60 protein-coding genes and 1 tRNA gene (2 of these 61 running past the window's edge) are annotated in these 54,059 nt (G+C 42.8%); 33 read left to right on the top strand and 28 right to left on the bottom strand.

Translation table 11 applies throughout. From position 1 onward, the window contains the following. Positions 1-549: the 5' portion of a glycosyltransferase family 2 protein gene (locus tag ACZ5GB_RS03390; protein ID WP_464327575.1), read on the bottom strand. The gene continues 207 nt to the left of window position 1, outside the view; the window shows 549 of its 756 coding nt (coding positions 1-549); it begins with the start codon at positions 547-549; its stop codon lies off the left edge, out of view. Between the two features lie 121 nt (positions 550-670). On the opposite strand from ACZ5GB_RS03390, the gene ACZ5GB_RS03385 reads away from it, so the two are divergent. Next, positions 671-2,122 carry a glycogen synthase gene (locus ACZ5GB_RS03385; RefSeq protein ID WP_464327574.1) on the top strand — a complete coding sequence of 484 codons (1,452 nt, stop codon included), beginning with the start codon at positions 671-673 and terminating at the stop codon, positions 2,120-2,122. Then, complete coding sequence (gene rfaE2 / locus ACZ5GB_RS03380) at positions 2,112-2,591, top strand: D-glycero-beta-D-manno-heptose 1-phosphate adenylyltransferase (protein ID WP_464327573.1); 480 nt, start codon at positions 2,112-2,114, stop codon at positions 2,589-2,591. The genes ACZ5GB_RS03385 and rfaE2 overlap by 11 nt, the downstream gene beginning before the upstream one ends. On the opposite strand, the gene ACZ5GB_RS03375 is transcribed toward rfaE2, so the two are convergent. Next, the gene (locus tag ACZ5GB_RS03375) at positions 2,570-3,148 is read right to left on the bottom strand and encodes a hypothetical protein (protein WP_464327572.1); all 579 of its coding nucleotides are present in this window, start codon (positions 3,146-3,148) and stop codon (positions 2,570-2,572) included. The genes rfaE2 and ACZ5GB_RS03375 overlap by 22 nt on opposite strands. A 72-nt stretch (positions 3,149-3,220) precedes the next feature. On the opposite strand from ACZ5GB_RS03375, the gene ACZ5GB_RS03370 reads away from it, so the two are divergent. From ACZ5GB_RS03370 to ACZ5GB_RS03315, 12 genes are all read left to right on the top strand, one after another. Next, on the top strand, positions 3,221-3,976 hold the full coding sequence (locus tag ACZ5GB_RS03370; protein WP_464327571.1) for a cell division protein FtsQ/DivIB: 756 nt from the start codon (positions 3,221-3,223) through the stop codon (positions 3,974-3,976). Beyond that, positions 3,939-5,189: a cell division protein FtsA gene (gene ftsA / locus ACZ5GB_RS03365; protein WP_464327570.1), complete on the top strand. Its 1,251-nt coding sequence runs from the start codon at positions 3,939-3,941 to the stop codon at positions 5,187-5,189. The genes ACZ5GB_RS03370 and ftsA overlap by 38 nt, the downstream gene beginning before the upstream one ends. Before the next feature lie 13 nt (positions 5,190-5,202). Then, complete coding sequence (ftsZ, locus tag ACZ5GB_RS03360) at positions 5,203-6,288, top strand: cell division protein FtsZ (RefSeq protein ID WP_464327569.1); 1,086 nt, start codon at positions 5,203-5,205, stop codon at positions 6,286-6,288. Position 6,289: 1 nt separating this feature from the next. Continuing rightward, the gene (locus ACZ5GB_RS03355; RefSeq protein ID WP_464327568.1) at positions 6,290-6,562 is read left to right on the top strand and encodes a hypothetical protein; all 273 of its coding nucleotides are present in this window, start codon (positions 6,290-6,292) and stop codon (positions 6,560-6,562) included. A gap of 41 nt (positions 6,563-6,603) precedes the next feature. Then, complete coding sequence (locus ACZ5GB_RS03350; RefSeq protein WP_464327567.1) at positions 6,604-7,788, top strand: TolC family protein; 1,185 nt, start codon at positions 6,604-6,606, stop codon at positions 7,786-7,788. Continuing rightward, on the top strand, positions 7,785-9,167 hold the full coding sequence (locus ACZ5GB_RS03345; protein ID WP_464327566.1) for an efflux RND transporter periplasmic adaptor subunit: 1,383 nt from the start codon (positions 7,785-7,787) through the stop codon (positions 9,165-9,167). The genes ACZ5GB_RS03350 and ACZ5GB_RS03345 overlap by 4 nt, the downstream gene beginning before the upstream one ends. Positions 9,168-9,182: 15 nt before the next feature. Next, positions 9,183-9,491 (top strand): hypothetical protein, encoded by a 309-nt coding sequence (locus ACZ5GB_RS03340; protein WP_464327565.1) that lies wholly within the window; start codon positions 9,183-9,185, stop codon positions 9,489-9,491. Positions 9,492-9,502: 11 nt separating this feature from the next. Further along, positions 9,503-9,739 (top strand): hypothetical protein, encoded by a 237-nt coding sequence (locus ACZ5GB_RS03335; RefSeq protein WP_464327564.1) that lies wholly within the window; start codon positions 9,503-9,505, stop codon positions 9,737-9,739. Beyond that, positions 9,736-10,131 (top strand): DUF411 domain-containing protein, encoded by a 396-nt coding sequence (locus tag ACZ5GB_RS03330; RefSeq protein ID WP_464327563.1) that lies wholly within the window; start codon positions 9,736-9,738, stop codon positions 10,129-10,131. Before ACZ5GB_RS03335 ends, ACZ5GB_RS03330 begins: the two co-directional genes overlap by 4 nt. Further along, the gene (locus ACZ5GB_RS03325; RefSeq protein WP_464327562.1) at positions 10,128-10,583 is read left to right on the top strand and encodes a nitrous oxide reductase accessory protein NosL; all 456 of its coding nucleotides are present in this window, start codon (positions 10,128-10,130) and stop codon (positions 10,581-10,583) included. Before ACZ5GB_RS03330 ends, ACZ5GB_RS03325 begins: the two co-directional genes overlap by 4 nt. 129 nt (positions 10,584-10,712) lie before the next feature. Continuing rightward, the gene (locus ACZ5GB_RS03320) at positions 10,713-12,716 is read left to right on the top strand and encodes a heavy metal translocating P-type ATPase (RefSeq protein ID WP_464327561.1); all 2,004 of its coding nucleotides are present in this window, start codon (positions 10,713-10,715) and stop codon (positions 12,714-12,716) included. Continuing rightward, complete coding sequence (locus ACZ5GB_RS03315; protein ID WP_464327560.1) at positions 12,713-15,760, top strand: efflux RND transporter permease subunit; 3,048 nt, start codon at positions 12,713-12,715, stop codon at positions 15,758-15,760. Before ACZ5GB_RS03320 ends, ACZ5GB_RS03315 begins: the two co-directional genes overlap by 4 nt. Here the strand turns inward: ACZ5GB_RS03315 and ACZ5GB_RS03310 are convergent. Further along, entirely contained in the window at positions 15,741-17,171 is a 1,431-nt protein-coding gene (locus tag ACZ5GB_RS03310) for an aldehyde dehydrogenase family protein (RefSeq protein WP_464327559.1), read from the bottom strand. The genes ACZ5GB_RS03315 and ACZ5GB_RS03310 overlap by 20 nt on opposite strands. 22 nt (positions 17,172-17,193) lie before the next feature. Between ACZ5GB_RS03310 and tyrS the strand changes: the two genes are divergently transcribed. Beyond that, entirely contained in the window at positions 17,194-18,387 is a 1,194-nt protein-coding gene (tyrS, locus tag ACZ5GB_RS03305; RefSeq protein ID WP_464327558.1) for a tyrosine--tRNA ligase, read from the top strand. On the opposite strand, the gene ACZ5GB_RS03300 is transcribed toward tyrS, so the two are convergent. Genes ACZ5GB_RS03300 through rplS form a run of 4 tightly spaced genes read right to left on the bottom strand, consistent with a single transcriptional unit; the run spans position 18,371 to position 20,437 of the window. Next, positions 18,371-18,619, bottom strand: coding sequence for a hypothetical protein (locus ACZ5GB_RS03300; RefSeq protein ID WP_464327557.1), 249 nt, complete (start codon positions 18,617-18,619; stop codon positions 18,371-18,373). The genes tyrS and ACZ5GB_RS03300 overlap by 17 nt on opposite strands. Further along, complete coding sequence (gene rsmH / locus ACZ5GB_RS03295; RefSeq protein ID WP_464327556.1) at positions 18,616-19,470, bottom strand: 16S rRNA (cytosine(1402)-N(4))-methyltransferase RsmH; 855 nt, start codon at positions 19,468-19,470, stop codon at positions 18,616-18,618. Before rsmH ends, ACZ5GB_RS03300 begins: the two co-directional genes overlap by 4 nt. After that, entirely contained in the window at positions 19,470-20,063 is a 594-nt protein-coding gene (locus ACZ5GB_RS03290; protein ID WP_464327555.1) for a ribonuclease HII, read from the bottom strand. Before ACZ5GB_RS03290 ends, rsmH begins: the two co-directional genes overlap by 1 nt. Continuing rightward, a complete protein-coding gene (gene rplS / locus ACZ5GB_RS03285) occupies positions 20,060-20,437 on the bottom strand; it encodes a 50S ribosomal protein L19 (RefSeq protein ID WP_464327554.1) in 378 nt (125 codons plus the stop codon). Before rplS ends, ACZ5GB_RS03290 begins: the two co-directional genes overlap by 4 nt. Positions 20,438-20,825: 388 nt before the next feature. Here rplS and ACZ5GB_RS03280 point away from each other — a divergent pair, with 388 nt between their 5' ends. Both ACZ5GB_RS03280 and ispD read left to right on the top strand, forming a co-directional pair. Further along, positions 20,826-21,206: a hypothetical protein gene (locus tag ACZ5GB_RS03280; protein ID WP_464327553.1), complete on the top strand. Its 381-nt coding sequence runs from the start codon at positions 20,826-20,828 to the stop codon at positions 21,204-21,206. Then, complete coding sequence (ispD, locus tag ACZ5GB_RS03275; RefSeq protein WP_464327552.1) at positions 21,203-21,847, top strand: 2-C-methyl-D-erythritol 4-phosphate cytidylyltransferase; 645 nt, start codon at positions 21,203-21,205, stop codon at positions 21,845-21,847. Before ACZ5GB_RS03280 ends, ispD begins: the two co-directional genes overlap by 4 nt. On the opposite strand, the gene ACZ5GB_RS03270 is transcribed toward ispD, so the two are convergent. After that, on the bottom strand, positions 21,819-22,553 hold the full coding sequence (locus ACZ5GB_RS03270; protein WP_464327551.1) for an aminotransferase class IV: 735 nt from the start codon (positions 22,551-22,553) through the stop codon (positions 21,819-21,821). The two genes, ispD and ACZ5GB_RS03270, sit on opposite strands and share 29 nt — an antisense overlap. Before the next feature lie 5 nt (positions 22,554-22,558). After that, complete coding sequence (locus tag ACZ5GB_RS03265) at positions 22,559-23,338, bottom strand: CsgG/HfaB family protein (RefSeq protein ID WP_464327550.1); 780 nt, start codon at positions 23,336-23,338, stop codon at positions 22,559-22,561. 199 nt (positions 23,339-23,537) lie between these two features. Here ACZ5GB_RS03265 and ygfZ point away from each other — a divergent pair, with 199 nt between their 5' ends. Beyond that, the gene (gene ygfZ, locus ACZ5GB_RS03260) at positions 23,538-24,422 is read left to right on the top strand and encodes a CAF17-like 4Fe-4S cluster assembly/insertion protein YgfZ (protein ID WP_464327549.1); all 885 of its coding nucleotides are present in this window, start codon (positions 23,538-23,540) and stop codon (positions 24,420-24,422) included. Here the strand turns inward: ygfZ and bioA are convergent. The 6 genes from bioA to ACZ5GB_RS03230 form a co-directional block, all read right to left on the bottom strand. Then, entirely contained in the window at positions 24,419-25,759 is a 1,341-nt protein-coding gene (gene bioA / locus ACZ5GB_RS03255; protein ID WP_464327548.1) for an adenosylmethionine--8-amino-7-oxononanoate transaminase, read from the bottom strand. The two genes, ygfZ and bioA, sit on opposite strands and share 4 nt — an antisense overlap. Beyond that, entirely contained in the window at positions 25,760-26,428 is a 669-nt protein-coding gene (gene rsmI / locus ACZ5GB_RS03250; RefSeq protein WP_464327547.1) for a 16S rRNA (cytidine(1402)-2'-O)-methyltransferase, read from the bottom strand. Between the two features lies 1 nt (position 26,429). Then, positions 26,430-27,224, bottom strand: coding sequence for a universal stress protein (locus tag ACZ5GB_RS03245; protein ID WP_464327546.1), 795 nt, complete (start codon positions 27,222-27,224; stop codon positions 26,430-26,432). Next, complete coding sequence (gene gyrB, locus ACZ5GB_RS03240; protein ID WP_464327545.1) at positions 27,214-29,595, bottom strand: DNA topoisomerase (ATP-hydrolyzing) subunit B; 2,382 nt, start codon at positions 29,593-29,595, stop codon at positions 27,214-27,216. The genes ACZ5GB_RS03245 and gyrB overlap by 11 nt, the downstream gene beginning before the upstream one ends. A 10-nt stretch (positions 29,596-29,605) precedes the next feature. Next, positions 29,606-29,681 (bottom strand) — tRNA-Glu (locus ACZ5GB_RS03235). Positions 29,682-29,721: 40 nt separating this feature from the next. Beyond that, positions 29,722-30,789, bottom strand: coding sequence for a bis-aminopropyl spermidine synthase family protein (locus ACZ5GB_RS03230; protein WP_464327544.1), 1,068 nt, complete (start codon positions 30,787-30,789; stop codon positions 29,722-29,724). Positions 30,790-30,847: 58 nt separating this feature from the next. Here ACZ5GB_RS03230 and ACZ5GB_RS03225 point away from each other — a divergent pair, with 58 nt between their 5' ends. The 8 genes from ACZ5GB_RS03225 to ACZ5GB_RS03190 all read left to right on the top strand — a co-directional run bounded on the left by ACZ5GB_RS03225 (position 30,848) and on the right by ACZ5GB_RS03190 (position 37,038). Continuing rightward, the gene (locus tag ACZ5GB_RS03225) at positions 30,848-31,492 is read left to right on the top strand and encodes a hypothetical protein (RefSeq protein ID WP_464327543.1); all 645 of its coding nucleotides are present in this window, start codon (positions 30,848-30,850) and stop codon (positions 31,490-31,492) included. Between the two features lie 213 nt (positions 31,493-31,705). Beyond that, positions 31,706-32,482, top strand: coding sequence for a cytochrome c oxidase subunit 3 (locus ACZ5GB_RS03220; RefSeq protein ID WP_464327542.1), 777 nt, complete (start codon positions 31,706-31,708; stop codon positions 32,480-32,482). Positions 32,483-32,485: 3 nt separating this feature from the next. After that, the gene (locus ACZ5GB_RS03215) at positions 32,486-33,259 is read left to right on the top strand and encodes an SCO family protein (RefSeq protein WP_464327541.1); all 774 of its coding nucleotides are present in this window, start codon (positions 32,486-32,488) and stop codon (positions 33,257-33,259) included. Then, positions 33,256-34,035 (top strand): cytochrome c oxidase subunit II, encoded by a 780-nt coding sequence (coxB, locus tag ACZ5GB_RS03210; protein ID WP_464327540.1) that lies wholly within the window; start codon positions 33,256-33,258, stop codon positions 34,033-34,035. Before ACZ5GB_RS03215 ends, coxB begins: the two co-directional genes overlap by 4 nt. 15 nt (positions 34,036-34,050) lie before the next feature. Beyond that, positions 34,051-35,700: a cytochrome c oxidase subunit I gene (locus tag ACZ5GB_RS03205; RefSeq protein WP_464327539.1), complete on the top strand. Its 1,650-nt coding sequence runs from the start codon at positions 34,051-34,053 to the stop codon at positions 35,698-35,700. A 69-nt stretch (positions 35,701-35,769) separates the two neighbouring features. Then, complete coding sequence (locus tag ACZ5GB_RS03200) at positions 35,770-35,952, top strand: hypothetical protein (protein ID WP_464327538.1); 183 nt, start codon at positions 35,770-35,772, stop codon at positions 35,950-35,952. Next, the gene (locus tag ACZ5GB_RS03195; RefSeq protein ID WP_464327537.1) at positions 35,949-36,494 is read left to right on the top strand and encodes a hypothetical protein; all 546 of its coding nucleotides are present in this window, start codon (positions 35,949-35,951) and stop codon (positions 36,492-36,494) included. Before ACZ5GB_RS03200 ends, ACZ5GB_RS03195 begins: the two co-directional genes overlap by 4 nt. After that, positions 36,484-37,038 carry a tetratricopeptide repeat protein gene (locus ACZ5GB_RS03190; protein ID WP_464327536.1) on the top strand — a complete coding sequence of 185 codons (555 nt, stop codon included), beginning with the start codon at positions 36,484-36,486 and terminating at the stop codon, positions 37,036-37,038. Before ACZ5GB_RS03195 ends, ACZ5GB_RS03190 begins: the two co-directional genes overlap by 11 nt. On the opposite strand, the gene ACZ5GB_RS03185 is transcribed toward ACZ5GB_RS03190, so the two are convergent. Continuing rightward, positions 37,035-37,709: a gluconokinase gene (locus tag ACZ5GB_RS03185; protein WP_464327535.1), complete on the bottom strand. Its 675-nt coding sequence runs from the start codon at positions 37,707-37,709 to the stop codon at positions 37,035-37,037. The two genes, ACZ5GB_RS03190 and ACZ5GB_RS03185, sit on opposite strands and share 4 nt — an antisense overlap. A 9-nt stretch (positions 37,710-37,718) precedes the next feature. After that, complete coding sequence (locus tag ACZ5GB_RS03180) at positions 37,719-37,991, bottom strand: hypothetical protein (RefSeq protein ID WP_464327534.1); 273 nt, start codon at positions 37,989-37,991, stop codon at positions 37,719-37,721. A gap of 491 nt (positions 37,992-38,482) precedes the next feature. On the opposite strand from ACZ5GB_RS03180, the gene ACZ5GB_RS03175 reads away from it, so the two are divergent. Beyond that, positions 38,483-38,761 carry a ubiquitin-like small modifier protein 1 gene (locus tag ACZ5GB_RS03175; RefSeq protein WP_464327533.1) on the top strand — a complete coding sequence of 93 codons (279 nt, stop codon included), beginning with the start codon at positions 38,483-38,485 and terminating at the stop codon, positions 38,759-38,761. Here ACZ5GB_RS03175 and ACZ5GB_RS03170 read toward each other — a convergent pair. The 4 genes from ACZ5GB_RS03170 to ACZ5GB_RS03155 form a co-directional block, all read right to left on the bottom strand. Then, positions 38,752-39,000, bottom strand: a complete 249-nt coding sequence (locus ACZ5GB_RS03170; RefSeq protein WP_464327532.1) for a hypothetical protein — start codon at positions 38,998-39,000, stop codon at positions 38,752-38,754. The genes ACZ5GB_RS03175 and ACZ5GB_RS03170 overlap by 10 nt on opposite strands. Then, the gene (locus ACZ5GB_RS03165; RefSeq protein ID WP_464327531.1) at positions 38,997-39,626 is read right to left on the bottom strand and encodes a class I SAM-dependent methyltransferase; all 630 of its coding nucleotides are present in this window, start codon (positions 39,624-39,626) and stop codon (positions 38,997-38,999) included. The genes ACZ5GB_RS03170 and ACZ5GB_RS03165 overlap by 4 nt, the downstream gene beginning before the upstream one ends. 7 nt (positions 39,627-39,633) lie before the next feature. Continuing rightward, positions 39,634-41,625: an excinuclease ABC subunit UvrB gene (gene uvrB / locus ACZ5GB_RS03160; RefSeq protein WP_464327530.1), complete on the bottom strand. Its 1,992-nt coding sequence runs from the start codon at positions 41,623-41,625 to the stop codon at positions 39,634-39,636. A gap of 136 nt (positions 41,626-41,761) precedes the next feature. Next, positions 41,762-42,637, bottom strand: coding sequence for a glycosyltransferase family 2 protein (locus ACZ5GB_RS03155; protein WP_464327529.1), 876 nt, complete (start codon positions 42,635-42,637; stop codon positions 41,762-41,764). Positions 42,638-42,685: 48 nt separating this feature from the next. Here ACZ5GB_RS03155 and ACZ5GB_RS03150 point away from each other — a divergent pair, with 48 nt between their 5' ends. The 3 genes from ACZ5GB_RS03150 to ACZ5GB_RS03140 are packed head-to-tail and all read left to right on the top strand — an operon-like array spanning position 42,686 to position 45,646. Then, a complete protein-coding gene (locus ACZ5GB_RS03150; protein ID WP_464327528.1) occupies positions 42,686-43,627 on the top strand; it encodes a bifunctional phosphoglucose/phosphomannose isomerase in 942 nt (313 codons plus the stop codon). 8 nt (positions 43,628-43,635) lie between these two features. Further along, positions 43,636-44,547 (top strand): TerC family protein, encoded by a 912-nt coding sequence (locus ACZ5GB_RS03145; protein ID WP_464327527.1) that lies wholly within the window; start codon positions 43,636-43,638, stop codon positions 44,545-44,547. Then, positions 44,540-45,646: a glycosyltransferase family 4 protein gene (locus tag ACZ5GB_RS03140; protein ID WP_464327526.1), complete on the top strand. Its 1,107-nt coding sequence runs from the start codon at positions 44,540-44,542 to the stop codon at positions 45,644-45,646. Before ACZ5GB_RS03145 ends, ACZ5GB_RS03140 begins: the two co-directional genes overlap by 8 nt. On the opposite strand, the gene ACZ5GB_RS03135 is transcribed toward ACZ5GB_RS03140, so the two are convergent. Beyond that, positions 45,621-46,496: an FAD:protein FMN transferase gene (locus ACZ5GB_RS03135; protein ID WP_464327525.1), complete on the bottom strand. Its 876-nt coding sequence runs from the start codon at positions 46,494-46,496 to the stop codon at positions 45,621-45,623. The genes ACZ5GB_RS03140 and ACZ5GB_RS03135 overlap by 26 nt on opposite strands. Continuing rightward, positions 46,493-47,113, bottom strand: a complete 621-nt coding sequence (locus ACZ5GB_RS03130; RefSeq protein ID WP_464327524.1) for a hypothetical protein — start codon at positions 47,111-47,113, stop codon at positions 46,493-46,495. The genes ACZ5GB_RS03135 and ACZ5GB_RS03130 overlap by 4 nt, the downstream gene beginning before the upstream one ends. Positions 47,114-47,239: 126 nt before the next feature. On the opposite strand from ACZ5GB_RS03130, the gene ACZ5GB_RS03125 reads away from it, so the two are divergent. After that, positions 47,240-48,145, top strand: a complete 906-nt coding sequence (locus ACZ5GB_RS03125; protein ID WP_464327523.1) for a TIGR00269 family protein — start codon at positions 47,240-47,242, stop codon at positions 48,143-48,145. Here ACZ5GB_RS03125 and ACZ5GB_RS03120 read toward each other — a convergent pair. From ACZ5GB_RS03120 to ilvE, 4 genes are read right to left on the bottom strand one after another with little or no spacing between them, the layout of a single operon-like run. Continuing rightward, positions 48,120-48,581: an N-acetyltransferase family protein gene (locus tag ACZ5GB_RS03120; protein ID WP_464327522.1), complete on the bottom strand. Its 462-nt coding sequence runs from the start codon at positions 48,579-48,581 to the stop codon at positions 48,120-48,122. The genes ACZ5GB_RS03125 and ACZ5GB_RS03120 overlap by 26 nt on opposite strands. After that, positions 48,578-49,183 (bottom strand): LolA family protein, encoded by a 606-nt coding sequence (locus tag ACZ5GB_RS03115; RefSeq protein WP_464327521.1) that lies wholly within the window; start codon positions 49,181-49,183, stop codon positions 48,578-48,580. Before ACZ5GB_RS03115 ends, ACZ5GB_RS03120 begins: the two co-directional genes overlap by 4 nt. Beyond that, positions 49,180-50,262: a M28 family peptidase gene (locus tag ACZ5GB_RS03110; protein WP_464327520.1), complete on the bottom strand. Its 1,083-nt coding sequence runs from the start codon at positions 50,260-50,262 to the stop codon at positions 49,180-49,182. The genes ACZ5GB_RS03115 and ACZ5GB_RS03110 overlap by 4 nt, the downstream gene beginning before the upstream one ends. Then, positions 50,252-51,169 (bottom strand): branched-chain-amino-acid transaminase, encoded by a 918-nt coding sequence (ilvE, locus tag ACZ5GB_RS03105; RefSeq protein WP_464327519.1) that lies wholly within the window; start codon positions 51,167-51,169, stop codon positions 50,252-50,254. Before ilvE ends, ACZ5GB_RS03110 begins: the two co-directional genes overlap by 11 nt. A 40-nt stretch (positions 51,170-51,209) precedes the next feature. Between ilvE and gltX the strand changes: the two genes are divergently transcribed. Both gltX and ACZ5GB_RS03095 read left to right on the top strand, forming a co-directional pair. Further along, entirely contained in the window at positions 51,210-52,619 is a 1,410-nt protein-coding gene (gene gltX / locus ACZ5GB_RS03100; protein WP_464327518.1) for a glutamate--tRNA ligase, read from the top strand. Positions 52,620-52,873: 254 nt separating this feature from the next. After that, positions 52,874-53,782: a transglutaminase-like domain-containing protein gene (locus ACZ5GB_RS03095; protein WP_464327517.1), complete on the top strand. Its 909-nt coding sequence runs from the start codon at positions 52,874-52,876 to the stop codon at positions 53,780-53,782. Positions 53,783-53,789: 7 nt separating this feature from the next. Here the strand turns inward: ACZ5GB_RS03095 and glnE are convergent, their stop codons facing one another. Then, positions 53,790-54,059, bottom strand: the final stretch of a protein-coding gene (gene glnE, locus ACZ5GB_RS03090; protein ID WP_464327516.1) for a bifunctional [glutamate--ammonia ligase]-adenylyl-L-tyrosine phosphorylase/[glutamate--ammonia-ligase] adenylyltransferase. 2,517 nt of this gene lie beyond the right edge of the window; 270 of the gene's 2,787 nt are visible here — the last part of the coding sequence; its start codon lies beyond the right edge, outside the window; its stop codon occupies positions 53,790-53,792.

The raw sequence follows: 54,059 nt of genomic DNA, 5'->3' as shown, positions 1-54,059 counted from the left end.
CCTATCGGCCATTATCTTAGCATATCTAATAGTTTTCAGATACTGGTCTTCCAAGCTTTTATAAGAATAGTGATGTATATCGCCCTTTAGCTTCCCCGCCTTGCCTTCAAAGATGACCCTTTCGTGAAGCTCCCCTTCAAACCTAACCTTACCCTTTTTAAAGAGCCTTACCCTCCATTCGGGATACCAAGCATGGTTCAAAAAATCGCCAAGGTAAAAGGTTTTCCTACATAGCTTATAAACCTCATAACTCGGGTTTTTTAGCTCTTTTCTTATGCTTTCCCTTAGCTCACTTGAAACCTCCTCATCCGCATCCAGCACAAGGACCCAATCCTTGGAACACAAACCAATGCCGTAGTTTAGCTGTTTGTCATAGCCTTCCCATTCTTTAAAAAATACTTTGGCGCCTAAGTTTTTTGCTATCTCTACCGTCCTATCCGTTGAACCAGAGTCAAGCACTACAATTTCATCAGCCAAAGGTAGCACGCTCCTTATGGCCCTTCCTATATTTCTTTCCTCGTTTTTTGTGCGGATTAGAACGGACAGCATATAGGCTTATAATTATAAACATTTGTGAGGCATGCCACCACTGTTTTTTGCTAAAAATAAATGAGACAAACAAGGATGAGTTTATAGCCCGGTGTATGCATTATAATTTTAAGGGGGAAATATGAAAATAGTAATGGTGGCTTCCGAAAGCTCGGCCTACATAAAGGCTGGGGGACTTGGGGACGTCATACATTCTCTTGCAAAAGCTCTTATAAAGCTTGGCCATAGCCTTTATGTAATAATGCCAAAATACTCAAAAATAAAGGCAAGCCTTAAGGGAGTAGGGCAAGGTAAGGTCTTTTTTGATGGCAATTGGCAGGAGTTTAGCATCTACGAGGATATAAAGGACCATGTGAGGTATTACTTTATTGACTTTCCAAAATACTATCAGAGAGAACACATATACGCCACACCAAAGGGAGAGTATGAAGATAACCCTTTAAGGTTTGGCTTTTTATCTTTGGCAAGCCTTGAAGTTATAAAAAGCCTTGGCATTGAGCCGAGTTTGATCCATATACACGACTGGCACACTGGCCTTTTGCCTCTATACAAAAAGCTCTATTACCCAGAGTTTGAACGCACACCCACCGTTTTTACCATACATAACGCCATGCATCAAGGCATTTATGATCCTCATTTTATCCCCATGCTAAACCTACCTTGGGAAGTATTTCACCCTTACCAAGGCATAGAGTTTTATGGCAAGATAAACTTTCTCAAAGCTGGTATAGCCTTTTGCGATATTTTAACCACCGTTAGCCCCTCTTATGCCGAAGAATTAAGGCACTATGCCTATGGCCTTGAGGGCCTTATAAGAGAAAAGAAATACTTTTTTGGGATTTTAAACGGCATAGATTACGACATCTGGAATCCGGAGACGGATAAGCTTATAAAGCATAACTATACAGCAAAAAACTTCTCCAAAGGAAAATGGATAAACAAAAAACATTTAAAAGACATTTTTGGCCTCAAAACCAGAGATGAAAAACCCCTTGTTGGCATGGTCTCAAGGCTAACATCTCAAAAAGGACTGGATATAGTTCAAGGTATTGTATGCGAAGCTGTAAGAGAAGGCTTTGACTTTGTCTTTCTTGGTTCTGGTGAAGAAAGATATCAAGAAATGCTTATAGAATTCATGAAAAAGCATCCAGAAAGTGTAAGAGTTAGGATAGAATATAACGAAGAGCTTGCCCATAAAATCTTTGCTGGTGCGGATATGTTTTTGATGCCCTCTCTTTTTGAACCCTGCGGCCTTTCCCAGATGATAGCCATGAGGTATGGAACGGTTCCCATTGTAAGGGCAACTGGTGGTTTAAAGGATACAGTGCTGGATTTTGTAAAAGATCCACATGAGGGTAATGGCTTCTCTTTTGAAGAGTATTCTAGGAAGGACCTTATGCATGCTTTACTTAAGGCAAGGGTTTTTTACGATATGTATATATGCGACCATTCAAAGGATTGGGCAGAGATAATAAAGAGATGTATGAAAAGAGATTTTTCTTGGGAAAGAAGCGCAAGGGAGTATGAAAGAATATACTCCACCGCTATAATGTTAAAAAGCTATGGTTCTTAGTCTTGAGGAATTGCTAAAGGCAATTGAACCTTTGAGAGAAGATAAAAGAATAGTTTTTACTAACGGATGCTTTGACATTCTGCATGCTGGACACGCCTACTATCTTAAAAAGGCAAAGGAATTGGGGGATATTCTTGTTGTAGGCTTGAACTCTGATGAATCTATAAGGAGGATAAAAGGGCCTCAAAGGCCCATAGTGCCACAAGAAATGAGAGCCTATCTTCTTGATAATCTAAAGCCAGTGGATTATGTGGTTATCTTTGATGAAGACACGCCAGAAAGGCTTATAAAAGCCATAAGGCCCCATGTGCTTGTAAAGGGTGCAGACTGGGAGATAAAAAATATTGTAGGAGCAGATTTTGTATTGTCTTATGGTGGCAAAGTGGAAAGGGTTGAATTCAAGTTCGACATTTCCACTTCTGACATAATCAAAAGGATACTTGAAAACTATAGAGAGGTAGAAAGGTGAGAATCTATTGCTGTGTCAAGTTCCAAAAGGTATTTTTGATTTATTTTTAATCGTTCAAGTTTTATCAGTTTATCTTCTTCTGCTATAATTTTAGCAATTTTTATAAGCTTTTTATCAAAAATATCTTCTTTGTAAAGACCTAAACGTTTTAAAGATTCCAATTTGAACTTTATAAGTAAAACTGCACGGTTTTTGGGATTTAGTCTAAGATAATTTATAAGCATGTTAAAAAGCTCTGGGTCATATTGGACAAACCACCTTTCTACAAAGCTTACCAAGGAATTCATCCACAAGTAGGCAGAATAATCCCTAAAACATAGATAAGAAAAAAAATCTACTTCAATTATGTCTTTTAAAAATAAAACATCTCCGGATTGATTATAAACAGCATATAAAAGATTAAAAGGCTCCATATAACCCAAAAAGCCCCTTTCCGGAAGAAGTCCTTCTGATACAAATAGCTTTACAAGACCGTAAGGACTATAAGCCTTTACCATAAGGTCGCAATCACCCGCCCTAAACCTTCTTAGGATTAAAAACCTTCCTTTTGCGGACATAGCTCTATGATTATAGTGCCTTTCAAAAACACTACCACTTTTTTCAAAAAGAATTATGTTATTATTTTAACCATGAAAGAAGGGAGACGGGGAAAGTGGCTTTCACACTTTCTATTGGCATTATGGTTCTCTTCCATGGCTTTAGCTGGTTTTTTTCTACCGTATTTTACCGATAACATTTCTTTCTTTAAGATAAAGGCGCTCCACATAGATGGGCTTGAAAGCATACCGCCACAGGTGATAGTTGAAGAAGTCAAAAAATTAAAAAATAATTGGCTTTTTATAAACAAAAATATATTAATGAGTAATATAAACAAAAATACAGGCAACGCCGTAAAGGATATTGAAATCACAAGAATATTTAGCAAAAATGGTGTAGAACTAAAATTAAGTGTAAAAGAAAGGAAGCCTGTATTTTCCGTTATAAACAATGAAGTAAAGATATTTTTTGATGAAGATGGTGTAATGTTTCAATCACCCTATATAAATTACCACACTCCAACAATTTATACTTACAGCGTAGAATTGATTAATAAAAATTTTGCAATAATGAAAGATTTAATAAAGTTATTAGATAGCAATGGCACATTAACCGATGTATATGCAACCGAGCTTAGCACCATAGCCTACTTCAAAGGTGGAACAAAACTAATACTTCCACCCCTTTTCCTCATAGATGGTGGCCTTTTAAAGCATGTGGCTAAACTACTCAAAGATTATAATATTGATATGTACAAAGAAATAGAAATTAGCAAAGAAGGCTTAGTAATAATAAGAGGTGGAAAGGGAAATGAAGCTAATAACATCCTTGGACATAGGCACCAGTAAGGTGGTAGCTTTAGTAGGTGAGGTGGATAGCTATGGTGATTTACATGTAATAGGCATAGGAGAATCACCCTCAAAAGGTATTGATAAAGGTTATGTTACACGTTTAGACCTTGCGGTAAATTCTGTTTTAACAGCTATTAAAGAAGCTCAAGAGATGGCCGGTTCAAAAATATCAAACGTAGTGCTTGGTATTTCTGGCCCAACTCTAAAAAGTCAAAATGAAAAAGATACTATAAGCATATCTTCACAACCTATAGAGATAGATTACACCCATATAGAAAGGCTCATAGAAAGAGCTATAATGCGTTCAAAAGAGGAAGGTTATGAGGTGCTTGACGCCATACCAAGAAAGTTCATACTTGACGACCAAGAAGGTGTTATAGACCCTGTGGGCCTTTTGGGGTCTAGAATTTCTGCCGAAGTTCATGTGGTAAAGATCGGTTCCAGCATCCTTAAAAATACAGAAAAAGTTGTTCTTAATGCAGGAATGGAGGTATTGGGGAAGTTTTTATCACCCCTTGCCTCTGCAGAAGCGGTGCTTACACCCGAGGAAAAAGAAGAAGGCGTACTTATGATAGACATGGGTGCTGGGCTTACAGACTTCGTGGTATTTTTGGAAGGTTCCATACTTGTAACTGGATGTCTTCCTATAGGCGGATCAAATATTACAAAGGATATAGCCCACTTTATGAAGATAAACGTAGAACAAGCGGAAAGAATTAAAATAGAGAATGGCTTTGCTTATGCTGATTTGGTTAATGAGGCGGAAAGGGTTAAAATAAAGCCAAGGGGCGAAGAAAAAGAGGTTAGTATGAGCAGAAAACAATTGGCTGAAGTTATACAGATAAGATTAGAAGAGATTATGGAAAAGCTTAGCGATTATCTAAACCAACAAGGAGTAAATCTTGACTCTCTGCATGCTGGTATAGTTATAACAGGTGGCTCTGCTAAGTTGGCGGGCATGAGAGAATTCTTAGAAAGGTATTTTGACCTCCCTGTAAGAATAGGTTATCCTATGGGTGTTATAGGCCTCAAAGAAAAGGTGCAAGACCCTGCTTATGCTACTTCTGTGGGGCTAATAAAACTTGCTCATAAAAGCTTTATCTTTGACAAGCGTGATGTTTTTTCAAAAGGGCATGAAAAGGAAAAAAAGAACTCTACGTTTAAAAATTTTGTGGATAGGCTTATGTCCTTTTTTAGGGATATAATCTAAAAGGAGGCGTAAGATGGATATTTTGAACCCTACAAGGATAAAAGTTTTTGGAGTTGGGGGTGGTGGTTCCAATGCGGTAAACAGGATGTACCTTGAAGGTATAGAAGGTGTGGAGCTTTTTGCCATAAATACAGACGTTCAACACCTTGCTTCTCTGGCAGTACCCAATAAGATACAGATAGGTGAGAAGGTTACAAAGGGACTTGGGGCTGGTGCAAAGCCTGAGATCGGAGAGCAGGCGGCTCTTGAGGATGTGGATAAGATAAGGGAAATTCTTAGAAACACAGATATGCTCTTTATAGCCTGTGGGCTTGGTGGAGGAACTGGCACAGGCGCAGCTCCTGTAATAGCAGAAACAGCCAAGGATATGGGCATACTTACGGTGGCTGTGGTAACAAAGCCCTTTAACTTTGAAGGGCCAAAGAGGATGCACGTAGCCAACGAAGGGCTTGAGAAGCTAAAGGATGTTGTAGATACTTACATAGTGGTTAACAATCAAAAACTGGTAGAAATTGCGGACAAAAACTTTAGCATAAAGGATGCCTTTAAGATGGTGGATGATGTGCTTGCCAAGGCGGTGATGGGTATAACCAGCATAGTGGTGACTCCAGCCCTTATAAACGTGGATTTTGCGGATGTTAAGACTGTTATGGAGAAGGGTGGCCTTGCCCTCATAGGTATGGGTGAAGGTAGGGGCGATGGTAGAAGGGATTATGCGGTAGAACAGGCCATAAGCAGTCCTCTCCTTGAAGGCAACAGCATACAAGGTGCAAGGAGACTCTTGGTAACACTATGGGTGAGCGAGGACGTGCCTTTCAGAGAAGTGGAAGAGACCATAGGAAGGATAAGGGAAGTGGCCCACGAGGATGCCCTTATCATATTTGGTGCCATGCTGGAAAGTGATAAAGAAAACTTTATGAGGGTGGCCGTTGTGGCCACAGATTTTGAAAACGCCCAAAGCCTTAGCCAGTTAAAAGTTGTAAAAAAGCCGGAGTTTAAAGAACCTATAAAGAAAGCTGTGCCAGAAAGCACAATAGAGCCAGTCCAACCAGAGATTGAAGAGATACCAGCCTACTTAAGAAGAAAGAAAAAAATATAACATGCAAAGGATAGAAGTTGGTAGCAATAAGGCGCTCGCTTTTATACTGGGTTTAGCCTATGGCTATAAGAATGCAGAGATAGAGCTTAAAGTATTTTCTATGGAAGATTTTTCCGAAGATAAACACAAAGATGACAAAATCTACTACATAAACAGAAGAGAGGGTAGAGTTTATGAGGGCTTGAGGGAGGATGTGAGCCATATATGTGTTCTGAAAGAGGATAAAATTAACGGTAAAGTTAGGATATTTATATATAAAAAGCGTGTGAAATAAAATCCTTGATTTATCTTGTTTTTATTCCTATACTTTAATCCATGGTGTTTTTACTCATATTGAATTTGTTTTTCTTTTCTCTATCAAAGGCTGGTGAGCTTGAAAGCCTAATAGACTATGCCCTCAAAAACTCACCAAGGTTGAAAGTTTATCAAAGTATGATAGAATCCACAAAGCATAGGGAAACGTACTCAAAAAGCTTACCAAATCCATCACTATCCGTTGGACTCAACAACTTACCCCTCAACAGACCTTATCCAAATAAGTATGAGCCTATGAGTAACCTTTCCATAGGCATAAGCCAGATGTATATGCTTCCAATAAAGAGGGAAAGGGAGGCTTTGATGGCTTTAAAAGAAAGGCTTGCACTGTTGGAAGAGGAAGAGTTGCTTAAAAGGGAGCTTATAAAGGATATAAAACTTAGCTACTTAGAATGGCTTTACACTTTTAAAAGGGAAGATGTTTTAAATAGGATAAAAAGGGAGATAGATACCCTATACAAACTGGCTGAAGAGAACTATAAGTATGGAAAGACCAACCTTTCTGACCTTCTTTTCTTAAAAGGGGAACAGATAAAAGTGGAAAGTGAGCTTGAAAAGGTAAAATTGGAGAGGGAGAGTAAAAAGGAAGAATTGGACTACCTTGTGGGTAAAAGATTTGAGCTAAAAGGGGAAGAGGTGTACTTCAAAAGAGAAGAATTTCCAGAAGTGAACTTGGATGAAAGCCTATACATAAAAAGGCTAAAGGCTCAAAGGGAAAAGCTGGTAGCGGAAGTGGAAAGAAGAAAGGTAGACCACTTGCCAGACATTGAGCTGATGGCAGAATACATGATAAGGCCCTCTATGGAGAACATGTTTAGTTTGAGGGCAGGCATAAGCCTTCCCATATGGAAAGGCAAAAGGGAAGACCTTCTTGTATTGGAGAAGCTTGAGGAGGTCAAGGCAAAGGACTGGGAGATTGAAAGCACAAGGCTTGAGCTAAAAAGGACATTAAACAGCCTTAGGATTGAATACAGCAGGCTTAAAGAGGTGCTAAGTTTGCTGGAAAAGGCTATTGAAGAGAAGAAGAATGAGATAAAAGCCTTAGAGCTTGCCTACAGGTATCAAAGGGCGGACCTAAGGGACCTTCTTAGGCTACACAGAGAGCTTTGGGAGCTGGAGATGAACAAGCTTGATGTGGAGCTTTCCCTTCAAAAGGTATGGCCAAGGCTGGAGGTACTGTTATGAAGAAGTTGCTATTCCTTTTGGTTGGTTTGCTTCTACTGCTCCTTATTGCTGGCGGAGTGTTCTACTTTATGAAAAGGCCTAAGGCAAGCCAGGTGCCACAAGGCTATGAGAAAACTCTTTCCTTATCTCAGGAGGGGATAGAGGTTGAAGTCTATTCTAAGGGTAAAAGGCTGGATGTGGGCAAAAACATCCTTTACATACTCATAAAGCCACCAAAGGACCTACGAGAACTCTACTTTTACATGCCACCTATGCCGGGCATGGGTGAGATGAGGGAGGATGCAACCATAAAGAAGGTGTCTCCTGGGCTTTATGAACTTCAGCTAAACATAAGCATGGCTGGCTCTTGGCAGATGGTGGCAGTGATTGACCAAAAGGTTATAAAAAAGGACCTTTCCATACCTTTTACTGGTGAAGAAAAAATGCCAGCTCAAGAGAAAAGGGAGGGTGTTATAAGCGTGGATGTAAACAAGCTTCAGCTTATAGGCATTCAAACACAGGAGGTTAAAAAAGAAGACCTAATGGAAAGCTTCTCCACTGTGGGTTATGTTTCTTATGACCTTTCAAGGGTTTATGAGATAACTCTTAGAAGCGACGCATGGGTCTTGGATAGCTTTGGAAGGTTTGAGGGCGAGCTTATAAATAAAGGAACACCTTTGATGAGGGTTTTGAACCCGGATGTAGATATTGCAAAGGAAGAACTAAGGCTTGCAGAAGAGTTAAAGAGGGAGGACCTAAAGAGGGCTGTTTTGCAAAAGCTCTCTTATTTGAAGGCTGGGGGTGTTATCTCTTCTCCCTACGGTGGCGTGATAGTGGAGAGGAAGGTTTATGAAGGAAGTTTTTTAAAGGCTGGTGATGTAGCTTATAGGATAGCGGATATTTCCAGGGTTTGGGTTATAGCGGAGGTACCTCAGGAGTATGCGGGAAGCGTAAGAAAAGGTATGCGGGTGCTTGTAAGCCCTGTGGGGCAGGAAGAGTCCTATGAAGGAATTGTGGATTACATCTTTCCCGAGGCCGACAAGATGGCAAGGACCATAAAGGTTAGGATAAGCCTTCCTAATAAAAGTGCCAAGCTGAAGATAAACCAGATGGTAGATGTTTCTTTTGAAAGGCCATTGGGCAACGTGCTTGCCGTTCCAGAGGATGCGGTGGTGGATACGGGAAAGAGGAAAGTGGTCTTTGTAGAAAGAGAGCCTGGTGTTTATGAGCCAAGGAATGTAAAGCTTGGAAGAAAAGCCCAAGGCTACTATCAGGTGCTTGAAGGTCTAAGAGAGGGCGAAAGGGTTGTGGTAAGGGGAGCCTTCTTGCTTGATTCTGAGGCACAGCTAAAGGGCCTATACGGTGAGGAGGTAAAGGGCCATGAGCATCACCATCATTGAAAGGAGGTATGTACCATGAAAAAGCTTTTAGCCTTAGCCGTATTTTTAGTTTCTTCCTTTGCCTACGCTCAGCATGAACATGATGCACAAAGCACGCAGGCTCCCATGATGATGCCCATGATGATGATGGGGGACCCAGAGATGCAAAAGATGATGATGGAACACATGCAAAGGTGCAGGGAACAGATGATGCACATGCTTATGGAAAATCCAAAGTTTATGCACAACATGATGAGCATGATGCTCAAGCATAGGGAGACTATGAAGAAGGTCTTGGAGGCAAATCCTCAGATGAAGGAACAGATGAAGGAAATGCTAAAGTGAGAGGTAAAGCCATGATGGGCATGACTATAGTAATGGTTGCAGTACTACTAAACATTGGCTTTTTTGGCGTGTCTGGTGGCATGATGCACATGCATATGCATGATACCAAGACCCATGAGGAGTCTGGAAAAGGTGGCCACAAGGAGAGTAAACCTAAGGACGATTCACATGAGCACGAAAAAGAAAAGAAGGATAAATCAAAGGACGCTCAACACAAGCACGAAGAAAAGAAAGAGGAGTCAAAATGAAAGCAGCTATCTTGCTTTTGCTATTGCCTCTCTTCGTAATGGCCGAAGAGCTTTTGGCCTATTATAGCCCGAGCTGTGGATGTTGCACCTCTTACTTCTCCAAGCTAGAAAAGGAAGGCTTTAAGGTCAAAAGGGTTGAGGTAAACCCTGACAAGCTTATGGAAATAAAAAGCCAACTTGGTATTTCACCACAGCTAAGGTCATGCCATACCATGCTTTACAAGAACAAGTTCATAGAGGGGCATGTGCCCCCAGAGGGCATAAGAAGGCTTTCAAAGGACAAAAGTCTTCTTGGTGTGGCCTCTCCCCATGGTATTAAAAGCGCAAGGGGAGGCTATGAAAAAAGCTTTTTCCTCGTTTACAAAGATAAGATCAAGGAGGTAAGACCATGAGAAGGTTCTATCTTTTCTTGCTTTTCTTTTTCTTTGCCTTTTCCTTTAGCTTCTCTCAGCCCAAGGAGCCACCCAAGGGCGAGAGATGTGTGGTGTGTGGAATGGATGTAAACATGGACCCAAAGCTGACTTCACAGGTAAAGCTAAAGGATGGGTCCTACAAGTATGCAGAATCTCCAAAGCACATACTCAAGTACTACCATGAGAACAAGGACAAGGTGGCCGAGCTCTGGGTAAAGGACTACAAAAGCGGCAAGTGGATAGATGGTAAAAAGGCCTTTTATGTGGCTATAAAGGAGGGCCCTATGGGTAATGACCTTGTGGCTTTCAAAAGTAAGCTGGATGCTCAAAAGTTTGCCCAAAGCCCTCAGGCCGCAAAGAACAAGGTATATCAGTTTACAGAGATAGACAAGACCTTTTTGGAACACTTAGAGATGGGTCATGTTCACTGAGGGAGGTGAAAGATGATGTGGGATATGCATGGAATGGGTTGGGGCATGGGGCTACTTTATCTCCTTGTTATTCTCTTTTTAGTGCTTGGGATAATAGCCTTTGCAAAGTACATAATCAAGGGATAACCCATGCACCACCACGCCCATCACGAACACGAGCACAAGCATACTACCGCCACAAGCCATGAGATGCACCTTTTCGAGATAAGGAAGAAGGCTATAGTATGCACCCTTTTGAGTGTGCCTGTGGTCCTTCTTTCTCCCGCCTTTCAAGAGCTTTTGGGCTTTAGCCTTCCAGAATTTTATGGCAGAGACCTTATAATCCTTGTCCTTTCAAGCCTTGTCTTTTTGTATGGAGGATCTTTCTTCATAAAGGGTTCTTTGGAAGAGCTAAAGATCCTAAAGCCTGGTATGATGAGCCTTGTCTCTGTGGCCATAAGCGTGGGCTTTGCTTACAGCTTTTATGCTCATTTTAGCGGTGGTATGGACTTCTTCTGGGAGCTTTCTACGCTCGTTGTGGTTATGCTTTGGGGACACTTTATAGAGATGAAGTCCGTGCTTGGGGCTTCAAGGGCCCTTGAGGAGCTTGCCAAGCTTATTCCAAAGAAGGCAAGGCTTGTAAAGGGTGATGAGCTTGTGGAGGTGGATACGGCCAAGTTAAGGGTGGGTGATGTGGTGCTTGTAAAGGTTGGGGAAAAGGTGCCAGCCGACGGCACAGTAATTGAGGGGAATGCCCATGTGGATGAGTCCTTGCTGACGGGAGAATCCATACCTGTCTTTAAAAAAGAAGGAGACAAAGTGATAGCTGGCTCCATAAGCCTGGATGGAGTGATAAAGGTAAGGGTTGAGAGGACGGGAGAGGCTTCTTATCTGAGTCAGGTGATGAGGATAGTAAAGGAGGCTCAAGAGTCAAAGACCAGGCTTCAAAACCTGGCAGACAGGGTAGCCTTTTACCTTACCATAATAGCCATACTTGTGGGCCTTGGCACCTTCTTCATTTGGGTTTACTTCTCCAAGGATGTGGGCTTTGCAATGGAGAGGGCTGTATCTGTGGTGGTTATAACCTGCCCCCATGCCCTTGGCCTGGCCATCCCTTTGGTGATAGCCATATCCACTTCCTACGCTTCTTCCAAGGGCATCCTTGTCAGAGATAGGCTTTCTTTGGAGCTTTTGAGGAAGGTGTATGTTGTGCTCTTTGACAAGACGGGCACGCTAACGGAGGGCAAGTTTGGCCTAAGGGACGTATACGTAAAGGACATGGATGAAGAAGAGTTTTTAAAGCTGGTTGCCAGCATAGAAATAAACTCAGAGCACATCATAGGAAGGGCCATAGTCCAGTATGCAAAGACTAAGGGAATTGACCTTGAACCTGTAGAGGAATTTAAGGTATATCCTGGCAAGGGTGTGCTGGGGAAAGTGAGAGGTATGAGTGTTGCGGTGGGAACGGAAGGTTTTCTAAAGGAACTTGGAATGGCTATGGATGAGGATATTGTAAAGAAAGCACAAAAGCTTTCAAAGCAGGGGAAGACTGTAATATGGGTGGGGATAGAGGGCAGGCTTAGGGGAATTTTGGCCCTCTCCGACAGCATAAGGAAGGAGTCTTATGAGGCCATAAAAAGCATAAAGGCCATGAGAAAGAAGGTGATGATGATAACTGGAGATTCGGAGGAGGTGGCAGGGTGGGTTTCAAGGGAGCTTGGCATTGATGAGTACTTTTCAAGGGTTTTGCCACACCAAAAGTCCGAAAAGGTAAAGGAGCTTCAAGGGAAGGGCCTTAAGGTTGCCATGGTTGGAGATGGTATAAATGATGCGCCCGCTTTGATGCAGGCGGATGTGGGCATAGCCATAGGTAGTGGGACGGATGTGGCCATTGAGAGTGCAGGGATAATCTTGGTAAAGAACGACCCAAGGGATGTGGTAAGGGCCATAAGGCTCTCCAGCCTCACCTACAGTAAGATGGTTCAAAACCTCTTTTGGGCTACAGCCTATAACTTCTTTGCCATACCTTTGGCAGCTGGTGTTTTTTATAAATGGGGACTGCTTTTGCCCCTGCCCCTTTCTGCCCTTCTTATGAGTATGAGCACCCTTGTGGTTTCCATAAACGCCTTGCTTATGAGGAGGCACCTGCAATGAAGAAGTTTTCTGAAATACTCTTGAACAACCGGTTTATAGTGATAACCCTCTCTGTCTTCTTACTTCTTTATGGCCTCTATTCCTTGAAAAAGACACCCATAGATGCCCTGCCAGACCTTACAGACACGCAGGTGATCATATACTCCGAGTGGATAGGACAGGCACCCCAGGTTATAGAGAACCAGCTCACCTATCCTTTGGTCTCCAACATGCTTGGCCTGCCAAGGGTGAAGGTGGTAAGGGGCTATTCTATGCCCAACTACTCCCTTGTATACATCATCTTTGAAGATGGCACAGACCTATACTGGGCAAGGTCAAGGGTATTGGAAAAACTCTCCTATATAAGCTCACAGCTCCCATCACAGGCAAAGGTTAGCTTAGGCCCGGATGCCACAGGCGTTGGCTGGGTCTATCAGTATGTGCTCTATTCAGAAAAGAGAAGCTTGGATGAGCTTTGGAAGATCCAAAACTTTTATTTAAAGTATGCCCTGCTTTCCGTTCCCAATGTGGCAGAATTGGCTTCTGTAGGAGGCTTTGAAAAGGAATACAGAGTGGTCCTTTACCCCGAGCATATGATGCATTACGGCCTATCCCTTGAGGATGTGATAAGGGCTATAAGAGGGAGCAATATGGAGGTGGGTGGAAAGTATGTGGAGGTAAACGGAAGGGAGTTTATAGTAAGGGTTAGGGGCTATGTGAGGGAGAAGGAGGGTATAGAAAAGGCTGTCATAAAGGAGGTTAACGGCGTTCCTATAAGAGTTGGGGACATAGGCAAAGTGATTGAGACGCCAGCCTTTAGGATGGGTACTGCGGACTTTAATGGCCTTGGGAACACGGTTGGTGGAATAGTGGTGATGCGCTTTGGTGCGGATGCCTACAAGACCATAAAGGAGGTAAAGGAGAAGCTGGAGGAGGTTAAAAAGGGACTGCCGGAGGATGTAAAGATCATACCGGTTTATGACAGGTCGGACCTCATAGAGAGGTCCATAGACCACCTTAAAAGGGTGCTTTTGGAGGAATCTGTAGTTGTCATCATAGTCATAGCCCTATTTTTGCTTAGCCTCACTTTAAGCTTTGCAGTCCTTATATTCCTTCTTCTTTCCATACTTGGAACCTTCATAATCATGAACCACACAGGCATAAACTCCAATATCATGTCCTTGGGTGGCATAGCCATAGCCATAGGCACCATGGTGGACGCCGCCATAGTTCTGGTGGAGACCTTCACAAGAAAGAGGGAGGAGGGGAAGGACCTAAGGACGGCCATTGTAGAATCCACCGCCGAGGTGGGAAAGCCCATATTCTTTGCCCTTTTGGTGGTGGCCGTTTCCTTTGTGCCTATGCTGGCTCTTAAGGCTCAAGCTGGAAGGCTCTTTGGTCCCTTGGTGCTTACAAAAACCTTAGCCATGCTTGTAGCATCCTTGCTATCTGTAGTCCTAATTCCTATCCTTCTGCTCTACTTTGGGAAAGGAAAAGTGCTAAAGGAGGAGAAAAACCCCCTTGTAAGATTGCTTATAAAGGCATACACTCCCCTCTTTCATATTGCTGTAAGGCTAAGATACCTCATGCTTGTCTTGGCTATTTTGGCCATTCCTGCCTCTTATATTCTTTTCAAAAACGTAGGAAGGGAGTTTATGCCCGACCTAAGGGAGGGAACACTCCTTTACATGCCTACCACAGCCCCCGGCATATCCATCCAAGAGGCCCAAAGGCTTTTGACCATACAAGACAAAATAATAAAGAGCTTTCCAGAGGTGGATACGGTCTTTGGAAAGGCTGGAAGGGCAAACACGGCCACAGACCCAGCACCCCTTTCTATGATAGAAACGGTTATAACCCTAAAGCCAGAAGACCAGTGGAGGGAGGGAATGACCTATGAAAAGCTAATATCGGATCTGGATAAGGCCTTACAGTTTCCCGGAGTTATAAACAGCTGGACCATGCCCATAAAGGGCAGGATAGATATGATAACCACTGGAGTGAGAACGCCATTGGGTATAAAGGTTTTTGGAGACAATCTTGAAGAGGTAGTAAGGCTTGCGCAGGAGATAGAGAAGGCCCTTTATGGTATGGAAGGGGTTATGAGCGTGTATGCAGAGAGGACAACGGGAGCCACCTACTTTGAGGTAGTGCCAGACAGGGAAAAACTAAGGCTTTATGGCTTGAGCCTTGAGGATATAACTGGCACCTTTGAAAGGCTCTTTTCCAACGAGCCCGTATCCCTTTATATATCCGGAAGGGAAAGGTATGGCATAACACTGGGAGTGCCAAGGGATTACAGGCAGGACTTGGAAAATATGATGCTTCCTCTTGGAGAAAAGCTTGTGCCCCTAAAGGCTGTGGCAGAAGTGAAAAGAGTAGAAAGCCCTATGGAGGTAAAGTCTGAGAATGGCCTTCTTGTGGCCTATGTTTATATAACGCCAAGGCCAGAGGCAAGCATGGACAAGATAGTGGAGGAGGGAACAGGAAGGATAGAGGAAAGGGTCAAGTTTCCACAGGGCTACTTTTACACCTGGACAGGCCAGTTTGAATACTGGAAAAAGGCTGTAGAGGACCTAAAGGTCATAGTGCCCATGGTGCTTGCCACCATAGTGGTGTTGGTCTACCTCAGCTTGGGAAGGGTCTTTGAGACCTTTTTGGTCCTCTTTACCTTGCCCTCTTCCCTCTTGGGAGGCCTTTTGCTTATGTACCTTATGGACTTTAGGCTCTCCATCGCATCCATAGCGGGCTTTTTGGCCCTTTTGGGCATAGCTGCAGAGATGAGCATAGTTATGGTGGTATATATAATGCATGCCTTGGAAAGGGAAAAGGACAAGGAATTTTATGAAGCCCTGTATAGCGGTGCGGTAAAGAGGATAAGGCCAAAGGCCATGACCATGCTAACTATAGTGGCAAGCCTTGTGCCAGCAGTTTTGCTAAAAGGCACTGGAAGTGAGGTGATCTCAAGGATAGCCTTGCCCATGCTTGGCGGTATAGTATCTTCTTTCCTTACTGCCCTCTTTTTAATACCGGCCCTTTACAGCCTTAGGTCAGGTCAAAGATAACCATCTTTATCTCCGTATAGTCTTCTACCGCAAAGCGTGGCCCTTCCCTTCCTATGCCAGAGTATTTAACACCACCGTAGGGCATATGGTCCGCTCTAAAGTTGGGACCTTCGTTTATTAGAACCCCACCAGCCTTTACCTTCCTTATGAACTCCCAAGCCACGTTAATATCCCTCGTAAATACACCCACCTGAAGGCCATATTCGGAGTCGTTGACCATCCTTATGGCCTCCTCCACATCCCTGTAAGGGTTTACCACCACCACAGGGGCAAAGGCCTCTTCCCTAAAGAGTCTAACATTGGTAGGCACAAGGGAGACTATGGTGGGAGAAAGCACAGAGGAAACCTTATCTCCACAGGATACACCACCGGTTATGAGCCTTGCACCCTCTTGCAAAGCCTCATCTATCCACTCTTGAACCCTTTGAACTTCTGATAAGGCTATCATAGGACCAACATCTGTTTCCTCTTGCATAGGATCACCCACCTTTAGCCTGCTTACAGCCTCTTCAAGCTCCTTTAAGTACTCTTCAAAGAGGTCCTCATGAACAAAGACCCTTTGCACCGATATGCAAACCTGCCCAGCTATGGCATAGCCTCCCAGCACGGTCTTCTGCACCGCTTTTTTTAGGTCCCCATCCTTGTGTAGCACTATGGCCGAATTGGAACCAAGCTCCAGCACAACTTTTTTAATGCCTGCCTGCCTTGTGATGATCTCGCCTATTTTTCTGCTTCCAGTAAAAGATACCACCCTAACGTCGGGATGCGTTGTCATAGCCTTTCCCACATCACCATAGCCTGGGAGTATGCTAAGGGCCTTGGGAGGAAGGCCGGCTTCTAACAGCACCTCACCAAGCATAAGAGGTGTCAGAGGTGTTCTCTCAGAAGGCTTTAAAATCACCGCATTACCACAAGCAAGAGCCGGGGCCACCTTATGCATAGAAAGGTTCAAAGGGAAGTTAAAGGGTGTTATGGCGGAGACTATGCCCACAGGCTCGCGCATGTAAAAGCCCACCTTACCTTTTCCGTTGGGGTGGGCATCTATGGGAATGACCTCACCACCTATTCTTTTTGCCTCCTCCGCAGAAAAGATCAAGGTTTGTATGGCCCTTTGGACCTCTGTGCGTGCCTCTCTTATGGTTTTTCCCACCTCAAGCACAAGGGTCTTGGCAAACTCCTCTGCCCTTGCGCTAAGTATTTGGCTTGCCTTCATGAGTATTTGATACCTTTCGTAGGGAGTAAGGGAAGATATCTCTTCAAAGCCCTCCTTTGCCAGCTCTATTGCCTTGTACACATCTTGTTCATCCGCCTTTGATACTTCTGCTACCTTTTCTCCTGTGTATGGATATACAACAGGAAGCCTTTCTTCCTTTGAGACCCACTGTCCACCTAATAAAAGCTCTGTCCTCATAGGTTATAATTTTAAATCCACCATGCTTAGTCCGGAAGAACAACTAAAGCTCATAAAACAAGGAACTGTAGAGATAATAGAGGAAGAGGAACTTTTAAAGAAGTTAAAGGAAGGAAGGCCTCTACGCATAAAGGCTGGCTTTGACCCCACCGCCCCAGACCTTCATTTGGGACACACGGTCCTTTTGCAAAAGCTCCGCCAATTTCAACAGCTTGGGCATGAGGTCTACTTTGTTATAGGCGACTTTACAGCCATGATAGGAGACCCAACGGGAAGGAGTGAGACAAGACCGCCACTAAGCAGGGAAGAGGTGCTTGAGAACGCAAAGACATACGAACATCAAGTCTTTAAGGTGCTTATACCAGAAAAGACAAACATCGTCTTTAACAGCACATGGCTCTCAAACCTTGGAACGGAGGGCATAATAAAGCTTGCCGGCCAATACACGGTGGCAAGGATGCTGGAAAGGGATGACTTTTCAAAGCGCTTTAAAGAGGGCATTCCAATTTACATACACGAGTTTTTATACCCATTGCTTCAAGGCTACGACAGTGTTTTCTTAAAGGCTGATGTGGAGCTTGGTGGCACAGACCAAAAGTTTAACCTACTTGTGGGAAGGGACCTCCAAAGGGCCTATGGACAAGAGCCTCAGGTGTGTATTACTTTGCCTTTGCTTGTGGGCCTTGACGGTGTAAGAAAGATGTCCAAATCCTACGGCAACTACATAGGCATAACGGAAAGGCCAGAGGATATGTTTGGAAAGGTTATGTCCATATCGGATGAACTCATGTGGGACTACTACTTGCTTTTGACAGACTACACTCAAGAGGAGATAGATGAGTTTAAGAAAAGCCTCCATCCTATGGAGGCAAAAAAGAGGCTTGCCCACTACATAGTCTCACGCTACCACTCTAAAGAAGAGGCGGACAGGGCCCTTGAGTTCTTTGAAAGGACCTTCTCAAAAAGGGAATTTCCAAAAGATGCACAGGTTATAGAGGTAAAAAGGGGCTACCGCCAAAAGGCCTATGAACTCCTTGTTGAACTTGGCATTGAACCTTCTAAAAACTCCGCAAGAAGGCTTATAGAAGGTGGAGGTCTCAAGATAAACGGAAGAAGGATAGAGGATCCAAACCAGGAGATAGAGGTTTTGGAAGAGCTTCAGATGCAAGTGGGTAAAAAGAGGTTCTACAGGATTGTCCCTACGGAGATGACTTGACTATTTTTACCTTGCTCCAGTCAATAGGCTCAAAGCCTATGGATTCGGCGTAGCTCTTTGCTGTCTTATAATTTATTAGCTCTTCTATCTGGGCCTTTAATTTTAAGGATTTTTCCTTTTCCCTCTTTAGCTCGGCAACCTTTTTAGCATAGTCCTTAGAGAGGTCTATGGTGTAAGCAGAGTATAAAAGGTTTATCCCTAAAAACATAAGGCTAAGCCAGAGGTATCTCATGGCTTTTCTCCCGCCCTCAGTTTTGCACTTCTGCTTGCTGGATTTTCCCTCACCTCTTCCATATTAGGGGTTATCGGCTTTTTTGTCAATACCTTTAGATGGTTTTTAATGAAATTTTTAACTATCCTGTCCTCAAGGGAGTGGAAGGATATGACCACAAGCCTACCGCCAGACTTTAAAAAATCAAGGGTTTTATGCAGGGCTGTGTTTAAAGCAGTTAGCTCTTGATTGACCTCTATCCTTATGGCTTGAAATACCCTTGTGGCAGGATGTATCCTCCCCCCTCTGTAGGGAAGAACGGAGGTTACTATCTTTACCAATTCTCCCGTTGTCTCTATGGGCTTTTTTGCCCTTGCAAGCACGATAGCCTTTGCCACCCTCTTGGCATATGGCTCCTCTCCATACTCTCTGAATATCCTCTCAAGCTCCCTCTCCGAGTAGGTGTTTACCACTTGGTAGGCTGTAAGCCTGTCCTCTGGGTTCATCCTCATGTCCAAAGGTTCATCCCTTTGAAAAGAAAACCCCCTTGGACTCCTTAGCTGTAGCATGGAGACCCCAAGGTCAAACAGAAAACCATCCACCTGAGAGACACCTTCCATACGGAGGACCTCATCAAGGTCTGAGAAGTTGGCATGGTAAAGGCTAAACCTACCCTCAAAGTCTTTTAGGTTTTCCTCCGCTATCTCAAGGGCATGGGGGTCTCTGTCTATGCCTATTAGGAAGGCTTTTGGATTCTTTTCAAGTATCTTCTTTGCGTGGCCTCCAAGGCCTACGGTGCAATCCACATAGAGTGTTCCACTGTTGCCCAAAAGAAGGTCTACCGCTGGTTCAAGCAATACGGGCACATGCATCAAAATAGGCTCATCTGTTTTATGGGTGAAAAGCTTTTCCTATGAATTGGGCTTTCTTTGTATAGGCTTAGGGCTTTTAGATGCTCTCTTGTAGCATAGCCCTTGTGCTTTGCAAAGTTATACTGGGGGTAGATTTTGTGGTAATGCTCCATTATTCTGTCTCTTAGGACCTTTGCCACCACACTGGCGCAGGCACAGCTAAGGCTTTTTTCATCACCTTTAACAAGGGCTATGCATTCATAGCCTTCCACAGGAAGATAATCACTTATTACCACATGGAAGTTATGCTTTAGGTCCTCTAATGCTCTCTTGAAGGCAATTTGGTTTGCCCTGAGTATGCCTACCCTGTCTATTAGGCTTGAATCAACCACAGCAGTGCCTATGGCCAAGGCCTTTGATTTTATGATCTCATAAGCCTCCTCCCTCTCCTTTTGGCTCATTCCCTTTGAATCCTTGTCTATAAAAGGTTCTGTAAAAGGTGGAAGGATCACAGCACAGGCCACTATAGGGCCTGCCAGAGGGCCCCTTCCAGCCTCATCCACTCCAGCCACAAGGAGGCCCTTCTCCCAATAAGGCTTCTCGTACTCTATCATCCCTTTTTCTTCAATTCCCAAGGCTTAATCTCTCTTATCTTGCCAACGGCCTCCTTACCCTTATACTTACGCAAGAAGTAAAGCCTTGCCCTTCTTACTTTTCCATACTTTACTATCTCTATCTTTTCAATGTTGGGGCTGTAGAAGGGGAAGGTCCTTTCAATACCCACACCATAGGATTCTTTCCTTACGGTAAAGGTCTTTCCTGCTCCGCTTCCCTTTATCCTTATAACTACACCTTCAAAGGGCTGAATCCTTTCCTTATCACCTTCCACAATTTTGTAATGCACTCTTATGGTATCGCCCACCTTAAAATTGTCATACTGCTTTTTAGGAAGGTATAAACTTTCCACCTTTTGAAGAAGACTGCTCATAACCAGACCTCCTTAAGAAATGAGATATGATATTATACCATAGAACATGGTGCATAAAAATTAGTATAGAGGGTGTTTCAAAAATAGTGAACTCTTAAAATACTCATATAATCTTTATCTCATGAGAATGGCTAATTTGGACATCTCCTACATCTACAAACCAGCCGAGTTATTCTACCAAAACCATCCACCAACCAAAACATCTAAAATGAGGTAGCGAGGCTTATGGTGTTGTGCATGTTTGTTTTATGGAATATGGGTAGATTGCAGGACTTGATAGGTGGTTATATTTTACTTTCTTTACAAGGCTGGTGTTTTATCTTGGGATTTTTGACACAGCCTCCCATTTGACTTTACATAAGTCCTATAACCTTGTAAAATATTCCCTATGAGTGTAAGACATCAAGTAAGGGCTTATGTAGAAAGGCTTTTTGAAGGTTTGAAGGAAAAGGTAGATAGCGATGAATATACAATATATTGTGTTTATTTGCCCGTATACGTGCAAAGGGAAAGCCTCCCAGCCAATCAGATAGATGTGGAAGAGTTTGAGTTTGTGGACCTTAGGGTAAATATAGGAGATGCAGAAAGCGAAAAAAAACTTTTGGATACGATAACAAGGGAAGCCCTGGAAAATGAAGTAAAGGGCTTATATCTTCTTGGCTTGGTGCTTGATAAGGGAGAAGGCTATGTATTTTCCTCAGAAAACCCTATAATGGAGGAGCTAAAGGAAGATATAATAGAGAAGATTGAAAGCTTGAAGGAAGAATGATAAGCCTTATTCTCCTTTCTGCGGGAGAAGGGAAAAGGTTTGGCGAGAAAAAACAGTTTAAGAACTTTTTAGGAAAGCCCCTTTTTATGCATTCCTTGGAAAAGACCCTTGGCAAGTTTGATGAAATAATTTTGGTGCTACCACCAGAGGATATGGAAAGATGGCACTTGCCACAGGGTGTAAAAAAGGTTCAAGGGGGTAAGGAAAGGCAGGATTCGGTCTTTAATGCCCTTCTTGAAGCCAATGGAGAGGTGGTAATTATCCATGATTGTGCCAGACCCTTTGCCAGCTTGGACCTCTTCTTTAAGGTTTCCAATCTTGGAGAATACCAAGGGAAGATCCCAGCCATTCCTGTAAGGGATACGATCAAAAGGGTATTACATGGTATAGTGGTTGAGACAGTGGATAGGTCAAACCTTTGGCTTTCTCAAACACCACAAGGCTTTGATAGAAAAGTGCTTCTTGAGTGCCATTTTAAAGGTAGGAATGAGGGCTTTTTTGCTACCGATGATGCCATGCTTCTTGAACATTACGGCTACAAAGTGGGTATAGTCCAAGGAGAAGCCACAAACATAAAGATAACCTACCAAGAGGATATGGTGCTTGCAGAAGCTATAGGAAAGATTTTAGGATACGGCTAACCTCTTCAAAGGCAAAAGTGTCAATTTTTAACCTTTTTCCTTCAAACTCTTCTACCACAGCACAAAGCATAAGGGAATTTAAAACCATTATACAGTCATAATCTTCCACACTACGCACATCTATATAAGCCTCCTCTATGGGAAGCTTCCTTCTGAGAAATTCAAGGGTGGTGCCCCACAAAAGCCCACAATCTTTTGCAGGCGTGTAAAGCTTAGAACCCTTTAGAAAAACCAAATTGGCCGTAGATGTTTCACATATATGCCCCCTTTCGTTTACTATGATCCCATCCCAAAAGCCCTTATTTTGGGCATGTCTTTTTACCAAAAGGTTAAAGAGGTAAGAGGTGCTTTTGTGCCTGCAGACAGGGTCGGAGGAGTGCCTTCCATGGGGAGAAAGGCAGAGCCTTACCCTTTCTGGTGTAGACTTTAATTCCTTTGTTATTATGAGTTTTCCATAGTCCTGAGGCCTGTCTGTAAGGTGGTCTCCACCTTTTGATATAAGCAAATATTTAACATAAAGTCCATCTCTTCCTTTTGTAGCCTCTTCTATGTCTTTTAAGAACTCTTCATAGCTTGGGTAAGGTATGCCAAAATACTTCGCGGAAGCCTCCAGCCTTTCGTAATGAAGCTTTAACTTTTCCTCTGGAGGCTTCCACCTTATAGTTTCAAAAAGCCCCTCGCCAAAAAGTAGGGTGCGATTGAGCATTAAAACTACTCGGAGGATTCCTGCTTTTGAGCTTCTTTCTTTGGAACCTCCACTTTTACCTCTTTTACCCTATCTGGTACTAAAAATTTAGCAATATCAAAAGAAGCTCTCATAATAATATCCCTTGCTACCTCTTCCATGGCTGTGCCAGAAAGACCACTCAAGGTTCCTCCAAAGCCTACACCGCTGGCATAACCAGCACCACCAAAGCCGTAAGAGGTCTTTCCAGCTTCTGCTGTATAGGTCTTGGTAAAAACCACTTCACCAGTTTCCACTTTTACCAACCTCACATCCATGGCAAGCTGTGCTGTTTGTTTTGTTACAGATATGGCGCTAAGGATGGGTATTATACCAAGCCCTAAGTTTCCACCTTTCCTCTCAAAGTTTATGGATGTTACATTAGCAAGCACAATGTAGTCTGCCGATTCGGCCTTCATAGTCTTACCGGCAAGGGCAAGCTCTTGCCTAATAGCCTCTAAAGCCTCCCTGTCAAAGATCTTAAAGCAACCAGTTTGGTTTAAAGCAGTATTAAACATATCCCTTAGACCATTACCAATGCCTTCAAAGTTAGGAACACCTGCAAGCTGAAGAAGTTGGAAGAGTCCTGGGCTTACATTAGCACCACTTTGTTGACAACCTGCTGCAGTACATCTCACATTACCCACAGTTAGCTTAATATTTGAAGGCACATCGCATTTAACCATAGACACCACTTGTCTTTCTTCCACCTTTGTTTCCCCAAAGGCTAAGCCTATTATAGCTATGGCTATGAGGCCTTTCTTCATAGGGACCCTCCTAGTAATTTTTGCTTCTTATTATACCATAAAATATTAAGAAAATCAAGCAGTTTAAGAAATTGTTCAAAATTCTATTCCTAATCCTAAACCATATGCGAGCATTCTTCTTATTCACCAAAGTCCTTCTCAAAGAGGAAATTTGTCCAAGCTCATACACATAAAGGCCTTTATGTATTAATCTTTAAATATGCATTGGATAAAGATAAAAAACAGCAAGATAAGAGTGTATGGAAAGGAAGGGAAGCTCCTTCCAAAGGGCATGGCAGAAGAGCATACAGCCTTTTTGCACAACCTTCTTAGCAACGATATAAAGGGTATGGCAAACTATACTATGACCTACAACCTTTGGTTAAGGCAGAATGGCTTTCCCATAGGCGAGTTTTATGTGCTAAAGCTTGGAAACAGCTACCTTCTTGATACGCCACTGGACAAGGACTTTGTGCTTGAAGAATTCAGTAGGTTAAAGCTCTCCATGAGGGTGTATTTTGAAGCCTTGGATATGGACCATGTCTTTGTCTTTGGAGAAGGCGCAAGGGATTTTATCCTTTCCAGCTTTGGTGTGGAGCTAAAAGAAGGGGAGGCGAAAGAATTAAACGGCATGCTCGTGGCAAGGAACGATATAAGGCTAAGGGAGGAAGGCTATGATATCATCGGAGAGAATTTAAACATTGACTTAAAGGAAGAGGAAGGAGTGAAGGAGGAAGATTTTGAGCATGAAAGAATTTTAAGGATGGTGCCAAGGCTTGGAAAGGAGTTAAAAGAGGGCTTTTCTCCTCTTGAGGCTTGTCTTTTGAAGTATGCCATAAGCCTCACAAAGGGCTGTTATGTGGGGCAAGAAGCCATAGCAAGGGTCCATTATAGAGGAAGGCCTGCAAGGACCTTGGCCCTATTTGAAGGAGAGGAACTTTCGGAGGGTCAAGTGATAAAGTCTGGTGAGAAGAAGGTGGGGATAATCACATCTGTTAGCCCGAAGGGCCATGTAGCCCTTGGATACATACTAAGGTCTAGCCTTCAAGCTCCCCTTAGCTTAGAAGATGGTAGAGAGATAAAACTCATTAAGACATGTGATTAGAGGCTTCCTATCGCCCACTTTAGGGTGTCTATCACATGGTCCATCTGGTCAAAGTCTATCACCAAGGGCATCATCAAAACCATCACATCACCAAGGGGTCTGAGAAAAACCCCTCTTTCTCTACACTTGTATGCCACTTTAAAGCCAGTTCTATCACCGTATGGGAACTTCTCTCCAGTCCTTTTGTCTTTTACCAGCTCTATGCCCACCATAAAGCCAAGCTGGCGCACATCTCCCACATGCTCAAGCTCCCAAAACTCTTCTAGCCTCTTTGTAAGGTGTTCTATCTTAGGCTTTAGCTTCTCCAAGGTCTTCTCTTCCTCAAAAACCTCAAGGTTGGCAAGGGCCACAGCGCAAGCCAAGTTGTTGCCCGTGTATGTATGGCCATGATAAAAGTGCTTTAGCTCCCCAAACTCTCCCAAGAAGGCGTTAAAGACTTCATCCGTTGTGAGTGTGACGGCGAGGGGAAGGTAGCCCCCCGTTATGCCTTTTCCAAGGCACATAAAGTCTGGGCTTACATCCTCTTGCTCACAGTAAAACATACTTCCAGTCCTTCCAAAACCCGTGGCCACCTCATCCACTATCATAAGCACTTTATACTTCTGTGTGAGTTCCCTCACGCCTTTTAAAAAGCCCTTTGGGAAGGGTAGCATGCCAGCGGCGGCCTGCACACCAGCCTCAAGGCTTACAGCCACAATATCATCCCTACTTTTGAGAATTTCTTCCAAAATGCTTAAAAGCTCCTCTTTACACTCATCGCACAGCCTTCCATACTTTTCCTTACAAAAGAGGTAAGGAGAAGGGAGCTTTATGGTTTCAAAGAGAAGGTCTTTGTATGTTCCGTGGAATAGGTCTATGCCACCAAGGCTTACCGCACCAAGTGTGTCTCCATGGTAGGCTTCCGAAAGGGTTATAAAGGCTTTCCTTTTCTCACCTTTATTTTTCCAATACTGGTAGGCAAGCTTTATGGCTATCTCTACAGCCTCCGCACCATCCTCCGAGTAGAAAACCTTTGTAAGGCCCTTGGGAGATATCTCCACAAGCCTCTTTGCCAAAAGGATGGCTGGCACGTTGGAGCTTCCAAGGGTTGTGGTATGTGCCACTTTTTTTAACTGTTCTACTATGGCTTGGTTTAGCTTGGGATGGTTGTGTCCATGCACGTTGCACCAGAGGGAAGATATGGCGTCTATGAATTTCCTTCCTTTTATGTCATAAAGGTATACACCTTCTCCCCTTTCAAAGATGAGGTTTTCCTCCTCCCTGTATACCTTCATCTGGGTGAAGGGATGCCAAAAGTATTCCTTGTCCCACTTTTCTAAAAGTTCGGGGTCTATCATCTACAGCCTCCAGAGTAAAACTATCTCCCCCTTTATCTCTGGCCTCTTTTGAAGGTCATCTAAAACATCTTTTAGCTTACCTCTTATGTATTCCTCATGCACCTTTGTTAATTCCCTTGCCACACAAACCTGCACTTCTTCACCATAGACCTTTTCCATGGCTTGAAGGCTCTTTATAAGCCTGTTGGGAGATTCAAAGGCTATTAGGGTTGTATCCGTATATGCCTTTACCTCCTCAAAGAACTTTTCTAAGCCTTTCCTTGGGAGGAAGCCCAAAAAGGCAAACCTGTCCGTTGGAAGGCCAGAGCCTACAAGGGCTGTAAGCACTGCGCTTGGGCCGGGTATTACCTCCACTGGAATGCCCTTTTCCACGCATGCCCTTATGAGCCTGTAGCCCGGGTCTGATATGGATGGCATGCCCGCATCACTTACAAGGGCCACATCTTCCTTTTCAAGCAATTTTAAAACCTTTGGCACCTGCACACTTTCTTTGGGTTCATAGTAGGATATGAGCTTTTTGTCCTTTATTTCATAGTGGTTCAAAAGTATAAGGGTTCTCCTTGTATCCTCACAGGCTATAAAGTTTACTTCCTTTAGCACTTCAAGGGCCCTTAAGGTTATGTCCTTTAGGTTCCCTATGGGTGTGGCTACTACATAAAGCTTGCCCATTTCACTTCACCAAAAGAAGGGGTATGTTTATATGGTGCATAACAAAGCTTGTAACGCTTCCCAAGAAAAGCTCCCTTACCCTTCCTTTTGAGTAGGCACCCATAAAAAGAAGGTCCACACCTTTCTCTTGGCAATGAACCACTATCTTCTCCTCTGGAATACCATCTTCTACCACCAGCTCTATACCTTCCGGTGCTTTTACACTCTCATTACCCACATACAAGGCATAAAGTTCAGCTCCATAAACCTTTGAAAGCTCCTTTGCCAAGTTTAATGCCTTCTTTGAAAGTTCTTCACCATCATAAGCCACACAAAACTTTTTAAGCTTCCTTTTTTCCTCTGGCACAAGCATAACCGGTGCCTTACTCCTTCTGGACACAACCTCCGCCGTAGAGCTTAAAAAAAGCCCCTTCACAGGCCTTCTTCCCTTCCTTCCTATTATGAGAAGGTCTTCTGGGTCTGCTTGGTTCACAAGCTCCTCGTAGGGTATACCTACCGTTTGAAAGGAGGAGACCTTTATCCCCTTTTGCCTTCCTTCCACAAGGAATTCCTCTATTAAAGCATTGGCCTGGTTTTCAAGAAAATCCTTCACCTTTTGGGATATGCCAAGATAGTATGTAAAGCCAAGCACTCCGGCCAAATCTTCAAGAAAGCTCTCCTCAAGAAGTCTGCTATCTATTATATGCACGCCCACCACCGGTATGGAAAGCTTTTGACCAAGTTCAAAGGCGTAATCTTTGGCGTTCCATCCTGCCTTTGAGCCGTCTATGCCTACCACAAGCCTTTTAAATATCAAGGTTTTTGACCTCCTTGGCGTAGGCCTCTATAAACTCTCTCCTTGGCTCTACCTCTTCTCCCATAAGAATGGAAAAGATCCGGTCCGCCTCTGCAGCGTCCTCTATGGTGACCTTCAAAAGCCTCCTTGTTTCTGGGTTCATGGTGGTTTCCCACAGCTGTTCTGGGTTCATCTCACCAAGACCCTTATACCTTTGTATTTCAAAGGATTCCTTTATAAGTTCCATAGCCTTGGAATAAAGCCCCTCCATACTTTCCACTTCCACAGACCTTTTCTCATGCACTATCTTTACAGGGAAGCACAAGGAAGTCCCTTCCAAAAGGGACCTATAAGATAGAGAGGATAAAAAGTCTGCGTCTATAATAACCTTTCTACCAGTTAATGGATCTTTGAATACAACTTCATAGGCGTCTTCAAGTTTATCATAATGAGTGTCTATGTGCATATTGGGAAGTAATTTTTCAAGATTTTCTATCTTTTTACTCAAGAGGGAAGAGTCTCTTAGGTCCTGCTCGGTAAATTTCACTTCAAGAAGTGCCTTTATAACATCTTCACCCTTTGTTTTTACCAAAGCCTTATAGTTTTCTTCAAGTTCCCTTATATTTTTAATGATCTTTGACAGTTCTTCACCTCTATATTCCAAACCCTTACAATCTATAAGAACAGCTTCATCCTCCAAAGTCTTCATTAACAAGGACTCCAATTCCCTATCGTCCTTTATGTATTGGACCTTTTTGCCCTTTTTAACCCTATATAAGGGTGGCTGGGCTATGTATAGGTGGCCCTCTTCTATGAGCTTCGGCATGTATCTATAAAAGAAGGTCAAAAGCAGGGTCCTTATATGGGAACCGTCCACGTCTGCGTCCGTCATAAGGATTATACGGTGGTATCTGAGCTTTGAAAGGTCAAGGTCCTCACCTATGCCACATCCCAAGGAGCTTACTATGGTCTTTATCTCCTCGTTGGAGAATACCTTATCAAGCCTTGCCTTTTCCACGTTAAGTATCTTACCCCTTAGTGGAAGTATGGCCTGCCTTCTTCTGTCTCTTCCTTGCTTTGCAGAACCACCTGCAGATTCGCCCTCCACTATGAATATCTCACAGAGGCTTGGGTCCTTTTCGGAACAGTCAGCCAACTTGCCTGGTAGGCTCAAATCCTCCAAAGGAGATTTTCTTCTAACAAGCTCTTTTGCCTTCTTTGCTGCCTCTCTTGCCAAGGCAGCCTCTATGGCCTTTTCCACTATTAGCCTAAAAACATCTCTGTTTTTATCAAAGTATTCGGAAAGGTATTCGTAAGTTATGGATTCTACAATGTTTTTCACATTTTGATTACCAAGCTTTGTCTTTGTTTGTCCCTCAAACTGTGGGTCTGGAACCTTACAAGATATCACAGCCACCAAACCTTCTCTTAAATCTTCTCCCGTAATTGTCTCTTTTAGCTCCTTTTGGAGTTTTATATTTGGAAGAACTCTCATAACAGCCTTGGTAAGGCCAGACCTAAATCCTGTTACGTGCGTTCCACCCTCCTGAGTTTTTATGTTATTAACAAAGCTTTCTATGGATTCCTTATAATCCTTGGTATAAGAGAAGGCAATATCCACATAAACCCCTTCCTTCTCTCCCTTTATCCTTATTATTTCATCAAATAGAGGCTCTTTCCCACCAAAAAGAAATTTAACAAGGTCCTCTATGCCTTTATCAAACTTAAAGGTAAGGTCCTTCCCACTCCTTTCATCAACAAGTCTAAAGGTGCATTCTGGATTAAGATAGGCAAGCTCCCTTATACGCCTTTCTACTATGTCAAACTTTATCTTTGTAGTCTCAAAGATCTCTGGGTCTGGTTTAAAGACCACTTTGGTACCACGTTTGGTGGTGTTTCCTATAACCTTTAGCTCATAAAGAGGTTCTCCCCTTTTATATTCCTGTTTGTATATCTTGCCATCCCTGTAGACCTCCACCATGAGCCATTCGGATAGGGCATTTACCACAGAGGCGCCAACACCATGAAGCCCGCCAGAATACTTATAAACCTTCTTGTCAAACTTACCTCCCGCCCCAAGCATGGTAAAGACCATCTGCACTGCTGGAATTCCCGTGTCTGGGTGTATGTCTACCGGTATACCCCTTCCATCATCCTCCACACTTACAGAACCATCTGCGTGAATTATTACAGTTATGTGGCTGGCATAGCCAGCCATATGCTCATCCACGGCGTTGTCAAGGATTTCCCAGATAAGATGATGTAGTCCCCTTTCCCCCACATCTCCTATGTACATAGAAGGCCTTAATCTTACGTGTTGAAGACCGGTTACGGCCTTTATGTCTGTGGCCTGATAATCTTCTTGGAAAGTTTTATTTCTTTTTTCACTCATGTTTGTAAAGCACCCCCAGCGGGATTCGAACCCGCGATCTCCGCCTTGAAAGGGCGGTGTCCTAGACCGGGCTAGACGATGGGGGCTAACTTCTTAATTAAGTATAGCATAAAAGATACCCTCATGTCAAGTGGTAGACCCTTCTTCATCAAGATAGAACACATCATCGGATATGGCCTCATTCCATCTCTTAAAACCAGGGAGTGCTTCTATCCTGTACCATGCGGACCTATACCACACACCTTTGGGTTGCCTTTTTACCGGTGCTACTTCTGCTGCCTTTGTTTCTGGATGATAGTCCCAAGTTATGTATGCGTTGAAATCTTGGACTATATCGGTTATAGCCACGCCAAACTCTGTAGTAAGGGCTATCTGAAAGTCCCTCCAACGGAAAACGGAAGAATCTCTTAAAGTAAGTCCAAAATACCCCACTCCGCCATCTTCTTTAAGTGTAGCAATACCTCTACCTATGAAGGCTCTAAAGGCTGGAAGGGTTTCTGGTGGGTCGGAAACAAATACATCATAATGTCCCAATATCTCCTCTGGGAAGGGGTTCCTTAGGTCCCAAACTCTTGCCTCTGCATTGTCTATGCCAAGTTCCTTAAAAATCCTGTTGTCAAAGTCTATAAGCCTTTTGTCTATGTCTATAACCAATACACTTCTTGCTTTTCTTGAAAGAGCAACTGCCAAACCGGTAAGGTCATCCTCTGCTCCAAGTACCAAAATATCCTTATTCCTAAGGTCTCCCCTTGAATCCATAAAAAGGACTCTTGCCACTGTGGTTTCTGGAGTAACAGAACCCTGATCGTAGTCCCTTATAGCCTTTGGTCTATCCTTTGTAACCTGCAAGAACTCTCTGTAAAACTCTATGTCTATATAAAAAGGTATGCCTCTACCTTCGCAGGCTTGGCATACATATTCCACATAGGGTTCTATGCCAAGCTCCCTTACAAGGTCAAACCCCTTTTGGGTTAGCCTTATGTTTTCCTCATCATCTATAAAGGCTATGCCTTTTTCTACCAGCGCCTTTACTATGCCCGAAGCGGCAGGCACAGGAAGGTCCGACATGTCCACAATTTCCCAAAAATCACCACTTTTTAATATGGCAGAAAGCACTCTTTCTACATTCTTTTTGTAAACTCTTACACCGCCTATTTCCCTTGCTCTGTTAGCAATCTCTACAAGAAGGCTCAATATGCCACCTCCTAAGGTAATTTAAGCCTTATAATTATATCACAAAAAAGGAGGAAAGATGAAAATACAGAAGCTTTTTAGAGAAGTACCCGCAGATATCAAAAGTTTGGAACCCTTTGCCAGCTGGCAAGAGCTTTCGCCAAAGTTTTCCACAGAGAAAGTAAATGACTGCTTTCTAATTGTGGCCCACATAGATGATGCGGACTTTGAACCACTTACAAGTATATTTCAAAGCAAAGAAGAGGCTATGGGAGCCTTTCTTACTCTTGCCATTGAACATGGATGGGAAGAAGTGCCAGAAAGTTATTGTATATACCACGCCCAAGAGGTTGAAGGGAAGCTTTTTGCAGGCCTTTTGTTTAACGGGAATATAAACATATACGAGCAGACAACTGTGGAACAGATGGTCCAAACAATGGCCAGGGTCCATAGGATAGTTGTGTATTCCTATGAAGTGGTAACCTACATAAAGGACATATACCCAGAGATAGACCAGAAGGTTTATAGTATAGCACGGGAAATAGGTAAAAGACTTGGCAAGGCACCGGAGTTAGAAGAGTTGGCAAAGATCTACGGTATGGAGATAAAAAGCCTGGAGGATAAGCTAAGATTAATAGAAAAACTTCTGGAAAATCCTGTAAGAACACCTTATGGAGAGGTAAGCTTACCATCCTTTAGTTATCCGCTTGTGGAATGTGAATAGTCTTGCTGATAAATGCTTTTTTGTGTTTGAAATGTCCTTGAACACCTAACCCGTACAGGCCTAAAGCCTACCACTACGTTATATTTTGGAAAATTAATGATTTAATAATCTTCAAACTTTTTAATCTTAAAACCTTATCAATTGATAACTCTTGACAAGAGGATAAAAATGATTTATATCATTTATACAGAAAATTTAAAAAGGAGGTGAAAAATGGCGCACGAGGGAACCCATGCGGCGCACCATGAGACCAGCGTATGGGCTCTGCCCGTAGGTCTATCAACCTTTTTCCTTGCTCTTGCAGCCATAGCATACTTTACCTGGAAGCTCCCCTTCTTAGCAGTTTTAAGCGGTGGAGTAGGGCTTGCACTCTTCGTTCTCGGCATTGCGGGATGGGCTAACGAGTACTTCTCCAAGGGTCATGATGAAGGGCTGGGCTTCCAGGGTATAGTCTGGTTTGTCTTTGCAGAAGTGGTCATATTCGGCACCATCTTTGCAGGCTTCTGGATGGCAAGGGTAACCCATGCGGATGTATGGGTAAGGGAGTGGATACCAGAGGGTGGAATGAATTTGGGTCTTGTAGCACTGCTAACCCTCATCCTTTGGACCTCAAGCTTTACCATATGGAAGGCAGAGCATAGCATTGAAGAAGGAGATTTGGGCGGTTATAGGATGTGGCTTTTGGCAACTATGATATTGGGAACTTTATTCCTTGTGCTACACGCCTGGGAGTGGATGCACCTTTGGCACAAGGGCTTTACCATTAGCTCTAACATGTATGGAACGGGATTTTACATGCTTACAGGCGTGCACGCCTCCCACGTGCTTGTTGGTTTGGGTATGCAACTTATCCTTTTAATCAACAGTGGAAAGGCTTTGGGTAAAAAGACACCCGCCAGGGCAGCAAGCTATTACTGGCACTTTGTAGACCTTGCATGGCTTTTGGTGGCAGGTACTGCCTACATAGTGGGTTCCTACGGTAAGTTTTAAGCCATGATGAAGGGGTTGGCCATCTTTCTCCTGTTTTGGGTCTTTGCCTTTGGCACACCACAGCCCAAAAACACTCCCAGCATGTTTGATGCAAGGATAATGCAAATAGAAGAAGAGAAGTACCTTGGCAACAAGGTGGCCAATGTGGTCTTTACCGCAGAAGACGGAAAATCCTATAATCTATACGAGTTTATAAAAGGTAAACCCACAGCCCTTATACTTGCTTACTATACATGTGATTCGGCATGTCCGCTAATAGTCAAATCCGCCTTGGAAGCCACAAAGAACATAGGAAAGGATGCGAACCTCCTTATCCTTTCCTTTGACAAAGAGGACACTCTTGAAGACATAAAAAGGTTTAAATCACAGCTTGGCATCTCCAACCCTAAATGGACTTTTGGTATTATGCAAGAGGACCAGATAAGGAAGCTCACTCAATCCCTTGGTTATAGGTTCTTCTACTCCCGCCAAGACAGGGTTTTTGTGCATCCCAATGTGGTCATATTCATAGCCCCAGACGGGAAGATTGTTCGCTATCTCTATGGCATATCTCCAAAGGAAAAGGATTTTCGCATAGCCCTCGCCGAAGCAGAAAGCTTTAGGATAACCAAAAACACCATTGTGGATGTGGCTTATATGGTGTGCTATAGGTATGACCCAAATACAGGAAAGTATGGTCTAAACCCCACAGTTATCTTTGGTTTTGGAGGTTTAATGCTTGCAAGCCTTACTTTGCTTCATGCCATAGTTAGAAGAAAGAAGGAGGTAGTAAGATGAAGAACCTGTTTGTTTTACTTTCCTTGGTTGGGATGGCTATGGCAAAAGAAGATATACTTGCCTATCCCAGAGCCTATTGGGAAAACTCTGTAACCGTATGGTTCTGGGTGGCTGTGGCTATCTACATAATAGTGGCCATTCCTTCCATATACTTTATGATCAAATACCGTTATAAACCAGGTGAAAATGAAGAGGGCGCTCACATTGAGGGCAACACAGCTATAGAAATAGTCTGGACCGTTATACCCACAATAATAGTACTTTTCCTTGGAACTTACTCCTTTGCTAACTTTGTCAAGCAAAGGAATGCACCAGAAGGCGCACTTGAGCTTAAGGTTACAGCTTTTATGTGGGGTTGGGAAATAGAGTATCCAAACGGAAAGAAGGTCTATACCTTCTTTAACCAAGTATCAGACCCAGAAAAGAATATGTATCTAACACCGGATAAGATTGATGATTCTGTAAAAGCCTACATACCAGTAGGCAAACCTGTAAAGGTTTACTGCACCTCAAGGGATGTTATCCACTCCTTCTTTGTTCATGAAGCAAGGGTAACGGAAGACTGCGTGCCCGGAAGGATTACAAGGCTTTGGTTCCAGTTTAATAAGCCAGGTGAGTATTGGGTGTTTTGTAGGGAATACTGTGGCACGTGGCATTCAAGGATGGCAAGCGTTCTAAAGGTGGTTTCAGAAGAGGAATTTAATAAGTGGCTTGGTGGCCAACAGGCCCAACAACCTGCTTCTGCAGAACAACCGGCACAGCCGGTTCAACAATAAAAAGGAGGTGCAACCATGGCAGTAGCGCACGTACCAACCTCTGGCACCTGGTATGGTGCCACGCTGAAAGAATGGATCTTCACCACAGACCACAAAAAGATAGGCATGCTCTACTTCATCACCTCTTTAGTCTTCTTCATCGTAGCTGGCCTTTTTGGCCTTATTATCAGGTTTGAGCAGTCCGCACCCGGCATTCAACTTCCAAGCCTATTCGGACAAGAGGGAACAGACCTCTACAACTATATCCTCACCGGTCATGGTGCTGTAATGCTTCTTTGGTGGGCTGTAAACGTCTGGATGGGAGGATTTGCCAACTTTTTAGTGCCGCTTATGATAGGTGCAAGGGATGTAGCCTTTCCAAGATTAAATGCTTTTAGCTATTGGTCCTTCTTTGGCGCAAGCCTATTGGTATTGCTTAGCCTTATACCAGGAAACTGGATAAAGATGCTCTGGACTGGATACGCTCCCTATTCTATGAACGACAACGCTGGTCCAACCTCTCTCTATGTGCTTATAGTCTTGCTCTATAGCATCTCTTCCACAGGTGGTTCCGTAAACATGATCACCACCATTGTTAGCATGAGAGCAAAAGGTATAGGTTGGACAAAGCTAAACCTTTTTGTCCACGCTGTAATGGCTGCAAGCCTAATACAGCTCTTTGGTGTCCCAGCACTGATGGGAAGTGTAATACTTCTATTTACAGATAAATACCTTGGCACCAACTTCTACAATCCAATGCTTGGTGGAGACCCACTTCTCTACCAACATCTTCTTTGGTTCTACTCTCACCCCGTTGTGTATGTGATGATCTTGCCAGCCTTTGGTGTGTTCTCCGAAGTCATATCCACCATGGCAAGGAAGCCCATATTCGGATACATTTCTATGGCTCTCGCCATATACGCCATAGCCTTTGTAGGCTTTGAGACATGGGTTCACCACATGTTTGTCTCTGGTGTGCCAGACTGGCTTAGGGTATTGTTCTCCTACACCACCTTGTTTGTGGGCGTTCCCACAGGTATTAAGATATTCAACTGGGTAGCTACGCTTCACAAGGCATCCATAAGGTATAACACACCCATGCTCTTTACCTTTGGTGGCATATTGATGTTCCTAATTGGTGGTCTTACTGGTATCCCCAATGCTATGGTTTCCATAGACCTTGGAATATCAGACTCTCTCTTTATTGTGGGACACTTCCACTATGTGCTTGGTATGGCACTAACCTTTGGAGCCTTTAGCGGAATCTACTACTGGTATCCAAAGGTAACAGGAAGGATGTATTCAGAAGGCCTTGGAAAGCTAAGCTTTTGGCTCATGCTAATAGGCGCAAACATCATGTTCTTCTTCCAAATGTATATGGGAATGGCAGAAGGTATGCCCAGAAGGTATCCAGACTATCCACCTATCCCAGAGTGGGTACAGCTTATGCAGATTCAAACCGTTGGAGCTTTGATAATGACCGTTGGCATACTTCTATCTTTGATAAACTGGATTAAGAGCCTAAAAGGTCCAAAGGCAGAAGAGAACCCTTGGAAGTCTCCTTCCCTTGAATGGAGCATGACCACCACACCAATAGGTCCAAACAACTTCAAGAAATTCCCTGTGGAAGTTCCAGAAGACTGGCACCCCTATGCTTACTTTAAGGGGTACCATGCACATGTTTAAAGTGGTGGTGCACCTTTTACTTTGGCTCCCCTCTTTGGGGAGCTCTTTTTATATATGGAGGTTAATTATATGACACAGGAGCAGAAAAAGAAGCTGACGGGAATCATAGTTGGCCTTGTAGTGCTTGCAGGATTCCTAACAGGACTTTTGGGTATGATCCTTTCGGAAAAGAACAGAGAGTATTTTATAAACAGGTTGAAAAACATAAAAAACGTGCCATACATAAGACATGAAAAGGACCCAACAAAATGAACCTTGATGCAATAACCATTGGACACATACTTATAGTGGTTGCAAGACTTTTGGAGATGTTCAGCTTCGGTATGGTTCTTTTATTTGTTTTTAAGGGAGTTGCCCTCAAGCATGTATTTATCACAGCGGGTATAACCGTAGGTGGAATACTTGTTTCCATATTTGGTTATTTGGGAAATTTCCTCTCTCCTTTGGCTTCCTTTGCCGTGGACTCCTTTGTGTTCTTTGTTGTTCTTTCCATAGCCTTTTATGCCTTCATGGAAAAGAGGGAGTTTAGGATAAAGCCTCTCCCATTGCCACCGAAGGGGACAAGATGCCCTGTGTGTGGTGGTTTTGTAAAACCCGAGGATGATTATGCAGTGGCAAGGGAAGGTAAAGACCTGCTTTACTTTGATAGCAAAAAGCATCTGGAGAGCTTTTTGGAGAACTTTCAAGAGTATAAGGCTTTAAGGAAGTTGAACTTTAGAAGGATAGAGGATATATATTTAAAGGGAGAAAAAGGTTGGAGGAAGGTTGAGTATAATAATAGCCATGAGAGTTAAAGGTGTTATAATAGCTTGTCTTTTTGCCCTTTCATGCGCAGAAAAGGCTACGGTGGCGGTTAGTAATACCCCTCCACCCCCAAAAGCTCCAGGTCTTACCATAGCTTCTGAAAAGGCGGTTGAAAACGGGAAAAAACACCTAAGGAAAGGACATTGCAATAAGGCTATCCATGAGTTTGAAAAGGCTTTAAATAAGAATCCCAATAACTTTGAAGCCCTTTACTGGCTTGGCGTGGCGGAAGGTATGTGTGGTTATTATTCAAGGTCCTACGACAGATTGATGATAGCCCTTAAGTACTCACCCGATGGGGTCTGGAAGGCAAGGGTATATGCTACCATAGGTATAAACTTACTATACATGGGTAGGGAGGATGAAGCCATATCATACTTTGAAAAGGCAAAGAGCCTTGACCCAAAGAATGATATAGTGGTAGCTTATTATGAAGAGGACTATGGCAAAGGTAAAGGCTACAAAAAGCACAAGCTAAAGAAAAAGCCTAAGGATAAGGAAGGCTTTGAGCTAACCTTAAGGTGGCTTGATTAAGGAATTCCTTCAGCATACCTTTTACTAAGCTTAAAAAGCCTTTGGGCTAAAACCTTTGCCTCCTCCTTTTGTGTGTAATGTGGGTCATCCAACAAAAAGCTATTAACCTTCCCCCTTACATAAGCTCGGTAGCATTTAAAGAAGGGCAAGAACAGGTCAAATTCTTCATCTTCCGTTATTTTTTGATACTCTTCTTCATAAACCTTTGAAAGGTCTTCCCTTTCCATTAGGTCAAGTTCCATAGACAGAAAGCACATATCATTCAACATATCACCACACCGGAAGCGGTCGTTAAATTCAATGCAGTCAAAAACACATATACCTTCTTGTAAAAAGGCCACATGTTCAAGCCTTATATCGCCATGTCCATCCCTTATTCTTCCTTCCCTTATACGCTTTTCAAAAAGCCCCTGATACTTTTCATAAAATCTGTTAGTTTTTTCCTTTATATACTCATAGTCCTCCTTTTCTATGGTTATTCCGATGTATTTTTCAGTTTGCATAAAGTTTTCATCGGTGTTAAACTTCATAACCTCAAGCCTTCCAAATTCATCCCTTCTTTCTGCCTTTAAATGGAAATTGGCTATATGGCGTGCAAGCCTTTTCATATCATCTTTTGAAATCTCTGAAAGCATGTTTTTTAAAAGCCTTTCTTCTGGTATTCTTCTCATTTTCACCGCCTACTCCACAGGATTAGAAGAATCCTCTATTACGTATCTATTTCCTATGAAACTAATAGGCACCACACCAATATACACCCATTGGCATAACCTTTTGTTTAACTCCACCTCTTTTTTACAGTTTTCTAATCTTTTTTCAAGGGTAGAGTAGTCTAAAAATCCAAAATTAACAGGCTTTTTTATCTTATAAACTATATCTTCAAGTAGAAGGACCCAGCTGGTATGCGTTTGTATTACCTTGGCTCCAAGTTCCTTGGATAGTTCCTCAATCATAGTAATATTTTACACCAAACACACTTAATAAAAGCTTACTGAACATTTAGCAAGCTAAATTATAAGGATAAGCCAAAGATGAGAACTCATTAACCTACATTTTCAAAATTATTTGAAGCACACGTTGGGTGAGAAATTAATTAAGCAAAGGTGATGCCATTATGCCTTTTGTTAAAAATAAATGAGACAAAAAATGTAGTGGCACAGCATGCCGTGCTATTACTGATAAAAGAATCTACTGGTCTTTGACCCGCCTGATGTTTTATAATCTGGCAGGTTTAAAACCTGCCACTACAAAAGACGAATTTCTCACCCGGCGTATTTTTCAAAATTATTTGAAGCATTAAAGATAATGTGGAGGTATGATAAGGCGTGCCATTAAAAATCAAAATAACGGCGCAGTATATCATGCCCTTACAGAGTGTGGGCAATCTGCGTATAGCTTTTGCTAAAAAGTAGATACTGTGTTATAATAAAAAAGGAGGTTAAGGATGATAACCGTAAGGGTTCCTACACCATTGAGGCGGATCACCAACGGCCAAGGCGAGGTGCAGGTGCAGGCGAGCACCATAAGGGAAGCCATAGAAAAGCTTGAAGAAGTATATCCCGGCTTTAAAGAAAGAATTCTGGACGAGCAAGGTGAAGTAAGAAAGTTTGTTAATCTCTATCTTAATGATGAAGATATAAGGTTTTTAAAGGGGCTGGATACAGAGCTAAAGGATGGAGATGTGCTTTCCATAGTGCCAGCCATAGCTGGCGGTTATAGATAGACCCTTTCTATATGAAGTAAAAGCTCATTGAAAAGCTCAGAGGCTAAGTGTTCGCTTGGCATATCAATTATCATCCTTTCTACACCACCCGTTTGTATAACGATCTTGGTGCCTTTAAACTCTAAGGTCCTTATGTGATAATATGGTATAACTATGACCTTTTCCTGCGTTTTGTATATCAAATACCTGCTTTCCAGTTCAACGCCATGCTTTTTTAACTCTTCCCTTATACTCTTCATACCAAACCGGGTGGTATTTTTATAGGGCTTTGGAATCTTTCTGGCTCTTCCTTTATTACCATGGCGTAGGCGCCAAAGCAATACTTGCTAAGCTCCACAACTCTACCCAATCTTAGGCCAGCTTCTTCAAGCATAAGACCTAATTCCCACTCAGAGTAGACCTCTTCCGGAGGAGGTCCCTTATCCCTTTCCTCCTTTTTCCAGTCCACTATGCCCACATAGGCAAGAGGCTTACACACCCTCTTTACCTCTTCCATAAAGGCCACCGGGTTTTCCAATTCATGGAACACAAAGGCCATAAAAACAAAATCTACTGTATTGTCTGGTAAGGGTATATGGTTTTCCCCTGAAAGATAAACCTCCACATTGGAGAGTCCAAGGCTTTCCACCTTTTTCTTGGCATACTCCACCGCCAAAGGCTCCACATCTATGGCATAAACCCTGCCCTCTTGTCCTACCATCTCCGAAAGGTAAGGAAGATAAAAACCCGCACCAGTTCCCACATCCAGCACCTTCATGCCCTTTCTTAGCCCAAACTCTTTAAGGGTCTTTTGAGGGTCAAAAAGCTCAAGCCTTGATGGGTCATCCAACTTATTCAGTTTTGAAGGGTCAAACTTATGTGCCATGGGAAAATTATACAAGTTTTAAAAGTTCTCTGAGCTGTTTTATCTCATCCCTAAGCTTTGCTGCCTTTTCAAACTCCCATCTCTTGGCACATTCCCACATCTCCTTTTCCAGCTTGTTTATCCTTTCTATTAGGTCCTCCTCCGAAGATATGCCCTTGGGTAGCTTGGTAGGTAGCTTTACATAATCAAGCTCTTCAATGGCCAAAAGCTCTTTTATGGGCTTTACTATGCTTTTTGGTGTAATTCCATGCTCTTGGTTATATCTCTCTTGGATCTGCCTTCTTCTGTTGGTCTCTTCTATAGCCCTTTTCATAGACTCTGTTATCCTGTCTGCATAGAGTATGGCTTTGCCGTTTATGTTCCTTGCAGCCCTTCCTATGGTTTGTATAAGGGAGGTATAGCTCCTCAAAAAGCCCTCCTTATCTGCCTCCAGTATGGCTACTAAGGAAACCTCCGGCAAATCAAGCCCCTCTCTTAATAGATTGACACCTACTATAACATCAATGGAGCCTTCCCTTAACTCCTTTACCACCTTTGCCCTCTCTATGGCATCCAGGTCTGAGTGCATATACTTTGCCTTTATGCCCCTTTCGTTTAGGTATTCGGAAACTTCTTCCGCAAGCCTTTTGGTGGTGGTTAGCACAAGGGCCCTTTCCCTTCTTTTCTTCCTTTCTTGAACCTCCCTTATAAGATCCTCCAGCTGATTCCTTGTGGGCCTTACCTCTACCACAGGGTCCAAAAGCCCAGTGGGCCTTACTATCTGCTCCACTATAATGCCCTTGCTTCTTTGCACCTCCCAATCGCCCGGCGTGGCGGACATGTATATTACCTGGTTTATCTTTTGTAAGAACTCTTCAAACTTAAGCGGTCTGTTATCAAGGGCTGAAGGAAGCCTCCATCCGTATTCCACAAGCTTTTCTTTCCTTGACCTATCTCCGTTGTACATGGCCCTTATCTGAGGCACGGTAACATGGGACTCATCCACTATGAGAAGAAAGTCCTCTGGGAAGTAGTCCAATAGGGTGTAGGGCGGTTCGCCGGGCTTTCTTCCATCAAAGTATCTTGAATAGTTTTCTATACCTTTGCAATGGCCAAGCTCTCTTATCATCTCTATATCGTGCATGGTCCTTTGATATAACCTCTGGGCTTCCACAAGCCTACCTTGATTTTTGAACCATTCTACTCTTTCCTTTAGGTCTTTTTCAATCTCCTTTAGCGCCTCATCCACAATATCCCTTGGTGCAATGTAGTGGCTTGCTGGAAATAGAACTACCTTTTTCAAATCCTTTATCCTATGCCTGTTTAGGGCATCCATCAAAGTGATAGAGTCTATCTCATCATCCCAAAACTCAACCCTTAAAAGCTGGTCTTCCATATCGGATGGCACTATTTCAACTGCATTTCCCTTTACAGAAAAGGTGGCTCTGCGGATGGCATAATCGCTCCTTTCATAGCCTATCTCCACAAGCTTCCTTGTTAGCCTGCTTATGCTAAGCCTTTGACCCACTTCAAGAGGAATCCTTAAAGAGTAATAAGCCTCCGGAGAACCAAGGCCATATATGCAAGACACAGAAGCTACCACGATCACATCCTTTCTTTCCAAAACGGAAACGGTGGCGGAATGTCTATACCTTTCCAATATTTCGTTTATGCTTGCATCCTTTTCTATGTAAAGGTCCTTTTCTGGTATGTATGCTTCTGGCTGGTAGTAGTCATAATAGGAGATAAAGTATTCCACTGCGTTCTCCGGGAATAATTCCTTTAGCTCTCTGTAGAGCTGTGCTGCCAAAATCTTGTTGTGGGCTATTATTAGGGTGGGTTTGTTATACTTTTCTATCACATTGGCTATGGTAAAAGTCTTACCAGTGCCTGTGGCACCAAGAAGGACCTGTTCTTTCACCCCTGCTTCCAAATTATTTAGAAGCTCTGCTATGGCCTTTGGCTGGTCTCCCGATGGTTTAAGGTTTGTTCTAAGGCTAAAGCCCTTAACTGCCTGCATATTTAATAAATTTATTTTTGGTTGTGCACCGAGCGAGAAGTTAATTAAGCAACTGAGATGCCATTATAAATTTTTGCTAAAAATAAATGAGACAAGTGAGGTAGGGATAAACTAATGTGTTCCCTTACAAAGGTATTTAAGTTGGATTCTTCAAATAATCCACATACCTATCTATCCTAAAGCCACGCTTTAAAAGGGTGAGAAGGTTCCTCGGATTTTTCACCACCTCAAGGCTCAAGGATTCAAAAAAGAACTTCCAGCCAAGGGGCAGATTTCCCACACGGAAGCTAATATCTGCCATATGAAACAAAAAATCCTTTTTGTACTCCAAAGGTACCTTTTCTTTGTATTCTTGATAAACCTTCATGGTGGCAAGGAAGAATTTTCTCATATTTTTACTGCTCCTGTAGGGATGTTCCCTTATCCTAACCTTGTTGTTATCAACCACCTTTATCTTTAGGCCAGAAAGATAGCTTCTTATGTATATTTCCCAATCTTCTCTGTGTAATACATCTTCTCTGTAACCTAAAAAGGCCTCTCTCCTGAAGGCGCTTGCGGAAGGATAGCCAATCTGTCCAGAGAATATTAACTTCCCAACGTCCTCTGGAATCCTTTTCTTTGATACTCTAATTACATTTGAGTCTTGGTCTATAAAAGTTCTTGGCACAGAATATACAATATGATATTTTTCAAGCTCTTTTAAAGAGCTTTCAATGTAGTCTTCTTCCCATTCATCGTCTGCATCCAAAAAGAAAACATACTCTCCTTTGCTAACTTCAAAGCCTCTATTCCTAGTATAAGACCTTTCCATATTCTCTTGATTTCTCACGTAAATTATCTTTTTACCTATAAGACCACCAAATTCATTAAATATGACTTCCTTAGAATTATCCGTAGAACAGTCATCCACTATAATAATTTCCACATCCTTATAGGTTTGATTTAAAATAGATTGTATAGTTTTTCTAATAAACTTCTCACCGTTGTAAAGTGGAATTATTACGCTTACCATCTTAGTTTAAGGTTATAATTTTAGCAAAATAATTAAAGGGGGTCAAAGATGGATGCCTTGGATATGTTGGAAGGTTTTCCCGAACAGTTTAAAGTTGTTGAGATTAAGGCTATAAACCCAGATGGCTTCGAAGGTGTGGTCTTTAGCGGTATGGGAGGGTCTGGCATAGTGGGAGATTTTATAAAAACCTTTTTAAAAACAAACAGGCCCGTGCTTTCCTTAAGGGGTTATGATCTTCCACCCTTTGTTAAAGAAGGCTGGCTGTTGGTTTGTACAAGCTACAGCGGCAACACAGAAGAAACCATAAGCGTACTTGAGGAGGCTCTTAAAAGAGGTATAAAACCTATATGTGTAAGCTCTGGGGGAAAGATAAAGGAAATAGCCCAAAGAGAAGGCCTAATGCATATTCCTTTACCCACAGGATACGCTCCAAGGTATGCACTTGGCTTTATGCTTTCCGCCCTTATGTGCCTTTTTGGAATGGGAGAGGATGTGGAGAGTATAGGAAAACATCTTACACTTCATAAGGAAAAGATAAGGTCGGAGGCAAAAAGTATAGCCCAGTCCCTCTTTTCTTACCTTCCCGTGGTTTATGGCACACCACTTACAGAAACTGTAGCCTTACGGTGGAAGACCCAGATAAACGAAAATTCAAAAACCCTCTGTTATAATGCCTACCTTCCAGAAATGCACCACAACGAAGTGGTGGGCTTGGACAACCCGCAGATAAGGAACTTATGTAGCTTCCTTTTACTTTATGACCCACAGGACCATCCAAGGGTGATAAAAAGGGTTGAAATAACAGAATCCATCTTTAAAGAGCTGGGAGTGGTTCTAAAGGTTATAGAAGGAGAAGGGCAGAATTTAATGGAAAGACTTCTTTATCTTACCTATCTTGGCGATTGGACAAGCCTTTACTTGGCGGAGCTATATGGGCAGGACCCATTGCCAGTAAGGGTCATAGACTTTATAAAGAGTAGCTTGGTATAATTGATAGCATGGAGCTAAGCTGGCTTGTCTTTGGAACTGTGGTGCTTGTCGCCCTCTTTTTGGACCTTTTTGTATTTCATAGACATCCTCATAAAATATCCATAAAGGAATCTCTGTGGCTTTCTGCTTTTTGGATAGCTCTTGGGCTTGCCTTTGCAGGCTTTGTGTATTATACAAGGGGCTATGACAGAACGGTAGAATACCTTACCGGCTACCTCCTTGAGAAGTCCTTAAGCCTTGATAACATCTTTGTCTTTATCCTTATCTTTTCCTACTTTAAGATACCGGAAGAGTATAGGCATAAGGTCCTCTTCTGGGGCGTTTTGGGTGCCATCGTCTTTAGAGCCATATTTATCTTTGCTGGGCTGGAGTTGATAAAGCACTTTCATTGGATCATATATGTCTTTGGAGCTGTGCTTATAATCTCAGCCATTAAACTTTTGACCACAGAAGAAAAAGAGTTCCACCCAGAACAGACCATTGTTTATAGAATAGCCAAAAGGCTTATACCACTAAAACCGCATAATGGAGATGGCAGGTTTTTTATAAGAGAGGGCAAAAAGATCTACGCCACGCCTATGTTCCTTGCCCTTCTTTTTGTAGAAAGCTCGGATATTATGTTTGCCATAGACTCGGTTCCAGCCATAATAGCCGTATCAAGGGACCCCTTTGTGGTATACACTTCCAACATATTTGCCATATTGGGCCTCCGATCTCTTTACTTTGCCGCCGCAGGCATTTTGCCCCTTTTCCATTACCTACATTACGGCCTTTCCTTTATCCTCGGCTTTATCGGTGTAAAGATGATCCTATCAGACTTTTATAAGATACCCGTGGAAGTATCTTTGCTTTTGATTGGTAGTGCCATCTTTGTGTCTGCAGTGGCTTCCTTGGTGGTTAAAAAGAAGGTGGATGGTTAAGCTACTGCAAGTGGTGGACGGTGTAGGTTGGGGCGGCACAAAGGAGCAGACCTACCTCATAACAAGGGAGCTATCCAAAAGGGGCTTTAGGGTTCATATGGCCCTCTCCTTCCAGTATGACCTTATGGTAAGCAAGTTAAAGGGTTATGATGTAAAGCTTCATTTTTTTGAGAACCATAATAAACTCTCAAGGTTTCACCCTTTTAACTACTACAGGCTTTGGAAGATAATGAGAGAGGAGAACTTTGACATAGTGATAGCCAATTCTCCACATGCCCTTGATTTTGTAAGGACTGCCATGAGTTTTCTTAAAACTAAGCCAAAGCTTGTGGCCTACAAAAGGACTGGAAGAGGGTCCAACTTTTTTTCCAAGCTTTTCAAGTATTCTTTTGCGGATAGGATAGTGGTGGTTGATAGGGCAACCTTTGAAAGGTTAAAAGAAGATGGCTTTTTTCCAGAGAAGCTGGTTTATATACCAAGCGGTCTTGACCTTAGTAGGTTCAAGCCTATGGGTAAGGAGATGGCTTTGACAAAGAGAAGGGAGCTTGGTATAGACCCAAACAAAAAGGTCTTTATAAACGTGGCTAACTGGAACCCACAACATAAGGGCCAGCCTTTTCTTATAGAAGCCTTTCGTAGGCTAAACTGCCCGCAGTGCCTTCTCCTTCTGGTAGGCATAAATACAGACAAAGAAGCGCCCAAGTATGCCCAAAGGTACGGCCTTGGTGAAAGGCTTATAGGCCTTGGCTTTAGAGAGGATGTGCCAGAACTCCTCAACATGGCGGATTACTTTGTCTTTTCCTCCTACTTTGAGGGTATTGCTGGAGCCCTACTTCAAGCTATGGCTTGCGGTAAGGTGGTCATATCCACTCTTGCGGGTGGTATAAGGGATTACTTGAAGGATGGAGAAAATGGCTTTGCGGTAGATGTGGGAGACCTTGAGGGCTTTGTGGATAGGTTAAAAAGGGCCCTTGACCTTTCGGAGGAGGAAAGGGAAAGACTTTCAAAGAGAGCCATAGAGACGGCACAGCAATATTCCATAGAAAGGACTGTGGATAAGTATGAGGAGCTTTTTAAGGACTTGCTGGGTATATCTTAAGGCTTTCAAAGTATTCCATAAAGGCCCTGTTTATAAAAAGGCTTCCATCCTTAAAAAGCAAAAACACACCTATATGTGGGTTTTCCTTTATAAACCTTTCCCTGCTTTCATCCTCCATTGCCAATAGGGCTGTCTCTAAAGCATCCGTTATGGTGCAATCGTGGTATGCCACCGTTGCCTGAAGAAGGCTGTTTTCCTTTCCTATTATGTGTTTTCTAAGGTAGTTGCCTCCAGTGGAAAGGCACAGGTCCTTTGAGTTGTAGCCTTCGGCCAGTAATGTATTGTTTATGGGATTAAAAATGGCAAGGAGCCTTTTGTGGCCCCATACCCTTAGGTCTCCCGCTATGGAGATAAAGCCCCAAGGTGTTTTGAGCCTTTCGTAGGCCTTTTGCACCGCATAGCCCTTGCCTATGCCACCAAGGTCTATGGCCATACCCTTTTCCAAAAGACAAATCCTATCACCCTCTACTTTTACCTTTCTGTAATCTATTAACCTTCTTGCTTCCTCTTCACCTATAAGCCCTTTCCTTTTGTAGTTTATGGTGTAGGCACCAACCGTTATGTCAAAAAAGCCATAGGTCCTTTTAGAGATTTCAAGGGCCTTTTTTATAACCTCAAGGGTTTCTTCGGAAACCTTTTCACATCCTACGCCAGCACTCTTATTTATCCTTGATACCTCCGAATCTTCCATATAGTCTGAGAGCTTTTCTTCAAGGTTTTTCATATACCTGTAGGCTTGGTACTCTTTGCCCCCTGGAAGTTCTATGAGTGCATAGGTACCCATAAGGTAAAAAAGCTTCTCTTGAGAAAAGGAGAGGGAAAGGAGGATAAGAAGGATAAGAAATTTCACCTCTTCCTTTTTTGGGTTTTAACAGGCTTTGGTTCAAAGACGGAAACCTTTACCTCAAAGTCCTTAATAACTACCCTTGCAGGCTTTGGCTTTCCTTCCTCAAAGACAAAGCTTAGCATAGGGAGGTTTTCAAGCTTGGAAGATAGCTCTTCATCTACAAGCAGTCCGCTTACAAAGCCAAGGCCAAGCAAGGAAGGTTGAAGTATTATGCTTGGTTTTGGATTATAGGCGAGTACTCTTTTTAGGTCTTGGTTAAGCTGGGATTGCACCTCCTCCTGAGGTCTCTCTCCGTAGTAGGCCATGTAGACATGAAAAGGCTGTATAAGCTTTAGCCTGTTTTCCAAGCCCTCACCACCCTTCACATAGTAAGCTTCCACTCCAAGAGTCTTTAGAGATGCCACCAAGGAAGCGGCAAAGAGGGCGCAAAGGTCTGCACTTTCCATATACACCACAGCTATACGGTTATAGCCCATATCTTTGAGCTGTTTTGCTATTTCTACACTGGCGTTTATACGGGCGTTTGCCCTCTCTGGTATGAGGAATGTGTTTGCCTGCTGGGCGTAAGAAAGGCTAAAAAGGCCTACCAGTATTAAAAGCTTAAAAATAAACTGTCTCATGTTTAGTATTATATCCTTCTCTAAAACACGTAGGATGAAAAATTAATTAAAATTTGAAGCATAATTGCCTGGCTAAAAATAAATGAGACAAGAATGTGTTTTTCATAGGTATATATTTAATAACCTATGAGAAGATGCTATAAATGTGGTCAAAAGTCTGTAGTTTATCTGAGGCAATACAGGATAGCTTTTTGCAAAGAGCATTACCTTGAGTGGTATTTAAAGAGGGTGCAGGAGACTATAAAAGAATTTAGGATGTTTGGGAAGGGAGATAGAGTGCTTGTGGCCGTATCTGGTGGAAAAGATAGCCTTTCTCTGTGGGATGCCTTACACAGGCTTGGCTATGAGGCCGGTGGCCTTTATATAGACCTTGGCATAGGGGACTATTCAAGGCGTTCAAGGGAAGTGTGCGAAAAGTTTGCCAAAGAGAGGTCCTTAAAGCTTCATGTGGTTGAGCTAAGCAAGGAGATAGCCACCATACCGGAGATAAAAGAAAAGGAAAAAAGGCCAGCATGTTCTTTCTGCGGTCAGATAAAGAGGTACTATATGAACCATGTTGCCAAAAAAGAAGGCTATAGCGTGGTAGCCACAGGCCATAACTTGGACGATGAGAGCGCCACTCTGCTTTCCAACGTGCTAAGCTGGAATATGGACTATCTTTCAAGGCAGTTCCCCGTGCTTTTGGAAGGTGAAGGCTTTGTGCGTAAGGTAAAGCCTTTGTTTAAGTTTACAGAAAAAGAAAATGCTCTTTATGCCTTTCTATCTGGCATTGAATTTGTGGAAGAGGAGTGTTCCTTCTCCGAAGGCGCCAGTTCCATTGAGTACAAAAGAATACTCTCTGAGATAGAGGAAAAAAGCCCAGGCACTAAGCTTAGGTTCTACATGGACTTTCTAAGAAGGATGCATCCTATACTTCAACAGGATAAGGCCCAGCTAAGGCCCTGTAAGGTATGCGGTGAGCCAACAAGCTCAGAGGTTTGTTCCATATGCAGGCTTAGAGAAAGACTTAGTTTAAAGGCTTTGTCATTCTAATCCAGTAGTTAAACCTGTCCTTTTCTTCAAAACCCAAGCTTTTGTAAAACTCAAGGGCTTGCGTGTTTTTATCTCCCACCCAAAGCTCTGCCGTATCAAGCCCCCTGCTTTTAAAGTACTCAATAGCCTTTTGCACAAGCGCCTTGCCTATGCCCTTGTTTCTATACTCTGGAAGGATTACAAGTTCATGAATGGCCCCAACCACCTTTCCTTCCCTTTTGCTAAACCAGTTGCCATCGCTTGCGATAAAGCCCACTATCTTACCCTCTTCTTCGGCCACCCATATACCGGCCACATCCCTCCTAAACAGCCAGTTTAAATAGGCCTGCACATCCTCGGGATGGGTGTAAGAATACTCTTCAAGGCCCTTGTAGCCTTGCAAATAGACCTCAATAAGGTCTTTTATATCTCCATTTTCCGCCCTGCGTATCCTCATGGTTTTAGTATTTTGGCCACTTCTGGAACCTTTACCCTAAATAGGTCCTCCGATGGTGTAAAGTTAAAAGATACTCTTACAAACTCTATGGTGGTACTTATGCCTTCCCTTTCTTCTACCTTTATACTCCTTATATCGCCCCTTTGGGAAACTTCCACAAAAACCTTTGAAAAATAATCATCCTTCACCTTGGGTTTTAGGACAAAAACTTTACCTTCTGTATTTTCTACTTCACCCACAAGTTGAAAGACCTCCGATAAGGGTCTTGATACTAAAAATAGCGCCTCAATAACCGGTGAATTATTCCTATCAAGGTTATCAATAAAGGCAGTCTTGTCCTTTGGAGAATAGACCAACACCTTAAAGCCATCGGAGACTATAAGGGTCTTTTCTGGATGTTGGTATTCTATCCTAAACCTTCCACCCCTTTGGGCATAGAAAAGGCCTTTTGATACATCCGCCTTTGATTGCCATGGATATTGAACCTTTTGAACAAAGGCCACCTTTATGCTTTTTATGTTCTCCAGCCTTTTCTCAAACTCCTCAAAAGATTGGGAAAAGGAAAGACATATTAAGAAAAGGAGAAAAGTTAAAACCTTCATAGCTTATGAAACCTCCTAAGAAAGGATAGTATAACCTCATACCACATAACCACCATATCCCAATTTATGGCATCGTAATTGTCGTATTGGGTGTGCCTTATGGTAAAGGGATAAGAGGTAAGGAAAAGGCTTTGCACGCCTCTCTCTTTAAAAGGTATATGGTCTCCATCCAAGTCTTTTGCCCTTCTAAACTCTATAGGCATTTTTAGGTCCTCCACATGCTTATAAAAGAGATGGTTTATCCTCTCTCCGTTATACCCGCCCAAGTCTTCGTATATTACACAGGGATTGTGCCAGCCTATGCCATCAAGGTTTATACAATAATAAACATGCCTTGGCTCCTTTTTTAAATGCCACCTTACACCCTCTAAACCAAGCTCCCTTGCATCGCTTATAAGGAACCTAAGCTTGTAAGGAGTATTGTATCGTTCTCTCAGTTCTTCATATAAAAAAAGCAATAGAAGAAAAGCCACACCATTATCCATAGCTCCATAAACACCATGCACCGTATCCATATGTGCCACAAGGTAGATCACTGGACCCCTGCCTATTTCCATAATCCAATTTTGCCCTTGCAATGTCTCCTCCTTAGATTTTACAAAAAGCTTTATCCTATAGTCCTCCACTTTACTTACATGCTCCCTCTGAAGGCTAAGTATGGGTATATCAAGCCCCGTATAGCATCCATAAACATAGCCATCTAAAGCCTCTTCCCTGTAGGTTAAAATGGCAATGGCCCCCCTTTTTTGTGCTTCAAAGGCTTTATCCCTTGTGAGGTCTGGTATGAGCGCAATATCACCCTCCCAATACTCTCTTTTCACGTAGGCTTCCTTTTCTATCTCTTTGCTTCCTATGTAGGCAACGCAGTCTATCCTTTCACCTTCCACCTCTATCCAAGCTTCTTTGGGTATACATCTGTTTACAAAAAAGGTTTCCTTTTCATAAGGACAAGAAAGCTGTTCAAGGAAAGATTCTATTAACTTATGCGCCCTTTTGTGTCCCTCCGTGCCGGTTAGTCTATTAATGCTTAAAACATCGTAGGCAAGATCTTTAAAAAGGTCCAGCCTTTCACTTTTCATAAACAGGCGTAAGCCATACCAAATATCGGTCTATCATGCCCCTTACCGCTCGGAAGTATACATCTTGAAGCTCCTTTGTAATAGGTCCTATTTCTCCATTCCCTATTTTCCTGTTGTCCACTTCTATCACCGGCGTTACCTCTGCAGCCGTGCCGGTCATGAATATCTCATCGGCCACATAAAGCTCACTACGGGCCACTGGCCTCTCTTCTACCTCTATTACAAGCTCGTTCTTCAAAAGCTTTTTAACCGCAGACCTTGTGATGCCTTCCAATATATGCTCCGAATAGGAAGGGGTTATGGCCTTGCCATCTCTTATGAGGAATATGTTCTCTCCAGAACCTTCGGCCACAAAGCCGTGTTGGTTTAGCATAATAGCCTCATCGTAGCCAGACATGATGGCTTCAGTTTTAGCCAAGGCGCTGTTTACATAGGCACCTGCTACCTTCCATCTTGAGGGTATGGAGTTATCATCGTTCCTTCTCCAAGAGGAGACCTTAACTCTTATGCCTTTGGAGGTATCTAAATACCTACCAAAATTATAGGTGTATATGGCTATCTCCGGCGTGTAGTCTATTAGCTTTGGTGTTAGCTTTAGGTCCTTAAAATAGGCAATTGGCCTTATATAAACATCCTCTTTTACTTCATTTTTCCTAAGCAGTTCTACCGTTATGTTTACCAGGTCTTCCACCGTGTAGGGAAGTTCCATAAACATGGCCTTACAGTTTTTCAAAAGCCTTTGGTAATGCTCCTTTGCAAAGAGAAGGTAGAGCTGTTTTTGGTCCTCGTTCCAGTAGGCCCTAATGCCTTCAAAAACTGCCGTGCCATAATGGAATGAGTTGGTCTTTATGTTTATCTTGGCTTCTTCTATAGGGACAAAGCTTCCTTCAAAAAAGGCATACTCCATGTTTAAAGATTATAACAGAAAACCTTTATAATATTCAGTCATGATAGTTTCACGCTTTGCTCCAAGCCCAACGGGTTATTTGCACCTTGGCAATGCCAGAACGGCCATCTTTAGCTACCTTTTTGCAAGGCATATGGGTGGAAAGTTTATCCTCAGGATAGAGGACACGGACAGAGAACGTTCTACAAAAGAGTTTGAACAGATGCTCCTTGAGGACCTAAAATGGCTTGGCCTTGAGTGGGATGAGTTTTATCGCCAGTCGGAAAGGTTTGACATATACAGGGAATATGCCCAAAAGCTTTTGGACAGTGGGCATGCCTATCCGTGCTTTTGCACCGTAGAGGAGCTGGAAGAAGAAAGAAAAAGAGCGGAAGAAAAAGGCGTTCCTTACAGGTATTCGGGCAAGTGTAGGGCCTTGAGTAAGGAGGAGGTGGAGGAGTTCAAAAGGTCTGGAAAGCCATACACCATTAGGTTCAAGGTGCCGGATGGCAGGGTGGTGGTCTTTGAGGACCTAATAAAAGGACACATAGCCATAAACGTGGATGACTTTGGGGACTTTGTAATAGTGCGTAGCGATGGGACGCCTACCTACAACTTTGTGGTGGTGGTAGATGATGCTTTAATGGGTGTGACCCATGTGATAAGGGGGGAGGACCACATACCAAACACGCCAAAGCAGATACTCATATACGAAGCCCTTGGCTTTAAGGTGCCTGCCTTTGCCCATCTTCCCGTAATACTGGGAGAGGACAGGAGCAAGCTCTCCAAAAGGCATGGTGCCGTATCTGTGAGAAATTATAGAGAAGAAGGCTACCTTCCAGAGGCCTTGTTTAACTATCTTTGTCTTTTGGGATGGAGCCCTCCAGAAGAAGGAAGGGAGATCTTTTCAAAGGAGGAGCTTATAAGGATTTTTAGGCTTGAGGATGTGAACTCTTCACCGGCGGTCTTTAGCAAGGAGAAGCTAAGGTGGATGAACGGGGTTTATATAAGGGAGGCGCTTTCCCTTGATAGGCTTGTGGATGAGTTCATGCCCTTCCTTGAGGGGGCTGGCTACAGGGCAGAAAGGGACTATGTAAAAAAGGTGCTTGAAAAGACAAGGGACTCTTTCGAAACCTTGAGGGAAGGGGTGGAAAGGCTAAGGCCCTTCTTTGTGGAAGAGTTAAGTTATTCGGAGGAAGCCTTGTCCGTGCTTGAAAATGAAACTTCAAGGGCTGTGCTTGAGGCCTTTCTACAAAAAATACAAGATACAGACCTAAGCGCAGAAAGGGTAAAGGCCATAGCCAAAGAGATACAAAGGGAGTTAAATGTTAAGGCTAAGGATGTGTGGCATGCCCTAAGAACTTCCCTTACGGGAGAGCTGGAAGGTGTGGGCGTGGATATACTATGTGATGTTTTACCAAAGGAGAGGGTAATTAAGAGGATTTTAAAGGCTTTAGAGTTTGTAGGCTGATATACAACTTTTTCAAAGAATAAAAATAGAATTGTTTGAAAAAATCTAATGTAAGTATCTGTAGAAAGCCATATATTGTAAACTTAGGAGGTGATAATATGCAAAGAAGAGCCTTTTTAAAGGCATCTTTTTGTTGTTTAGCTTCCTGTTTTATACCTCTTAATATAAGTTTTAGCGCTAAACAAAGGAAAAAGCTAAAGCTTATCTATCTTGCTGAATTACCTTATAAAGATAAGATAAGATTATGGATACCCATGCCCATGAATACAGAATATCAAAGGTTAAATGATTTTGAAATAGAAAGCAATGCTTCAACTGTACTTATTACAAAAGATAATGTCTATCAAGCTCCTATACTGTATGTAGAATTTCATAATGCCTCTGAGAAAAAGTTTATCCGCGTTAGTTTTAACGTTGAAATTTGGGAAAGGAAAAAGGTAAACTGGAAAAAGGTACCGAAAAACAACCTTAGAATACCAGATGAAGTAGCCTTGTATTTAAAACCTACAGAGCATATACAGATTGACGGGATAGTAAAGGAGCATGCGGATAGGATAACAAAAGGTAAAAAGACTGACCTTGAAAAGGCAAGGGCTATATATGACTGGGTTGTGGAAAATACCTTTAGAGATCCTAAGGTCCTCGGTTGTGGTGTGGGAGACGTAAAAAGTATGTTAGAGAGCGGTTATTTGGGTGGTAAATGCACGGATATAAACTCCCTTTTTGTTGCACTTTGTAGGGCTTCTGGTATTCCAGCTAGGGAGATATTCGGTATAAGAGTTCTTCCTTCTCAGCTTTCAAAAAGCATATCCTCAGTTCAAGGAGACGCTACTAAGGCTCAGCATTGTAGAGCGGAGTTTTATTTAGGCAGATGGATACCAGCAGACCCTGCTGACGTGAGAAAGGTTATACTTGAGGAAGAGCTTGACCTAAACCATCTAAAAGTTCAAAAGGTACGAGATTTTATGTTTGGTGGATGGGATGTGCATTGGGTAGCCTTTAATTACGCAAGGGACTTTCAATTAAATCCACCTCCAAAAAATGGTGAGTTGGTTAATGAGTTTATGTATCCTATAGCAGAGGTGGGAGGGAAGATGATGGATAAATTCAAGCTAACTTTTGATCATTCAAGATACATAGTTAAGCTAATGCAGGAAACTTAAAGAGCGTCTAATCAAAAACCTCAAGGAACACCTCCCTTAACCTTTTCATGCTCTCCCTTATCCTTTCTTCCAGTTCCTCTCCTTGCATACCCAAGGAGCTTGCAAGCCTTTTCATATCTTGTGGAGAGACCAAGGAGCCAGCAGACTCCTTAGAGAGCCTAAGCCTTGTCTCCACAAGCCTCAAAAATAGGTAGTTTTCATAAACCTCTTTTAGTGTGCTATATTTTTGCATAAGGGCTTCACAGGCCTTGATCATGGAGGGTTCTCTTAGCTTTTC

Source organism: Hydrogenobacter subterraneus, assembly GCF_055390195.1.
Note: the sequence above shows the minus strand (reverse complement) of the source record. Positions and strands in the feature narration are given on the sequence as shown.

Coding starts and splice junctions, on each gene's coding strand:
- ACZ5GB_RS03385 (WP_464327574.1), top strand. CDS start 671: ATGAAAATAGTAATGGTGGCTTCCGAAAGCTCGGCCTACATAAAGGCT.
- rfaE2 (WP_464327573.1), top strand. CDS start 2,112: ATGGTTCTTAGTCTTGAGGAATTGCTAAAGGCAATTGAACCTTTGAGA.
- ACZ5GB_RS03375 (WP_464327572.1), bottom strand. CDS start 3,148: ATGTCCGCAAAAGGAAGGTTTTTAATCCTAAGAAGGTTTAGGGCGGGT.
- ACZ5GB_RS03370 (WP_464327571.1), top strand. CDS start 3,221: ATGAAAGAAGGGAGACGGGGAAAGTGGCTTTCACACTTTCTATTGGCA.
- ftsA (WP_464327570.1), top strand. CDS start 3,939: ATGAAGCTAATAACATCCTTGGACATAGGCACCAGTAAGGTGGTAGCT.
- ftsZ (WP_464327569.1), top strand. CDS start 5,203: ATGGATATTTTGAACCCTACAAGGATAAAAGTTTTTGGAGTTGGGGGT.
- ACZ5GB_RS03355 (WP_464327568.1), top strand. CDS start 6,290: ATGCAAAGGATAGAAGTTGGTAGCAATAAGGCGCTCGCTTTTATACTG.
- ACZ5GB_RS03350 (WP_464327567.1), top strand. CDS start 6,604: ATGGTGTTTTTACTCATATTGAATTTGTTTTTCTTTTCTCTATCAAAG.
- ACZ5GB_RS03345 (WP_464327566.1), top strand. CDS start 7,785: ATGAAGAAGTTGCTATTCCTTTTGGTTGGTTTGCTTCTACTGCTCCTT.
- ACZ5GB_RS03340 (WP_464327565.1), top strand. CDS start 9,183: ATGAAAAAGCTTTTAGCCTTAGCCGTATTTTTAGTTTCTTCCTTTGCC.
- ACZ5GB_RS03335 (WP_464327564.1), top strand. CDS start 9,503: ATGATGGGCATGACTATAGTAATGGTTGCAGTACTACTAAACATTGGC.
- ACZ5GB_RS03330 (WP_464327563.1), top strand. CDS start 9,736: ATGAAAGCAGCTATCTTGCTTTTGCTATTGCCTCTCTTCGTAATGGCC.
- ACZ5GB_RS03325 (WP_464327562.1), top strand. CDS start 10,128: ATGAGAAGGTTCTATCTTTTCTTGCTTTTCTTTTTCTTTGCCTTTTCC.
- ACZ5GB_RS03320 (WP_464327561.1), top strand. CDS start 10,713: ATGCACCACCACGCCCATCACGAACACGAGCACAAGCATACTACCGCC.
- ACZ5GB_RS03315 (WP_464327560.1), top strand. CDS start 12,713: ATGAAGAAGTTTTCTGAAATACTCTTGAACAACCGGTTTATAGTGATA.
- ACZ5GB_RS03310 (WP_464327559.1), bottom strand. CDS start 17,171: ATGAGGACAGAGCTTTTATTAGGTGGACAGTGGGTCTCAAAGGAAGAA.
- tyrS (WP_464327558.1), top strand. CDS start 17,194: ATGCTTAGTCCGGAAGAACAACTAAAGCTCATAAAACAAGGAACTGTA.
- ACZ5GB_RS03300 (WP_464327557.1), bottom strand. CDS start 18,619: ATGAGATACCTCTGGCTTAGCCTTATGTTTTTAGGGATAAACCTTTTA.
- rsmH (WP_464327556.1), bottom strand. CDS start 19,470: ATGCATGTGCCCGTATTGCTTGAACCAGCGGTAGACCTTCTTTTGGGC.
- ACZ5GB_RS03290 (WP_464327555.1), bottom strand. CDS start 20,063: ATGATAGAGTACGAGAAGCCTTATTGGGAGAAGGGCCTCCTTGTGGCT.
- rplS (WP_464327554.1), bottom strand. CDS start 20,437: ATGAGCAGTCTTCTTCAAAAGGTGGAAAGTTTATACCTTCCTAAAAAG.
- ACZ5GB_RS03280 (WP_464327553.1), top strand. CDS start 20,826: ATGAGTGTAAGACATCAAGTAAGGGCTTATGTAGAAAGGCTTTTTGAA.
- ispD (WP_464327552.1), top strand. CDS start 21,203: ATGATAAGCCTTATTCTCCTTTCTGCGGGAGAAGGGAAAAGGTTTGGC.
- ACZ5GB_RS03270 (WP_464327551.1), bottom strand. CDS start 22,553: ATGCTCAATCGCACCCTACTTTTTGGCGAGGGGCTTTTTGAAACTATA.
- ACZ5GB_RS03265 (WP_464327550.1), bottom strand. CDS start 23,338: ATGAAGAAAGGCCTCATAGCCATAGCTATAATAGGCTTAGCCTTTGGG.
- ygfZ (WP_464327549.1), top strand. CDS start 23,538: ATGCATTGGATAAAGATAAAAAACAGCAAGATAAGAGTGTATGGAAAG.
- bioA (WP_464327548.1), bottom strand. CDS start 25,759: ATGATAGACCCCGAACTTTTAGAAAAGTGGGACAAGGAATACTTTTGG.
- rsmI (WP_464327547.1), bottom strand. CDS start 26,428: ATGGGCAAGCTTTATGTAGTAGCCACACCCATAGGGAACCTAAAGGAC.
- gyrB (WP_464327545.1), bottom strand. CDS start 29,595: ATGAGTGAAAAAAGAAATAAAACTTTCCAAGAAGATTATCAGGCCACA.
- ACZ5GB_RS03225 (WP_464327543.1), top strand. CDS start 30,848: ATGAAAATACAGAAGCTTTTTAGAGAAGTACCCGCAGATATCAAAAGT.
- ACZ5GB_RS03220 (WP_464327542.1), top strand. CDS start 31,706: ATGGCGCACGAGGGAACCCATGCGGCGCACCATGAGACCAGCGTATGG.
- ACZ5GB_RS03215 (WP_464327541.1), top strand. CDS start 32,486: ATGATGAAGGGGTTGGCCATCTTTCTCCTGTTTTGGGTCTTTGCCTTT.
- coxB (WP_464327540.1), top strand. CDS start 33,256: ATGAAGAACCTGTTTGTTTTACTTTCCTTGGTTGGGATGGCTATGGCA.
- ACZ5GB_RS03205 (WP_464327539.1), top strand. CDS start 34,051: ATGGCAGTAGCGCACGTACCAACCTCTGGCACCTGGTATGGTGCCACG.
- ACZ5GB_RS03200 (WP_464327538.1), top strand. CDS start 35,770: ATGACACAGGAGCAGAAAAAGAAGCTGACGGGAATCATAGTTGGCCTT.
- ACZ5GB_RS03195 (WP_464327537.1), top strand. CDS start 35,949: ATGAACCTTGATGCAATAACCATTGGACACATACTTATAGTGGTTGCA.
- ACZ5GB_RS03190 (WP_464327536.1), top strand. CDS start 36,484: ATGAGAGTTAAAGGTGTTATAATAGCTTGTCTTTTTGCCCTTTCATGC.
- ACZ5GB_RS03185 (WP_464327535.1), bottom strand. CDS start 37,709: ATGAGAAGAATACCAGAAGAAAGGCTTTTAAAAAACATGCTTTCAGAG.
- ACZ5GB_RS03180 (WP_464327534.1), bottom strand. CDS start 37,991: ATGATTGAGGAACTATCCAAGGAACTTGGAGCCAAGGTAATACAAACG.
- ACZ5GB_RS03175 (WP_464327533.1), top strand. CDS start 38,483: ATGATAACCGTAAGGGTTCCTACACCATTGAGGCGGATCACCAACGGC.
- ACZ5GB_RS03170 (WP_464327532.1), bottom strand. CDS start 39,000: ATGAAGAGTATAAGGGAAGAGTTAAAAAAGCATGGCGTTGAACTGGAA.
- ACZ5GB_RS03165 (WP_464327531.1), bottom strand. CDS start 39,626: ATGGCACATAAGTTTGACCCTTCAAAACTGAATAAGTTGGATGACCCA.
- uvrB (WP_464327530.1), bottom strand. CDS start 41,625: ATGCAGGCAGTTAAGGGCTTTAGCCTTAGAACAAACCTTAAACCATCG.
- ACZ5GB_RS03155 (WP_464327529.1), bottom strand. CDS start 42,637: ATGGTAAGCGTAATAATTCCACTTTACAACGGTGAGAAGTTTATTAGA.
- ACZ5GB_RS03150 (WP_464327528.1), top strand. CDS start 42,686: ATGGATGCCTTGGATATGTTGGAAGGTTTTCCCGAACAGTTTAAAGTT.
- ACZ5GB_RS03145 (WP_464327527.1), top strand. CDS start 43,636: ATGGAGCTAAGCTGGCTTGTCTTTGGAACTGTGGTGCTTGTCGCCCTC.
- ACZ5GB_RS03140 (WP_464327526.1), top strand. CDS start 44,540: ATGGTTAAGCTACTGCAAGTGGTGGACGGTGTAGGTTGGGGCGGCACA.
- ACZ5GB_RS03130 (WP_464327524.1), bottom strand. CDS start 47,113: ATGAGACAGTTTATTTTTAAGCTTTTAATACTGGTAGGCCTTTTTAGC.
- ACZ5GB_RS03125 (WP_464327523.1), top strand. CDS start 47,240: ATGAGAAGATGCTATAAATGTGGTCAAAAGTCTGTAGTTTATCTGAGG.
- ACZ5GB_RS03120 (WP_464327522.1), bottom strand. CDS start 48,581: ATGAGGATACGCAGGGCGGAAAATGGAGATATAAAAGACCTTATTGAG.
- ACZ5GB_RS03115 (WP_464327521.1), bottom strand. CDS start 49,183: ATGAAGGTTTTAACTTTTCTCCTTTTCTTAATATGTCTTTCCTTTTCC.
- ACZ5GB_RS03110 (WP_464327520.1), bottom strand. CDS start 50,262: ATGAAAAGTGAAAGGCTGGACCTTTTTAAAGATCTTGCCTACGATGTT.
- ilvE (WP_464327519.1), bottom strand. CDS start 51,169: ATGGAGTATGCCTTTTTTGAAGGAAGCTTTGTCCCTATAGAAGAAGCC.
- gltX (WP_464327518.1), top strand. CDS start 51,210: ATGATAGTTTCACGCTTTGCTCCAAGCCCAACGGGTTATTTGCACCTT.
- ACZ5GB_RS03095 (WP_464327517.1), top strand. CDS start 52,874: ATGCCCATGAATACAGAATATCAAAGGTTAAATGATTTTGAAATAGAA.